The 56,153-nt window shown below is 69.0% G+C and carries 56 protein-coding genes and 1 pseudogene; 32 read left to right on the top strand and 25 right to left on the bottom strand.

Going from position 1 to position 56,153, the window contains the following annotated elements:
* The first annotated feature begins 9 nt into the window (after positions 1–9).
* On the top strand, positions 10–948 hold the full coding sequence (locus tag E1211_RS03175; protein WP_132345172.1) for an NADP-dependent oxidoreductase: 939 nt from the start codon (positions 10–12) through the stop codon (positions 946–948).
* Positions 949–973: 25 nt separating this feature from the next.
* Here the strand turns inward: E1211_RS03175 and E1211_RS03170 are convergent, their stop codons facing one another.
* The 3 genes from E1211_RS03170 to E1211_RS03160 are packed head-to-tail and all read right to left on the bottom strand — an operon-like array spanning position 974 to position 3,751.
* A complete protein-coding gene (locus E1211_RS03170) occupies positions 974–1,984 on the bottom strand; it encodes a hypothetical protein (RefSeq protein ID WP_132345170.1) in 1,011 nt (336 codons plus the stop codon).
* Positions 1,981–2,409, bottom strand: a complete 429-nt coding sequence (locus E1211_RS03165) for a SigE family RNA polymerase sigma factor (protein WP_243709316.1) — start codon at positions 2,407–2,409, stop codon at positions 1,981–1,983. The genes E1211_RS03170 and E1211_RS03165 overlap by 4 nt, the downstream gene beginning before the upstream one ends.
* Positions 2,321–3,751 (bottom strand): cyclopropane-fatty-acyl-phospholipid synthase family protein, encoded by a 1,431-nt coding sequence (locus E1211_RS03160; RefSeq protein ID WP_243709314.1) that lies wholly within the window; start codon positions 3,749–3,751, stop codon positions 2,321–2,323. Before E1211_RS03160 ends, E1211_RS03165 begins: the two co-directional genes overlap by 89 nt.
* A 114-nt stretch (positions 3,752–3,865) precedes the next feature.
* Here E1211_RS03160 and E1211_RS03155 point away from each other — a divergent pair, with 114 nt between their 5' ends.
* Positions 3,866–5,107: an MFS transporter gene (locus E1211_RS03155; protein WP_132345166.1), complete on the top strand. Its 1,242-nt coding sequence runs from the start codon at positions 3,866–3,868 to the stop codon at positions 5,105–5,107.
* A 132-nt stretch (positions 5,108–5,239) separates the two neighbouring features.
* Positions 5,240–6,475, top strand: a complete 1,236-nt coding sequence (locus E1211_RS03150; RefSeq protein ID WP_132345164.1) for a low temperature requirement protein A — start codon at positions 5,240–5,242, stop codon at positions 6,473–6,475.
* 163 nt (positions 6,476–6,638) lie between these two features.
* Here E1211_RS03150 and E1211_RS03145 read toward each other — a convergent pair whose 3' ends face one another.
* Positions 6,639–7,235 carry a TetR/AcrR family transcriptional regulator gene (locus E1211_RS03145; protein WP_132345162.1) on the bottom strand — a complete coding sequence of 199 codons (597 nt, stop codon included), beginning with the start codon at positions 7,233–7,235 and terminating at the stop codon, positions 6,639–6,641.
* A 239-nt stretch (positions 7,236–7,474) separates the two neighbouring features.
* Here E1211_RS03145 and E1211_RS03140 point away from each other — a divergent pair, with 239 nt between their 5' ends.
* From E1211_RS03140 to E1211_RS03115, 7 genes are all read left to right on the top strand, one after another.
* The gene (locus E1211_RS03140; RefSeq protein ID WP_132345160.1) at positions 7,475–8,032 is read left to right on the top strand and encodes a hypothetical protein; all 558 of its coding nucleotides are present in this window, start codon (positions 7,475–7,477) and stop codon (positions 8,030–8,032) included.
* A gap of 224 nt (positions 8,033–8,256) precedes the next feature.
* Positions 8,257–8,388, top strand: a complete 132-nt coding sequence (locus E1211_RS33670; protein ID WP_256371304.1) for a hypothetical protein — start codon at positions 8,257–8,259, stop codon at positions 8,386–8,388.
* A 99-nt stretch (positions 8,389–8,487) separates the two neighbouring features.
* On the top strand, positions 8,488–9,024 hold the full coding sequence (locus tag E1211_RS03135) for a GNAT family N-acetyltransferase (RefSeq protein ID WP_132345158.1): 537 nt from the start codon (positions 8,488–8,490) through the stop codon (positions 9,022–9,024).
* 183 nt (positions 9,025–9,207) lie between these two features.
* The gene (locus tag E1211_RS03130) at positions 9,208–11,055 is read left to right on the top strand and encodes a glycoside hydrolase family 15 protein (RefSeq protein WP_132345156.1); all 1,848 of its coding nucleotides are present in this window, start codon (positions 9,208–9,210) and stop codon (positions 11,053–11,055) included.
* Positions 11,056–11,256: 201 nt separating this feature from the next.
* Positions 11,257–13,122, top strand: coding sequence for a hypothetical protein (locus E1211_RS03125; protein WP_132345154.1), 1,866 nt, complete (start codon positions 11,257–11,259; stop codon positions 13,120–13,122).
* A gap of 220 nt (positions 13,123–13,342) precedes the next feature.
* Complete coding sequence (locus tag E1211_RS03120; RefSeq protein WP_132345152.1) at positions 13,343–13,756, top strand: DUF4259 domain-containing protein; 414 nt, start codon at positions 13,343–13,345, stop codon at positions 13,754–13,756.
* Between the two features lie 367 nt (positions 13,757–14,123).
* Entirely contained in the window at positions 14,124–14,573 is a 450-nt protein-coding gene (locus E1211_RS03115) for a hypothetical protein (protein WP_132345150.1), read from the top strand.
* Positions 14,574–14,661: 88 nt separating this feature from the next.
* On the opposite strand, the gene nhaA is transcribed toward E1211_RS03115, so the two are convergent.
* The 6 genes from nhaA to msrB all read right to left on the bottom strand — a co-directional run bounded on the left by nhaA (position 14,662) and on the right by msrB (position 21,158).
* On the bottom strand, positions 14,662–16,551 hold the full coding sequence (gene nhaA, locus E1211_RS03110; protein WP_132345232.1) for a Na+/H+ antiporter NhaA: 1,890 nt from the start codon (positions 16,549–16,551) through the stop codon (positions 14,662–14,664).
* Between the two features lie 474 nt (positions 16,552–17,025).
* Positions 17,026–17,454 carry an OsmC family protein gene (locus E1211_RS03105; protein ID WP_132345148.1) on the bottom strand — a complete coding sequence of 143 codons (429 nt, stop codon included), beginning with the start codon at positions 17,452–17,454 and terminating at the stop codon, positions 17,026–17,028.
* Positions 17,455–17,874: 420 nt separating this feature from the next.
* A complete protein-coding gene (locus E1211_RS03100) occupies positions 17,875–18,531 on the bottom strand; it encodes a TetR/AcrR family transcriptional regulator (protein WP_132345146.1) in 657 nt (218 codons plus the stop codon).
* Between the two features lie 277 nt (positions 18,532–18,808).
* Positions 18,809–19,990, bottom strand: a complete 1,182-nt coding sequence (locus tag E1211_RS03095) for a low temperature requirement protein A (protein WP_132345144.1) — start codon at positions 19,988–19,990, stop codon at positions 18,809–18,811.
* A 178-nt stretch (positions 19,991–20,168) separates the two neighbouring features.
* Complete coding sequence (msrA, locus tag E1211_RS03090; RefSeq protein WP_132345142.1) at positions 20,169–20,675, bottom strand: peptide-methionine (S)-S-oxide reductase MsrA; 507 nt, start codon at positions 20,673–20,675, stop codon at positions 20,169–20,171.
* 9 nt (positions 20,676–20,684) lie between these two features.
* Positions 20,685–21,158, bottom strand: coding sequence for a peptide-methionine (R)-S-oxide reductase MsrB (msrB, locus tag E1211_RS03085; protein ID WP_132345140.1), 474 nt, complete (start codon positions 21,156–21,158; stop codon positions 20,685–20,687).
* Positions 21,159–22,055: 897 nt separating this feature from the next.
* Between msrB and E1211_RS03080 the strand changes: the two genes are divergently transcribed.
* The 5 genes from E1211_RS03080 to E1211_RS03060 all read left to right on the top strand — a co-directional run bounded on the left by E1211_RS03080 (position 22,056) and on the right by E1211_RS03060 (position 26,914).
* Entirely contained in the window at positions 22,056–22,973 is a 918-nt protein-coding gene (locus E1211_RS03080; RefSeq protein WP_132345138.1) for an NADP-dependent oxidoreductase, read from the top strand.
* Between the two features lie 129 nt (positions 22,974–23,102).
* Positions 23,103–23,573, top strand: a complete 471-nt coding sequence (locus E1211_RS03075) for a GNAT family N-acetyltransferase (protein WP_132345136.1) — start codon at positions 23,103–23,105, stop codon at positions 23,571–23,573.
* A 36-nt stretch (positions 23,574–23,609) separates the two neighbouring features.
* Entirely contained in the window at positions 23,610–24,083 is a 474-nt protein-coding gene (locus E1211_RS03070; protein ID WP_132345134.1) for a GNAT family N-acetyltransferase, read from the top strand.
* 121 nt (positions 24,084–24,204) lie between these two features.
* Positions 24,205–25,149 carry an NADP-dependent oxidoreductase gene (locus E1211_RS03065; protein WP_132345132.1) on the top strand — a complete coding sequence of 315 codons (945 nt, stop codon included), beginning with the start codon at positions 24,205–24,207 and terminating at the stop codon, positions 25,147–25,149.
* Positions 25,150–25,639: 490 nt separating this feature from the next.
* Positions 25,640–26,914 carry a barstar family protein gene (locus E1211_RS03060; RefSeq protein WP_243709312.1) on the top strand — a complete coding sequence of 425 codons (1,275 nt, stop codon included), beginning with the start codon at positions 25,640–25,642 and terminating at the stop codon, positions 26,912–26,914.
* Between the two features lie 33 nt (positions 26,915–26,947).
* On the opposite strand, the gene E1211_RS03055 is transcribed toward E1211_RS03060, so the two are convergent.
* Both E1211_RS03055 and E1211_RS03050 read right to left on the bottom strand, forming a co-directional pair.
* The gene (locus E1211_RS03055; RefSeq protein WP_207915204.1) at positions 26,948–27,262 is read right to left on the bottom strand and encodes a hypothetical protein; all 315 of its coding nucleotides are present in this window, start codon (positions 27,260–27,262) and stop codon (positions 26,948–26,950) included.
* 5 nt (positions 27,263–27,267) lie between these two features.
* The gene (locus E1211_RS03050; protein WP_132345130.1) at positions 27,268–27,903 is read right to left on the bottom strand and encodes an ABATE domain-containing protein; all 636 of its coding nucleotides are present in this window, start codon (positions 27,901–27,903) and stop codon (positions 27,268–27,270) included.
* A gap of 108 nt (positions 27,904–28,011) precedes the next feature.
* On the opposite strand from E1211_RS03050, the gene E1211_RS03045 reads away from it, so the two are divergent.
* Positions 28,012–28,797 carry an alpha/beta hydrolase gene (locus E1211_RS03045; RefSeq protein ID WP_132345128.1) on the top strand — a complete coding sequence of 262 codons (786 nt, stop codon included), beginning with the start codon at positions 28,012–28,014 and terminating at the stop codon, positions 28,795–28,797.
* A gap of 604 nt (positions 28,798–29,401) precedes the next feature.
* Here E1211_RS03045 and E1211_RS03035 read toward each other — a convergent pair.
* Complete coding sequence (locus E1211_RS03035; RefSeq protein ID WP_132345126.1) at positions 29,402–29,677, bottom strand: hypothetical protein; 276 nt, start codon at positions 29,675–29,677, stop codon at positions 29,402–29,404.
* A 334-nt stretch (positions 29,678–30,011) separates the two neighbouring features.
* Here E1211_RS03035 and E1211_RS03030 point away from each other — a divergent pair, with 334 nt between their 5' ends.
* On the top strand, positions 30,012–30,701 hold the full coding sequence (locus E1211_RS03030) for an alpha/beta hydrolase (protein WP_132345124.1): 690 nt from the start codon (positions 30,012–30,014) through the stop codon (positions 30,699–30,701).
* A 230-nt stretch (positions 30,702–30,931) separates the two neighbouring features.
* Here the strand turns inward: E1211_RS03030 and E1211_RS03025 are convergent, their stop codons facing one another.
* Complete coding sequence (locus tag E1211_RS03025; protein ID WP_256371303.1) at positions 30,932–31,477, bottom strand: GNAT family N-acetyltransferase; 546 nt, start codon at positions 31,475–31,477, stop codon at positions 30,932–30,934.
* Positions 31,478–31,710: 233 nt separating this feature from the next.
* On the opposite strand from E1211_RS03025, the gene E1211_RS03020 reads away from it, so the two are divergent.
* Positions 31,711–31,995, top strand: coding sequence for a hypothetical protein (locus tag E1211_RS03020; protein WP_207915202.1), 285 nt, complete (start codon positions 31,711–31,713; stop codon positions 31,993–31,995).
* 215 nt (positions 31,996–32,210) lie between these two features.
* Here the strand turns inward: E1211_RS03020 and E1211_RS03015 are convergent, their stop codons facing one another.
* The 3 genes from E1211_RS03015 to E1211_RS03000 form a co-directional block, all read right to left on the bottom strand.
* Complete coding sequence (locus tag E1211_RS03015) at positions 32,211–32,942, bottom strand: DUF1963 domain-containing protein (protein ID WP_165947152.1); 732 nt, start codon at positions 32,940–32,942, stop codon at positions 32,211–32,213.
* Positions 32,943–34,020: 1,078 nt separating this feature from the next.
* Complete coding sequence (locus tag E1211_RS03005) at positions 34,021–35,127, bottom strand: sensor histidine kinase (protein WP_132345116.1); 1,107 nt, start codon at positions 35,125–35,127, stop codon at positions 34,021–34,023.
* 689 nt (positions 35,128–35,816) lie between these two features.
* Positions 35,817–36,722 carry a ferritin-like domain-containing protein gene (locus E1211_RS03000; protein ID WP_132345114.1) on the bottom strand — a complete coding sequence of 302 codons (906 nt, stop codon included), beginning with the start codon at positions 36,720–36,722 and terminating at the stop codon, positions 35,817–35,819.
* Between the two features lie 164 nt (positions 36,723–36,886).
* Between E1211_RS03000 and E1211_RS33830 the strand changes: the two are divergent.
* Together E1211_RS33830 and E1211_RS33190 are read left to right on the top strand one after the other, a co-directional pair.
* Positions 36,887–37,153: pseudogene (locus E1211_RS33830) on the top strand (dihydrofolate reductase); the annotation flags it as partial.
* 28 nt (positions 37,154–37,181) lie between these two features.
* Positions 37,182–37,406: a hypothetical protein gene (locus tag E1211_RS33190; RefSeq protein ID WP_165947148.1), complete on the top strand. Its 225-nt coding sequence runs from the start codon at positions 37,182–37,184 to the stop codon at positions 37,404–37,406.
* Positions 37,407–37,517: 111 nt separating this feature from the next.
* Here the strand turns inward: E1211_RS33190 and E1211_RS02990 are convergent, their stop codons facing one another.
* A complete protein-coding gene (locus tag E1211_RS02990) occupies positions 37,518–38,162 on the bottom strand; it encodes a DNA-3-methyladenine glycosylase (RefSeq protein ID WP_165947151.1) in 645 nt (214 codons plus the stop codon).
* Positions 38,163–38,290: 128 nt separating this feature from the next.
* Between E1211_RS02990 and E1211_RS02985 the strand changes: the two genes are divergently transcribed.
* On the top strand, positions 38,291–39,037 hold the full coding sequence (locus tag E1211_RS02985) for an SDR family oxidoreductase (RefSeq protein ID WP_132345228.1): 747 nt from the start codon (positions 38,291–38,293) through the stop codon (positions 39,035–39,037).
* 9 nt (positions 39,038–39,046) lie between these two features.
* Here E1211_RS02985 and E1211_RS02980 read toward each other — a convergent pair whose 3' ends face one another.
* On the bottom strand, positions 39,047–39,697 hold the full coding sequence (locus E1211_RS02980; RefSeq protein WP_132345110.1) for a TetR/AcrR family transcriptional regulator: 651 nt from the start codon (positions 39,695–39,697) through the stop codon (positions 39,047–39,049).
* A gap of 136 nt (positions 39,698–39,833) precedes the next feature.
* Between E1211_RS02980 and E1211_RS02975 the strand changes: the two genes are divergently transcribed.
* From E1211_RS02975 to E1211_RS02955, 5 genes are all read left to right on the top strand, one after another.
* Complete coding sequence (locus E1211_RS02975) at positions 39,834–40,367, top strand: carboxymuconolactone decarboxylase family protein (RefSeq protein WP_132345108.1); 534 nt, start codon at positions 39,834–39,836, stop codon at positions 40,365–40,367.
* A gap of 78 nt (positions 40,368–40,445) precedes the next feature.
* Positions 40,446–41,267 (top strand): isocitrate lyase/phosphoenolpyruvate mutase family protein, encoded by an 822-nt coding sequence (locus tag E1211_RS02970; protein ID WP_132345106.1) that lies wholly within the window; start codon positions 40,446–40,448, stop codon positions 41,265–41,267.
* A gap of 60 nt (positions 41,268–41,327) precedes the next feature.
* Positions 41,328–41,975, top strand: coding sequence for a nitroreductase family protein (locus tag E1211_RS02965; protein WP_132345104.1), 648 nt, complete (start codon positions 41,328–41,330; stop codon positions 41,973–41,975).
* Between the two features lie 45 nt (positions 41,976–42,020).
* Positions 42,021–42,401 (top strand): MmcQ/YjbR family DNA-binding protein, encoded by a 381-nt coding sequence (locus E1211_RS02960; RefSeq protein WP_132345102.1) that lies wholly within the window; start codon positions 42,021–42,023, stop codon positions 42,399–42,401.
* 44 nt (positions 42,402–42,445) lie between these two features.
* Positions 42,446–43,357, top strand: a complete 912-nt coding sequence (locus E1211_RS02955; protein ID WP_132345100.1) for an NADP-dependent oxidoreductase — start codon at positions 42,446–42,448, stop codon at positions 43,355–43,357.
* Between the two features lie 62 nt (positions 43,358–43,419).
* On the opposite strand, the gene E1211_RS02950 is transcribed toward E1211_RS02955, so the two are convergent.
* The 4 genes from E1211_RS02950 to E1211_RS02935 form a co-directional block, all read right to left on the bottom strand.
* Positions 43,420–44,031, bottom strand: a complete 612-nt coding sequence (locus tag E1211_RS02950; RefSeq protein ID WP_132345098.1) for a hypothetical protein — start codon at positions 44,029–44,031, stop codon at positions 43,420–43,422.
* 725 nt (positions 44,032–44,756) lie between these two features.
* Positions 44,757–45,602 carry a sigma factor-like helix-turn-helix DNA-binding protein gene (locus tag E1211_RS02945; protein ID WP_132345226.1) on the bottom strand — a complete coding sequence of 282 codons (846 nt, stop codon included), beginning with the start codon at positions 45,600–45,602 and terminating at the stop codon, positions 44,757–44,759.
* A gap of 109 nt (positions 45,603–45,711) precedes the next feature.
* Positions 45,712–45,993 carry a DoxX family protein gene (locus E1211_RS02940; RefSeq protein ID WP_207915196.1) on the bottom strand — a complete coding sequence of 94 codons (282 nt, stop codon included), beginning with the start codon at positions 45,991–45,993 and terminating at the stop codon, positions 45,712–45,714.
* 237 nt (positions 45,994–46,230) lie between these two features.
* On the bottom strand, positions 46,231–47,409 hold the full coding sequence (locus E1211_RS02935) for an NAD(P)/FAD-dependent oxidoreductase (RefSeq protein WP_132345096.1): 1,179 nt from the start codon (positions 47,407–47,409) through the stop codon (positions 46,231–46,233).
* A gap of 250 nt (positions 47,410–47,659) precedes the next feature.
* Between E1211_RS02935 and E1211_RS02930 the strand changes: the two genes are divergently transcribed.
* The 4 genes from E1211_RS02930 to E1211_RS02920 all read left to right on the top strand — a co-directional run bounded on the left by E1211_RS02930 (position 47,660) and on the right by E1211_RS02920 (position 51,361).
* A protein-coding gene (locus E1211_RS02930; RefSeq protein ID WP_132345224.1) for an IS5 family transposase occupies positions 47,660–48,525 on the top strand; the annotation gives its coding sequence in 2 pieces (ribosomal slippage) (positions 47,660–47,993 and positions 47,993–48,525; 867 coding nt in all).
* Between the two features lie 203 nt (positions 48,526–48,728).
* Positions 48,729–49,919, top strand: coding sequence for a helix-turn-helix domain-containing protein (locus E1211_RS02925; RefSeq protein WP_132345094.1), 1,191 nt, complete (start codon positions 48,729–48,731; stop codon positions 49,917–49,919).
* Between the two features lie 127 nt (positions 49,920–50,046).
* Positions 50,047–50,214: a hypothetical protein gene (locus E1211_RS32310; RefSeq protein ID WP_165947150.1), complete on the top strand. Its 168-nt coding sequence runs from the start codon at positions 50,047–50,049 to the stop codon at positions 50,212–50,214.
* Complete coding sequence (locus tag E1211_RS02920; protein WP_132345092.1) at positions 50,204–51,361, top strand: helix-turn-helix domain-containing protein; 1,158 nt, start codon at positions 50,204–50,206, stop codon at positions 51,359–51,361. The genes E1211_RS32310 and E1211_RS02920 overlap by 11 nt, the downstream gene beginning before the upstream one ends.
* Positions 51,362–51,388: 27 nt before the next feature.
* Here the strand turns inward: E1211_RS02920 and E1211_RS02915 are convergent, their stop codons facing one another.
* Together E1211_RS02915 and E1211_RS02910 are read right to left on the bottom strand one after the other, a co-directional pair.
* Positions 51,389–52,615 (bottom strand): epoxide hydrolase family protein, encoded by a 1,227-nt coding sequence (locus E1211_RS02915; protein ID WP_132345090.1) that lies wholly within the window; start codon positions 52,613–52,615, stop codon positions 51,389–51,391.
* Positions 52,616–52,913: 298 nt separating this feature from the next.
* On the bottom strand, positions 52,914–53,681 hold the full coding sequence (locus E1211_RS02910) for a hypothetical protein (RefSeq protein ID WP_132345088.1): 768 nt from the start codon (positions 53,679–53,681) through the stop codon (positions 52,914–52,916).
* A 298-nt stretch (positions 53,682–53,979) separates the two neighbouring features.
* Here E1211_RS02910 and E1211_RS02905 point away from each other — a divergent pair, with 298 nt between their 5' ends.
* Both E1211_RS02905 and E1211_RS02900 read left to right on the top strand, forming a co-directional pair.
* A complete protein-coding gene (locus E1211_RS02905; RefSeq protein ID WP_132345086.1) occupies positions 53,980–54,936 on the top strand; it encodes an SRPBCC family protein in 957 nt (318 codons plus the stop codon).
* A gap of 28 nt (positions 54,937–54,964) precedes the next feature.
* Positions 54,965–56,137, top strand: coding sequence for a zinc-dependent alcohol dehydrogenase (locus E1211_RS02900; protein WP_132345084.1), 1,173 nt, complete (start codon positions 54,965–54,967; stop codon positions 56,135–56,137).
* The last annotated feature ends 16 nt before the right edge of the window (positions 56,138–56,153 follow it).

Here is a 56,153-nt window from a genome sequence, read left to right as displayed (position 1 = left end):
GATTCGAGCATGCGAGCGATCACCGTGCGGGACCGGAACGCTGGTGTCGGTGGTCTCACCCTGACCGACATGCCCTACCCCCACGCCGCGGAGAACGACGTGATCGTGCGCGTGCACGCCGCCGGCTTCACTCCGGGAGAGCTCGACTGGCCGGCGACGTGGACCGATCGCGCCGGACGCGACCGGACGCCCACCGTCCCGGGGCACGAACTCTCCGGAGTCGTCGTCGAACTCGGCTACGGGACCACCGGACTCTCCGTGGGCCAGCGGGTGTTCGGACTCACCGACTGGGCCCGCAACGGATCACTGGCCGAGTACACCTCGGTCGAGGCGCGCAACCTCGCCCCCCTCGCGGCCGACATCGACCACACGGTGGCCGCCGCGCTCCCCATCTCCGGGCTCACCGCCTGGCAGGGGCTGTTCGACCACGGCCACCTCACGACCGGTCAGACCGTCCTCGTTCACGGCGCCGCCGGCGGCGTCGGCTCGATCGCCGTCCAACTCGCGCGAGAGGTCGGTGCCCGCGTGATCGGCACAGGCCGGGCCAACGACCGTGACGTCGCCCTCGGCCTCGGCGCGCACACCTTCCTCGACCTGGCCGCCGACGACCTGCGGCAGGTCGGCGAGGTGGACGTGGTCTTCGACGTCATCGGCGGCGACATCCTCGCGCGATCGACCGATCTGGTACGCCCCGGCGGCACCGTCGTCACCATCGCCACGCCACCCGCCGTGCAGCCCAAGGAGGGGCGGGCGATCTTCTTCGTCGTCGAACCCGACCGCGTCCGGCTGGCCGACCTCGCCGAGCGACTCCGGGCCGGACGGCTCAAGCCCATCGTCGGCGACGTGCGACCGCTCGAAGAGACGGCTGACGCGTTCGCCCGCCGCCGCCGCACGGCCGGCAAGACGATCATTCGGGTCGCTGACGAGCAGGAACCGCCGCGCTCCTGACCGGTGGCCCGCCACCGCTTCGTTCTCAGAGAGCGAAGACGACCTGCCAGGCACCGGTGACGCCCTCGGGCACGATCTCGATGCTCACCGGGTCGCCGGGGCGCGGGTTGAGGCCGAACTCGCGCTGCCAGCGGCCATCCTGGTCGCCGTACATGCTGTCGGGGTTCATCGAGTAGTCCGACCACCGACCGGTCGTGATCTCTATGCCGTTGACGCGGAGGTGGAGGAGTCCGGGCGTCTGGGCGACCATGTGGATGGCGGCGACGGTCTTCCACCTCACGCTTTGCCGGACAGGGCGCGACGGGTCGGCGGGGTCGGACCGGATGATGACGAAGTCCTGGCACGGCAGCGCCGTGCAGCCGGCGGGAAGGGCCAGTGGGCCGAGTGTCTTCGGCGGCCGGGGTGGCACCGGGTACTCATCGAGCGGAACCCGCTCGCCGATCGCGAGCCCGAATGTGCCGGCGGCCGGGACCTGCGTCCGGATCTCGCTCAACCGGCTCGCCGACCGCGCCCCGGTGATCGTCAGAACGAATTTCGCGGGCTCGCCGACGGTGATGTCGTACCTGTCCCAGCCAGGCCCCAGATGGACCTGACCGCAGTCGCCCCGGGCGTCGAAAACGTGGCCGTTGATGGTCAACTCCTCCTGGAGGAGGGCGTCGTCGCAGCGGGTGGAGACGACGAGATCGAGGGTGGCCGGCACGATCGTCAGTTCGAGGCGGCGCTCGGGCAGCGCCGCGGACTTCGCGGCCACGAGCCGGGCGCCGTAGGCGTACTCGGGGAAACCTTCGGTGGTGCGTACCGGGGCCGGGCTGTCCGCCGTGGTGGGCGCGACGCCGGTGTGGGCGCCGGGTAGCACAGCGGCCGTGGCGACGCCGCCCAGGGCGACCACCGCGCAGGCCGTCCACACGGCGATACGGCGCCGCCGCCGCGCGGCCACCTTCGCCCGTACGCCGTGCAGTCGCACGTCGGGCATGTCGTGCCCCACCGGTTCGCCGGAGCGCTCGTCGAGCACCCGCCTCAGATCGGTCAGATTCATCGGAGCAGTCCTTCGGGCGAGAGCGTGTCGTCGAGGCGGAGTTTGGCCACGGCCCGGCTGGCCTGGCTCTTGACGGTGCCGACGGCGCAGCCGAGCACTTCGCCGATCTCGGCATCCGACAGGTCCTCGAAGTACCGCAGCACGAGCACGGCACGCTGCCGGCGAGGCAGTCGTCCCAACGCCCGCCAGAGACGGTCCCGGTCGTCGAGACCCGAGTACCGGTCCGCCTCGGCGGCCACCTCAGGAAGGTCGGCCGTGGGTAACTCCCCCCGCCACCGGCGCCGCCACGACGAGGCGTACGCGTTGACGATGATCGGCCGCACGTACGGCTCCGGATCACCCTCGATACGCCGCCACGCCTCCCACGCCCGCGCCAAGGCGGTCTGCAGCAGATCCTCGGCCGACGCCCAGTCCCGGGTGAGCAGGAACGCGGTACGCAGCAGCCGGGGCGAGCGGGTCGCGACGAACTCGTCGAAGCCCTCCGGTGTGATCACGTCCCGCCCCTCTCCCCCGTTCACCAGGTAGTACCGCCTGTGGACGGGAAAGGTTGCATGGCGAACGGCCACTCGTCGAGCAGCGGGACGACTGCCGGATGCCCCGGCCGTGGTCGTTCAGGCCGCGGTGCGGGTGAGCACCCACCGGTACGCCTGGACGAGACCCGTGTCGAAGCCGGCGGCCGATCCCCAGAGGAAGATCCGGAAGCGGCGGTAGAGCGGCTCCCCCCCAGCGGGCGACGATCTCCTCGCGCCGCGCGTCCAGCCGCTGCGCCCAGGCTCGGCAGGTCAGGAAGTAGTTGTGCCGGTCGTCCTCGACGTCGAGCAGCTCGAACGGGGATCGGGCCACCTGCCGCAGGTACGAGTGCAGCACCAGGGGGGCCGAGTTCCCCGGGTAGATGTACTGCTTGAAGAACGTGGAGAGATGCTGCTTGCGACGCATGGCGAGGGCGTCGAGGTAGATCCGACCGCCCGGACGCAGCAGCCGGGCGTACGCCCGCAGGGTGGCCCGGTAGTCGGGCAAATGCTCGGTGACGCCCATGTTCACGATCGCGTCGAACGGCTCGGCGGCCCGGTACCGCAGGAAGTGTTCCCGCACCACGGTGACCGGTAGCCCCTCCCGGGCGAAGAAGTCGGTGAGGAAGCGCTCGGACTCGGCCGCCAGCGTCACGGTGGTGACCGAGACGCCGCGCCGCGCGGCGTACTCGGCGAACGCCCCCCACCCACCGCCGACCTCCAGCACCCGGTCCCCGGGTCCGACACCGATGGCCTTGAGCGCCAGGTCGAGCTTGCGGGTCACCGCGTCCTCGAGCGCCTCGTCATCCCGCTCGAACACACCCTGGGTGTAGCAGCGGTGCCGGGTGTCGAGGAAGGTCAGGAAGAAGTCGGAGTCCTCGTCGTAGTGCCGGGAGATCGACCGCTGGTCGTGTCCGTACCGCCCGTGCAGCACAGCCGGCAGCCACCGGCCGAGGAAGGCGATCGGATGTACGTCGGAGAAGAACCGCCGCATGGTCAGCGCGGCGAACAGATCACCCTCGACGTCGATGTGCCCCGCGAGGTACGCCAGGACCACCTGGAGTTGGTCGAGTGAGTGCAGCGCCCGGTGACCGACGTCGTCGCGGACGACCAGACTGAACCGGGGCGGCAGGGCCTCGGTGACCCCGAAGCCGTGGGTCGTGCCGTCGGTGCCGACGATCTCGAACGGCACGGGGGTCCGGTCGCGGAAGTAGTCCTCGTAGCGCCGGCCGACCACGTCGGCCAAGGTCCGCCTCATGCGGTGATGGTCCCACAGGCCCCCTGCTCAGGGACACCATCGCTCGCCGAAAGAGCCCTGTCGTGGTCGGCTCGGTCGACATTCCGCACCCTCGCCACTAGGGTCAGTTCCATTATGGAACTTACTGTTTTCTGGCGCTGGTGGCTCGCCGGTACGACCAGCCTCTTCGGCTCGGCGGTCGGTGGATTGGCCCTGCCGTTGACCGCACTGACCGTGCTGCACGCGTCCCCCTTCGAGATGGGTCTGATCACGGCGGCCGGCTACCTCGCGTACCTCCTGATCAGCCTGCCGGCGGGGGTGATCGTGCAGCGCCTGCCGCTGCGCGGCATGCAGGTCGCCCTGGATCTGATCCGGGCGCTCGCCATCGCGTCCGTCCCCCTGGCCTGGTGGTTCGACGCCTTGACGGTGGCCCAGCTGGTCGCGGTCGCCCTGGTGACGAGCTTCGCCAACGTGCTCTTCGACGTGGCGAACCAGACCTTCCTGCCGGAGATCGTGCCGGCGGCGCAGTTGCAGGCGCGCAACAGCCTCACCTCCGCTACGCATGCCGCGGCACAGCTCGGCGGGCCGTCGCTGGGCGGGCTCGCGGTGCAGCTGCTGGGCGCGGTGCCGACGCTCTTCGTAGACGCCGTCAGCTATCTGATCTCCGCCACGCTGCTGCGCACCCTGCCGGCCCGGCGGGTACAACGACCGGCCGAGCGGCCCCCGATGGTCACGATGATCCGCGAGGGCTGGCACTACGTGCTCCGCCACCCGATCATCGGACCGGCGATGTGGGACGCCACCGCGACGAACTTCGTCTCCGGCGCGATGCTGGCCCTCTTCCACTACTACCTGGTGCGCGAGCTGCACGCGCCGCCGCTCGTGGTCGGTCTGCTGATCGCCGCCGACGGCCTCGGCTCGCTCGTCGGCGCCGCTCTGACGACCCGGTTCACCGATCGGGTCGGCACCGCACGCGGTCTGATCATCGCGGCCGTCGTCAGCGTGGCCGGCGCGCTCGTCATCCCGCTGGGCACCGGCGCCGCCGGCTATCTCGCCTTCGCCGTCGGCAACCTCGTCTTCGCCGGCTGCTCGGTGGTGCTCAGCGTGACCACCCGCACCTACCGGATGCTCGCCAGCCCGCCGGAGCTCTTGTCCCGCGTGATCGCCACGGTCAAGTTCGTCTCCTGGGGCGCCATCCCCCTCGGCGGCCTGCTCGCCGGCGCCCTGGCCGGGCCGCTCGGCGCCCGCACCACTCTGCTGATCTTCGGGGCGCTCACCGTGATCTCCCCGATCATCTACCTCTCGACCCCGATCCGGCGGCTGCGCGACCTTCCGCTCGACGCCGAACCGAGACCGGCCGCTGTGGTCCGGGTGTGAACCGCGCGACGGGTGGGTGCTACCCGCTGAGAACAGCGGCGTGGCCGAGCCGTCATCGCCGGCTCGGCCACGCCGACGCATCCCTGTCGGCGGCCGACTCGTTGGTGCCACGAGGACGGACGGGGGCCGACGATGGTGGCGGGACGCGGTGCCGGGCTGCTGCGCCCGGCGACGAGTTCGGGACGCGCCACCTTCCTGGAGCTCTTCTTCGACCTGGCCTTCGTCGTCGCCCTCACCCAGGTCTCGCATCGCTTCGCCGACCTGCGCAGCGACACCGGCTGGACGCTCGTCACCGGGCTCGGCCGTACCCTGCTGCTCTTCCTGGCGCTCTGGCTGATCTGGTCGCACACCACCTGGATCACCAGTCGCTACGAGCCGGAGCGGTCGACCATTCAGGCGGTCGTGGTCGGCACCATGTTCGCCGCCCTGGTGATGGCGGTGACGCTGCCGCGCGCCATGGAGGAGCGGGCGTTGCCGTTCACGGTCGCGTACCTGATGGTGATGGTGGTGCGGCCGCTAGTGGTCGCGGCCGCGCTGCGTGGCCATCCACGACGGCTGGTGCCGTTTCGACTCGCCGCCTGGTCAGCGCTCTCCGCACCGCTCTGGCTGGTCGGCGCGTTGGGCCCGGACCGGCTTCGCCTGCCGCTGTGGGCGGCCGCGCTCGCGGTGGACTACCTCGCCTGGGCTCTGGGCTGGCCGCTGCCTCGGCTCGGTGCCGCGGCGGTCGGTCGCTGGCGGATCACCGGGGAGCATCTGGCCGAACGTCACCAGCAGATGTTCCTCGTCGCGCTCGGCGAGTCGATTCTGGTCATCGGCGTCGTTTTCGGTGGGGTGGACTACTCGGCGGAGCGGGCGGCCGCCTTCGGGGTGGCGTTCACCACCAGCGCGTTGTTGTGGCGGATCTACTTCCACCGCGCCGGTCGTTTGCTGAACGAGGCGTTGGGGCGGGCGCGCCTGCCCGGCCGGTTGGGTACGGCGTCGGAACGGACGCACGGGTTGATCGTGCTCAGCGTGCTCGTCACCGCGGTCGGCTACGAGCTGGTGATCGCCGAGCCGTTCGGGCCGCCGCGGCCGACGTGGCTTCTGTTCGTGGTGGGCGGTCCGGTGCTCTTCCTCGTCGCTCGGGTGCGGCTGGACTACGCGATCTTCGGCCGGGTCCCCGGGTCGGGGATGATCGGCTTGGTGGTGCTGCTGCTGGTCACGGCGGCGTTGGCCCGCTGGTCGCCGATGGTCGGACTGAGCGCGGTGGCCGGAGTGCTGGCTCTTGTCGCACTGCTCGACGCGGTGCGGAGCCGGCGGCGGCCGCGGGAGGATTTCGCCTCGCCGATCGCGCGGGAGACGCCCGGCAGTCGCGAGTCCGAGGCCTGATCCCGGGCAGGGCCACACCGCACACTCAGGGTCCGACAGTTCGCGGAGCGATCGCCACCGTGGGCGTTGCCCGCCGGACGGCTGTCGGCACCGCTCGTGCGGAGTCCGCCGTCCGCTCACCGAGCCCGCGCCTACCGCTGACCCGTCCTACCCGATCGAGCAATCAGGACGGCTGCCGCGCGGCATGAGCCTGGACGAGTCCGTCGACGCCGCGGAGGAAGGTCTCGCAGATCACCGTCGGATCGAAGAGGCAACCGGCCGCCATGGCGCCGTCGCGCAGCATGACGAAGTGCTGCGCGGCGGACTCGGCTGAGGTCTTGTCGATGCGTGCCATCAAGGCGGTGACGGCGTCGAGGAACCACTGCCGATGGGCGAGAACCGCTTGGTGTACGGGGTGGTCGGGGTCGGGATACTCGGCCACCGCGTTCAGGAAGGCGCATCCGCGAAAGCCGGAAGACTGGATGCTCTCGGCGATCGACGCCGCGACGGCCCGGACGGCGTCACCCGCCGGCAGGCCGACCGCGACGGCCACCTCCACCTGGCTGCGGATGGCCTGGTCGACTCCGCGCAGATAGGCGAGGACGAGATCCTCCTTGCCCGGGAAGTGCCGATAGAACGTGGCCCGGGTCACGTTGGCCTCGGCGACGATCCGATCGACGCCGACCGAGTGGATTCCCTCCGCATAGAAGATCCGGGAAGCCGCGCCGAGCAGCCGGAGACGCGCCTCGGACGGCCGGACCTCGGTTTCGCTAGTCGCCATGGGTCCATGGTAGCGACAGAACGTTCCGTCTCGGCGTCGTGAGCGCCGCCGTGCCGTCGGGCCAGGGCCACCATCAGATAGAACGTTCTGTCTTGACACCAGGCGGCAGGCGCGGCCATCATTGCCCGTGACAGAACGTTCGTTCTACCGGGCGGGCGTTCCGGCTCCCCGACTTGATCGACCAGGTCAGCGCCACATCCGCTGATCGCCGCCCCGTCAGGAACCCCGAGAGGATCACCATGACCACCCTTGCCGCGCCCGGCGTCTCGACGACGGCAGCCGCCCTGCGGAAGCTGTACTTCGTCCGCTTCGCGTTCGCCATCACCTGGGCCCTCGTGATGTTCACGACCGCCGAGCACCTCGGTCCGCTCGCCGTCACGCTGCTCGTGCTCTACCCGCTGTTCGACGTGGCGGCCGCCGTCGTCGACGCCCGCGCGTCGCGCGCCACCGGGTCACCCGCCCTGCTCTACGCCAACATCGCGGTCAGCCTGCTCGCCGCGGTCGGCCTGGCGGTCGCGAGCACATCCGGCATCCCGGAGGTCCTGCGCGCGTGGGGTACCTGGGCGATCGTGGCCGGGCTGATCCAGCTGGTCGTGGGTGTCACCCGTCGCAGGATGGGGGGCCAGTGGCCGATGATCATCAGCGGTGGCATCTCGGTACTCGCCGGTGGGTCGTTCATCGCGGGCGCCTCCGCGGACAGCCCGACGTTGACCAACGCGATCGGCTACGCCATCCCCGGCGCCGTCTTCTTCCTCATCTCGGCCGTCCGCCTCGGCCGCGCGGCGAAGGGCGACTGACACGGAGGGCGACGCCGGTCTGGAGAAGGCCGGATGCCGGCGACGTCAGGTCGCGGCGCCTTCCGGGCTGACAAGTCCATCGAGCATGACCTGGATCGCCTTGCTGCGGGCCTCGTCGCTGTCCGCGGTGAGGGTCATGCGGACGAAGGTGGCGATGTCCTCGGCGGTTATGCCGGCACGTAGCCGGCCGGCGGATCGCAGCCGATCCGTGGCCGGCCCGGCTCTTGGATCGGGCCGAGACGGCCCGGGTACGCCAGCTCATGTCCCGCCGCTACCCCGTCGCCCAGCTGGTGTTCGGACTCGACCTGCTCCTGGGCCGACGCGACCGCAGGATCGGCATCGCCATCAGCTTCTGATCGCCCCTCCTCCTGCCGGCCCGGTTCCGCGGCGGGTACGTCCCGATCCCGCCCGCATACGATGGTGAACCCGCTGCCGCTACCCGGGGAGTTCCGCCGATGACCAGCTCCGCACACCACACCGTCCGGATCGCCGGCCTCGCCGACGTCGACGCCCTCGTCGACCTGGTCGAGTCGGCGTACCGGGGGGAGAGCAGCCGGGCCGGCTGGACCCACGAGGCGGACCTGCTCGACGGCCAGCGCACCGACCGCGACATGGTGACCACCGCGGTGATGGGCCCGGACGGCTCGGTGCTCGTCGTCGAGGAGGGGACCCGGCTCGTCGCCTGCTGTCAGGTGGAGCGCCGTGATGACCACGCCTACTTCGGCATGTTCGCCGTCGCGCCCCTGCGGCAGGGCGGCGGGCTGGGGCGCGAGCTGCTCGGCGTGGCCGAGCGCCACGCCGAGCAGGAGTGGGGCGCCGGGGAGATGCGGATGACCGTCATCACCCAACGGGACGACCTGATCGCCTGGTACGAGCGACGCGGGTACGTCCGCACCGGGGAGATCACCCCGTTCCCCTACGGTGACGAGCGCTTCGGCCAGCCCCGCCGTGGCGACCTGGCGTTCGAGACGCTGGTCAAGAAGCTCGGCTGAGGGCGGCGGGGCACGGGCCCTGCGTGCGGCCGAGGCGGCGTGGGTCGTGCGGATGCGGACCTTCACGCGCTGCCGGTCGAGGTGCCGAGGCACGCGAGCGGGTGGCTGATCACGAATCGAGCCGGCCTCGACGATTCGTCCCTTAGGTTACTGCGCAGGAGGTTGTCGGGACCGGGAGGCGGCGTGGAGAGCTATCCGGCGATCGAGGATCACGGGCTCATCGGCGACCTGCAGACCGCCGCTCTGGTGACGTGCGACGGAACCATCGACTGGTTCTGCGCGCCGCGCTTCGACTCGCCGAGCATCTTCGCCGCCCTGCTGGACCGTGAGCGCGGTGGCTACTTCCGCATCGCCCCGCACGACGTCCGGTACGTCACCAAACAGCTCTACCTGCCCGGCACGCCGATCCTGATCACCCGGTTCATCAGCGCCGACGGCGTCGCCGAGGTGATGGACTACATGCCGGTCACCGGCGATCTGGCCACCGAGTCACACCGCCTGGTCCGCGTGGTGAACATGGTCCGGGGCAGCATGCGCTTCCGGGTGGAGTGCCGACCCCGGTTCGACTACGCCCGGGAGAACCACGAGCTGGAGCGCCACCCCAACGGTTACCTGTTCCGCAGCCGGTCGGCGACGCTCAGCTTCAACCCGGTAGACCCGGTACGGCAACTGTGGGCCCAGACCGGGGACGTCCGCCTGGAGAACGGCGACCTGATCGCGTACGGCACCCTCAACGAGGGCGACACCGGCGGGGTGGTCCTGGAGACGGGCGCCACGGAGCCACGGATCATCTCGCCGGCAGAGGTCACCGCGATGTTCGAGTGGACGCGGGACTACTGGCGGCGCTGGGTCGAACGGTCCCGCTACACCGGGCGGTGGCGGGAAATGGTCGAGCGCTCGGCCATCACGCTGAAGCTCATGACGTACGCGCCGACCGGCGCGATGATCGCCGCGCCCACCGCCGCGCTCCCCGAGCTGGTCGGCGGCACCCGCAACTGGGACTACCGCTACACCTGGGTACGCGACACGTCGTTCTCGGTGCACGCGCTGCTCGGCCTCGGCTTCACCGAGGAGGTCAGCCGGTACATGAACTGGCTGGACGAGCGGATCCGTGAGGCCGGTGACCACCAGGACCCGCTGAAGATCATGTATCGGGTGGACGGCTCCTCCGATCTCCACGAGGAGGTGCTCGACCACCTGGACGGCTACCGCGACTCCCGACCGGTGCGGATCGGCAACGGCGCCGCCGACCAGCTCCAACTCGACATCCACGGCGAGGCCCTCTACGCCATGCACCTCGCCGACGAGCAGGGCATCCGCGTCTCGCACCAGGTGTGGAAGAGCACCGTCCGGCTCGTCGACTGGCTCTGCCAGCACTGGGACCGGCCCGACGCCGGCATCTGGGAGAGCCGCCACCACCCCCGCAACTACACCTTCGGCCGGGTGATGTCCTGGGTCGCGCTGGACCGGGCCATCCGCCTCGCCACCCGCACCGGCCGCCCCGGTGACACCACTCACTGGGCCGAGCAACGCAATCGGATCTACGACCAGGTCATGGCCCGCGGATACCACCGGGGACGCGGCAGCTTCGTGCAGGCGTACGACGAGAACATGCTGGACGCGGCGCTGCTCGCCATGCCGGCGGTCGGCTTCGTGACGCCGAGCGACCCTCTCTGGCAGTCCACCTTGACCGCGATCGAGCGCGAGCTGGTCTCGGACAGCCTGGTCCACCGGTACGACCCGATCCACTCCCCCGACGGCCTTCCCGGGCACGAGGGCACCTTCAACATGTGCACGTTCTGGTACGTCGAGGCGCTGGGCCGCTCCGGTCGCCTGGACGACGCCCGGCTCACCCTCGAGAAGATGTTCACCTTCAGCAACCACCTCGGCCTGTACGCCGAGGAGATCGCCGCGACCGGTGAGCAGATCGGTAACTACCCGCAGGCGTTCAGCCACCTCTCCCTGATCAACTCGGCGCTGGCGCTGAACGACCTGCTCGACGTCGAGGCCGACGCCCGACGCCGGCAGTAGCGCGGCTCAACCGGTACGGGCCTCAGCGCCGGCGGCTCGTCAACCCGTCCAGAGACACCCGGAACCTGCCGGCGACCGCCGTGCTCCCGCCGGCCGCGCTGCGCTCTCCATCGCTTGGCCGTGGTGCGCAGCGTCTCGGCGACTCCCCCATATTGCTTCATTTCGGTCAAAATCGGATCGCAAGTGCGTAACGTGCCCGACATGGTCTTTCGCACCTGGCGTAACCTACTGCTCACCGCGCTCGGGATGGGCTTGCTCGCCGGCGCCGGTCAACTCGGCATCGCGTTCGGCTTCGGCATCGTCCAGCTCACCGGCGCCTCCACCGTCAACCAGTGGCCTGCTCAGCTCGTCTGGGTGGGCTGGTTCGCGGCGTGCGCCGCCGTGGCCGGCACCGTCGTCACCGCACGCCTGGCCCGCCGGTACGGACAGCTGGGTAACACGGGCAGGCTGGTGGCCATCGCCGCCGCCGCGGCGCTGGGCGCCACCATCGTGGCACCGCTCTTCGTCCGGCCGGTCCAGGCCGCCGAACGCTTCTCCGTGGACCCGATCTGGGCCGTCGGCATCTGCACGACCCTCGGCGCGCTCGTCGGTGCGGGAGCCGCGATCGCCGCACTGCTGAAGCCGCCGCTGGGTTGGAACCTGGCGGCGGTGGGCGGCGTGGTGTGGCTGCTGGCGCTCGCCTCGGTCGTCCCGTCGCTCGTCACCGCCGGACCGCTGCCCGCCGTCAGGCTCGGCGTGCTGGAGCCGGCCGGGCTCGACGCCGACGCGGCACAACGGCAGGCGATCCTGATACTGCCGGCGGTGGCCCTGCTCATCGGCGCGGCGACCGGCGGGCTGGCCCGCTGGCGCGGGCATCCGCCGCTGGTCAACGGCGCGACCGGCGCAGCCGGCATGTTGCTGGTCGCGTTCGCCTACCTGACCGCCGGTCCCGGCGACGCCGTCGACCGTTACCAGATCACGCCCTACTACGGCGCGCTGCTCGCCGTCGCCGCCGGTGTGTTCGGTTCGGCCGCGGTCGCGTCGTTCCGCTGGCCGCTCCTGCCACGCACAGCCGAAGCGCGGATGGCCGAGCCGACCGACGTCCTCAGTTCGCAGTCCGCCGAGCCGCAGGCCATGACGTCGACCGCCGGTCCGCGGACCGACGAGCCGGAGCCCGTCGACCTGACCGGCACGCAGCCGATCACCGGCACCGGGGCGGCACTCCCGACCGCGGCCGCACCGCTCGGCGTCGACGCGCCGGCTGGTGACCGGGACGACGTACCGGCCGACTTCGCGACGCGGACCGCCGGACCGGCCGTTGCCGCCGCACCCGCCGACCTCGCCACGTCGGCCTCCTTCGCCGTGCCGGCCGACCACGCCGTGCCGGCCGACCTCGCAGTGCCGGCCGACCGCGACGACACGGAGACCTCGGAACCTGCGCCCGCGACAGCGGCCCACCTTCCCGCAGGACCCGGCGGGGAGGGCACGAGAACGGCGGAAGTGGAGGCCGACGACACCGAGAACGACGGGATGCCGTCCGACGGGACGCTCGCGGCCCCAGGGACCCACCGGATGTACCTGCCACCGAAGACCGACCGGACACCGGTTCGGACGACCTGGCCGGTCGTTCCGGCGCGGCGGGTGCCGCGCTCGACCGAACCCGCGGCGGACGCGGAGGCGACCCACCCGGCCGGTACGCGAGAGAGGCCCGAGACGGTGCCCCCGCCTCGGCACCGGCCGCCCCTGCCCAACCTGAACCAGGCCGCGAACTGGGACGCCCTCGTGGCCGCCCAGCGCGCCCGGCCCGCGTCCACGACCGACGCCGCGCCGGCCACCCCGGCATCCGTCGTCCAGGCAGGACGGGCCGGCGGACGAGCCGGCGGACGGCGGGGCCTGTTCCGGCGCAACAAGTCCCGGGCCGACGGTGACCGCACGGGCACCCCGACCGACGGCGAGCCGCTGCCGAGGCAGGACGCGGAGTTCGTCGACTGGGTGACCCAGCTGGGCAAGCCGGCGGCGGGCAACGCACCGGATCAGGAGAACGGTCACCAGTCGCTACGCTCCGCCGGCCGCCAGCACAGCGACTGACCTCCACCGCCGGGACCGCGGCCACACCAGCGACCTGATCGCGCTCGGGCGATCGGACGCGGGCCGCGGATCCGTGCGATGCAGTTCGGCGGACTGCGGCAGTCTTGGCCGGCGTGGGCGCACCTCACCGGCCGCCGTCCGGCCACCCCTGCCCGCCTTCTTGTTCAACCTGTCGGTGGCCGGTGTGAGAATGCCGCGCAACCGATCATGGGAGGCTCTCGTGGGGACGTGGGACAGTGGACCGTTCGACAACGACGCCGCCGCTGACTGGTGTGGTGACCTCGATGACGCCGACGCGGCCAACCGCCCGGCGATCGTCCGCGAGGCGCTGAGCCGAGCCGCCGGCGAGGACGGCTACCTCGACGCCGACGTCGCCTGCGAGGCGATCGCCGCAGCCGCCATCGTGGCCGCTCAGCGACCCGGCGGGCAACCGATCACCTCCCCGTACGCACCGGATTTCCTCGGCGACGGTGGGCGGCTCGACCTGCCCGACGACCTGGCGGTGCTCGCGGTGAAGGCCCTCGACCGGGTCATGGCCGCGGACTGCGAATGGCGTGAGCTGTGGCAGGAGGCCACGGGCGAGGTCAACCCGGCCTTCGATGCCGTTCGCGGCCTGCACAAAATCCTGACGTAGAACATGTGCTGCCTGTGGGTCACGCTTCGCCGGTTGGCCGCCCCACCTCGCCGAGCGCGTCCAGCAGCCGTTGCCTCGCCTCGCCCGCGCCAACCTCGGGCGCGTCGTGCTCCACACCGCCTGAGCTGAGTCACCGTCGGTGGTGAGAAGTCCGGCTTCGCCAGCAACCGACGATGCAGATCCCCATCCCCAACCGATCACCATCAGCGTTCTCGCAGGCCCACCCGCGCCTCAAGACGCTGACGGACCGCCCTCGCGTTAACCACCCACACCCACCTGATCTGGTCTGGTTCAAGGTCCGCAAAGCCAAACCTCCACCACAGCGGCGAACAGCCTGCACCGACCGCGACGGCCATGGAGCCCCACCATGAAGCTGCCCCCGGGAGCCACCGGCTTCAACCCGCCACTCTGCCACCAAGCGAGCCTCAGAGCCTTCACCGCCGTCTGTCACCACGCCGCGCGCAGCATCGACGCCAGCGTTACCGGCGTCACTCCCGCCAGCGTCACGCCTCACTTCCACACGGTCGGAATCTCCCACGCCCCGCACCACATCGCCGTGCTGGGGCACGCCACGGTGCCGTTCATCGCCTTCGCCCGCCCGCACGCCCCCGGCGATGTCGCCGTGGCGTTCGTCGACCATCCCGACCTCGCCGCCGCCATCACCAACCTGACCGACGCCCAGGTCCTCACCGTCGAACAGCTCCGAACCCCGCTGTCACGGGTCGACCTGAGCGCCCTCGACCCCTACGAGCACGACCAGATCACGTACTGGAAGCCGACGAGTGTCGGCGAGCTGCTGTTCAACTTCTGGGACTGAACGACGGAACGGTGGAGGTGTCCACGCGCCGGCGCACACGACCGTTGCCGGCGGTAACGGCGAGCGGGTACCGCTACACACGTGGTTCTCAGCCGCTGCCGACCCGACTGGTCGCTGGTGCCTCGCGGCCGAGGCTGGCCCGGGCTCGGGCCGTTCGGATGGCGGCGGTCAAGGTGGCGATGTCGTAGGCGCCGTGGTGGCGGCGGCCGTTGATGAAGAACGTCGGGGTGCCGGACACTCCACTGTTGTCGGCCGAGTCGATGTCGCTTTCGACGCGGCCGGCGTGGGCGTGGCTGATCAGGTCGTCGTGGAAACGGTTCTGATCCAGGCCGAGGTCGCCGGCGTACTTGAGCAGGTCAGTGATGTTCAGCTTGTCCTGGTGGTCGAGCAGCAGGTCGTGCATCTGCCAGAACTTGCCCTGGGCGGCCGCGGCTTCGGCGGCCTCGGCGGCCAGTTGGGCTTGCGGGTGCACGTCCGACAGCGGCAGGTGACGCCACACGAAACGCAGGTCGCTGTGGCCCAGCAACTGCCGGACCACCGGCTCGGCCTTCCCGCAGTACGGGCACTCGAAGTCGCCGTACTGCACCAGCGTCACCGACGCGTCCGCCGGGCCGCGGACGTGGTCGTACTTCTCGTCGACCTCCGGGTCGAGGTCGATCAGCTCGGTCGTGTCGCCGAAGAGGGCCCGCGTGCGCTTGCCCTTCGGCAGCATGTTGGTTACGCGGAACACGGTCCAGGTCAGCGCTGCGGATACGATCGCGGCGCTGAGCACCCCGACTTTGGCCTCGGCCAGTTGGTCGCCGGTGAAGGCCAGGCTGGCGATCAGCAGCGACACGGTGAAGCTGACACCGGCGATCGTGCCGCTGCCGAGCACGCCCGCCCAGCCCACGGCCGGACGGATACGGCCGTGGGAGATCCAGGTGAGCCCGGCCGAGGTGCCGATCACGGCGAGCGGCTTGCCGACGACGTACGCGAGCAGCACGCCCCAGGTGACAGGCGATGCGACCGCCTGGGCCAGGAACGGACCGTCGATGCTGATACCAGCGTTGGCCAGGCCGAACAACGGCACGATGACGTAGCTGGACCACGGGTGGTAGATGCGTTGAAGGCGGTCGTTGGGCGACAGTGTGTTCGCGAGGCCGATCGAAGCCGTTCGGGCGAGCTTGGGCGTCGGCTGCTCACGGAACGACCGGAACAGTCCGCTGACCTGCTCGAGCTCGGCTCGGCCGGGAGTGTAGGCGAACGCGGTCAACCCGATGGCCAGGCCGGCCACCACCGGGTCGACTCCGCTGACCAGCAGCGCGCCCCACATCACGATGGCGAACGGCACGTACGCCGTGCCGCGTCGTACGCCGGCCGCGCGGATGGCCAGCATGATCGCGAACGCCGCTACGGCCACCACGACGGGCACCATCTTGATGTCGTCGCTGTAGACCAGGGCGATGACGATGAGGGCGATCAGGTCGTCGACCACGAACACGGTGAGCAGGAAGATCCGGACCCGGTCGGGCACGCCCCGGCCGAGCAGTGCCAGCAGGCCCAGGGCGAGGGCGGTGTCGGTCGACATGGCCACGCCCCAGCCGTGCGCGCCGGGGCCGCCGTGGTTGATCGCCAGGTAGATCAGCACCGGGATCAGCATGCCGATCACGCCGGCCATGCTGGGCAGCACGAGGCGTCGCCGGTCGCGCAGGTCGCCGAGGTCGAACTCGCGCCGCGTCTCAAGGCCGACGACCAGGAAGAACAGCGTCATCAAGCCGCTGTTGATCCAGGTGTGCAGGTCGCGGGAGAGCTCGAGGCGCCCGAGGCGCAGGGACAGTTGGGTACGCCAGACGGCTTCGTAGGAGTCGAGGTCGATGTTGGCCCAGAGCAGTGCGGCGACGATGGCGGCCACGAGCACGCCGGCGCTGCCGGACTCGGTTCGCAGAAAGGCTCGCAGCGGGGTCGTCAGATCCCGCATCCGAACCGTTCGGCCGCTCATCTTGCTCTCGGTCACACGTCACCTTCCGAAGCGCCGGCCGGGCCGGCACGGTTAGCCGGATCACGTGCGGCGATGCGGCACGTGACCCTTGGTTCAGTACTGATCCCGCTGCCTGCGGCCGTGGCCGGTGGGGAGAGAGCGCCGGGACGCGCGGATGCCCTGCGGGACGCGGGCGACTGCCGGTGGGCTCATGGTCGGCGCGTGAACGCCGCGATGGTGGACCCGGAGATATCGGCGACGAAGGCTCGCCCGCGTCGTCGCGGTCGGCGAGCGCGTCGGCGAGCAGGATCGGCGCGGGCGGGCCGCGACCTGGCCCGACCGCAGACCCGGTTCCGCGCCAGGTGCACGAGTCACCGGTCGATCGCGAAGACCGGGACCCGCGCCGCGTGCGAGCCGCGCTGTCGCCGGGCTGGGGCGCAACGACCGCCGCTTGCTACGTGGCTTTGATCGCCGAGCAGCAAGCGGACCTGATTCTCAGCGTGGCCCGACGAACTCGGTCCTCACGCTCCACGCGAACTGGATCAGCAGGGTGACCGGGGACTTCTCGGCGATGTCGTGCATCACCTTCAGGTCGTCGGGGTCAGGTTCTTCGCTCAGCGTGATCGTGCGCTTCAGGTAACGCTCTTCGCCTTCCCGCTCGGGTTCGTGGTAGTCGATCTCGACGGTGATGTCACCGGCGTTGTCGTACTTGTAGTCGACGTACTGCCGCAGCGTCTGAGCGGTGCACGACGCGAGCGCCATCAGCAGGTACTCCGTCGGCGTCGGGCCGTCGCCGAGGGCGCCGTTGTGCGGTTCGTCGGCGACGAAGTTGAAGTTGCGGGTGGTGAGGTCCGTGCGCCGGCGCTCAGTGAGCGGAAGGACAGCTCGGGCGTTTGCGACGACACGATCCTTATCGGCTTCCATCAGCCGCGCCTTCCTGTAGTTCCTGGTAGTGACGGTCCAGGTACGCGGATCCGGCAGCAGCCGCGCCGCGGCCTGAGCGGGGGCTGCGGCCAGGCGCGTGACCCATGACCGAGTGCCTCCGCAGGCTAGCGCCCTCGGACTAGATAGTCCAATTGATCGCTAGCCTCCAGATCCGCTCGATCCCCACGAGCCATCATCCCGGACGTTTTGAACTGCAATCAGAGGAGGCGAGGACCCGGGCATCCGCAACCGAACTCGCTCGGCATAGAACCCGGTCATGGACTCGTAAGTCCATTAATCCAGGGCGGGCGCAATGCCAGGAGGTGGCGACGCCGATGTCGAACCGCGCAACCTACCGTCATCGACCTCCGGGCCGTTCGCGCCCGCCGGGCCCCACTGATCACGGTCAGAAGGAGCCAATTAACGGGTCGACCCGCCGGGCGGCTCCGAGAGGAACGATTTGATGTGTTCCAGCGCCATGTCCAGGGCAACTTCCATGGGTGCGACGTCGTGCGCGGCGTTCGCCAGCAAGTAGCCGCCTTGCAGAGCCGCCATCAAGCCCGTGGCCAATTTCTCCGGCTCGGCGTCCTGGCGCAGTGCGCCGCTGTCCCGCATTCGGTGCAGACCATCACTGATCAGCTTTTCCCATGCCGCGAACGTCTCGGACAGCATCGATCGAGCCTGCTCATCTTGATCCGACAACTCGACGGCCATCGACCCGAGGCCACACCCGTATTTGCCGTTGTTCAGGGCGTTGGCCTGGACAAGCGCGTTACGCCATCGAACCAGGCCCGAGAAGGATCTCAGCCGTTCGAGCCCTCCGCGCTCGCGCTGCAGGACGAGCGCGCCTCGATACCTGACCAAGGCGCGCACGAGTTCCTGCTTGTCGGCGAAGTGGTGGTAGAGCTGGGACTTGCTCGTCTGGCTTGCCTCGCGGATGTCGTCGAGGGTGGTCGCGTTGACTCCGCGCACGAGCATCAGCCGGTTCGCCGCCTCGAGGATCCGCTCTCGGGTCGCGATGCCCCGTTGACTGATCCTCCGCTGCTTCGTCGGCGCAGCCACCTGCTCGTCGCCCATTGGTCAAGTGTATCGGCGCGGCGAGATAATCCAGCGAGAATGGGACCCTGTAGTCCATCTGGCGTCATGCCGTTTTGGCGCGATGAGGAAAGACGAACAACTGTTCCACCAGCTTGATGAAGGGGCGCTCGGTCCGCGAAAGCGCCGACAGGGCTAGTGATTTCTGAACCATTTGGTCCCGACTGCGGCAAAGTCGCCGCCCGGGGGCCGCTCGGCGACGCACGGTAGGCCCGCTCGTGCCGTCACCGAGTTCAACGGAGACGGGTGACACGTCCGGCTAACCGGGTGGTGACGGCGGCTCGGACGGGCGCCTGCGGGCGCGGGCCGCGTCGGATATGGCGATCCCGGCCAGGACGAGGGCAGCGGCGGCGGCGACCACGACTGGCGGCAGGGGGAGCATCGCCGGTGTCAGGGCGGCCAGCGCGAGGACGCCGATCGGCCGGGACCGGGACACGCGGCCGAATACCGCGTGCTCGAAGCGCGCGCGTCCGGCCACGTACAGCGCGGGTCCGCCGAGGATGACGGCGATCCAGGCCGGCGGGGTGTGCCCGAACGGGTCGGCGATGACAAGTTCGGCGCCGACGGCCGCCGCGACCACGCCGGCCACCATGCCCAGGTGGGCGTATGACGCTGATCCGGCGAGGCGGACCGGGTCGGCGGACACGGCGATCGCTTCCGCCAGGACCTGCCCGGCGCGGTAGATGTAGATCCGCCACAGCAGCACGGTGGTCGCGATCGACACCGCGAACGCGGTGACCGCGCCCGATGCGAAGCCGCTGCCGCCCAGCGCGAGGCCGGTGACCAGGATCATGTCGCCGAGCGCGATGATGAAGAACTGCTGGTAGCGCTCGGCCAGGTGCTCGCCCGAGATCACAAGGTCCTGGCTGGGCGTACGACCCGCCCCCGGCGTGGGGAAGCCGATCTTGCCTGCCGTGTGGTCGAGGACCACCGCGAGTGCCCACAGCGCCCCACGCACCGTGCCGTCCACGAGCGCCCCCGCGATCCACGGCAGCGCCGACAGGCCGTACCAGAACAGCCCGCGCACGCCGATGCGCTGCAGCTCGTGGCCACGCAGAAAGACGATGAGGACGAGCCCACGGCCGAGCTGGATGGCGACGTAGGCGCCCGCGAAGATCAGGCCCGTGTCGCCGTACGCCTCGGGCACCGCCGCCGCCATGACGAGGCCGCCGACCATGGTCGCGATGACCAGTGTCTGGATCAGCGGTCGTTGCGGGTCCGTCCGGTCGGTCAGCCACGCGGTGCTGGACCAGATCCACCACATGGCCCCCAAGAGCACCAGCGTCCGGAAGGCGCCGCTCCACCCGAGATCCTCGGTCAGGCCGCGCGAGAGCTGGGTGAGCGCGAGAACGAACACCAGGTCGAAGAAGAGTTCCAGGAACGTAGCTCGCTGAGGATCACCGGCCTTCCGCACCAGCTCGGCCGCGTTGCTCCTCGTCATCGGCCCGCCCGTTCTGCCAGCTCTACTCCGATTTGGGGCATTCTGACATGCGACAGCGGTGATGGTGGCTCGGCACCGGCACCGGTGCCGGCTCCACCCCTCCGGCTGACACCTCGTTCACGCCGACCACCTCGGCGCGAGTCGGCGCGCGGACCGCAAGGTCCGCGCGCCGCAGGTGTCAGGCCTTCGCCCGCTTCGGGAGCTTCCACCCCGGGCGCGGGAAGTGGCAGGTGTAACCGTTGGGGTAGGTCTGCAGGTAGTTCTGGTGCTCGGGCTCGGCCTCCCAGAAGTCGCCCGCCGGGGTGACCTCGGTGACGACCTTGCCGGGCCACAGGCCCGAGGCGTCGACGTCGGCAATCGTGTCCTCGGCGACCCGCTTCTGCTCGTCGCTGGTGTAGAAGATCGCCGAGCGGTAGCTGGTGCCGATGTCGTTGCCCTGGCGGTTCTTCGTCGAGGGGTCATGGACCTGGAAGAAGAACTCGAGCAGCTCGCGGAAGTCGGTCTTCTCGGTGTCGTAGACGACCTCGATGGACTCCGCGTGGGTGCCGTGGTTGCGGTAGGTGGCGTTCGGGACGTCGCCGCCGCTGTAACCGACGCGCGTGGACACGACGCCGGGCTGGTGGCGGAACAGCTCCTCCATGCCCCAGAAGCAGCCGCCGGCGAGAATCGCCTTCTCCGTGGTCACGTCGTCTCCCTACTTGTCGCCGGTGTTGTTGTCACTCGTGAACAGGGTGCGGTATTCGCCGTACCCTGCGTTCTCCAGGTCGTCGAGGTGGATGAACCGCAACGACGCGGAGTTGATGCAGTAGCGCAGACCGCCCTTGTCCCGGGGACCGTCGTCGAAGACGTGGCCGAGGTGGCTGTCCCCGTGCAGCGAGCGGGCCTCAACCCGAATCATCCCGTGGCTGAAGTCCTTGCGCTCGACGACGTTCGCCTCCGCGATCGGCTTCGTGAAGCTCGGCCAGCCGGAGTTGCTGTCGTACTTGTCGACCGACGCGAACAGCGGCTCGCCGGACACGACGTCGACGTAGATGCCGGGCTCATGGTTGTCCCAGTAGGCGTTGGCGAACGGGCGCTCGGTGCCGTCCTGCTGGGTCACGCGGTACTGCTCCGGGTCGAGCCGCGAAACGGCCTCCGGGTTCTTGTGGTACTGGGTGTGCTGGGACACAGCTCTCCCTTCCCGGCCTTCTGGCCCGAAATTGGGGAACGAGGCGACACGTACCTGGACGCGCAGAGATACAGACGCTCGACGGGCTCGTCGTATTCCCGCGACGCCCACCTTCCATGGACCATCTGGTCCGACTAGGCACCGGATGGCCAGCGGGGGCGGATGTCGCTCCCATGACAGTTAGCTTGGTGTTAATCGCACCGTAGCAGCATCCACTTGCCCCTCAGACTGGACTTGACAGACCAGTTCTACCGTGACTACGTTCGGGGTGTTCGACTGGGTGACTCCGCTGGCGACGAACTGTCCGGCTTGCCCAGCAATGCCCGAGTTCCAGGGACCTCGCACCACTCATGGGAGAAGCCGGTTGCTGCCGACACGAGTCGCGATTCGGTGGAGAAGAGACAACTGTCATGGGTGAGAGTGTCGAGGGCCGTAAGCTCGCCGAGCGGCACAGGCATCGCCACAACCGCCGAGTCATCGCCGAGGGCGGCATTGCCGTGGGCACAGGCCGAGACCAGGACCAGGCCGGGGCCGCTGTCGAAGCCCTGTCGCAGAACGGAAGGGCATGGGACTGAGCGGCCGAGCTCACCGAGAGCGGACGCCCAAGATCCGACAACGGCTCACCGCCGGGCGGTCTGACACGGTCCTGCTCGTCGACGCGGCTGGCCTCTTCACCCCAACAGCGTTCAAGGCACAGAAGCCCTCCCCTGGCGCTCGACTTCATCGTCGTGCCCGATCGCGCCCAGTCGCGGGATCGGCCGGCGGGGGCGGGTCGCGCTGCCGACAATCGGCCTTGGCCCGATCGGCCGGCGGCGACTACGACCCCGACATCAGGCGTCGAATGAACCATCCCTGCGGCATCTTCGCCAAACAGACACGTGATCAAGGAGGATCCCCATGAAAGCGATAGTGGTGACCGACCAGGCTGCGGGAACGGCCGGGATGACGCTGGTGGAGCGGCCCGAGCCGGAACCGGCGCTGAACGACGTCGTCGTTCAGGTTCACGCGTCGGGATTCACTCCAGGTGAGCTGAGCTGGCCCTCGACCTGGACCGATCGCCTCGGCCGCGACCGGACGCCGTCGATCCCCGGGCACGAGCTGGCCGGAGTGGTCAGCGCGCTCGGCTATGGCACGACGGGGCTGTCCGTGGGGCAGCGGGTGTTCGGCCTCACGGACTGGACTCGCGACGGCACCCTGGCGGAGTACGTGGCCGTCGAGGCGCGCAACCTCGCGCCGCTGCCCGGCGACGTCGACTTCACGGTCGGCGCGAGCCTGCCGATCTCGGGCCTGACCGCGTGGCAGGGACTGTTCGCGCACGGCCGCCTTCAGTCGGGGCAGAGCGTCCTCGTGCACGGCGCGGCCGGCGGAGTCGGATCGATGGTGACCCAGCTCGCCCGCGAGGCCGGCGCCTACGTCATCGGCACCGGACGAACCGCCGACCGTCAGACGGCGCTCGACTTCGGCGCGAAGGAGTTCGTCGACCTCGAGAACGACGCCCTGGAAGACGTCGGCGAAGTCGATCTGGTCTTCGACGTCATCGGCGGCGACATCCAGAAGCGGTCCGCCGGCCTGATTCGAGCCGGAGGAACGCTGGTGACCATCGCCGGGCCACCCGAGGCGCGGCCCGCGGAAGGTCTCGCGGTCGACTTCGTCGTCGAGCCCGATCGCGCCCAACTGGGCGAGGTCGTCCGGCGGGTGCGGGACGGACGACTGCGGACGGTCATCGGCACCGTCGCGGCCCTCGACGACGCCGTCGCCGCGTTCAACCCGACCGAGCGGATCAAGGGAAAGACGATCATCCGGGTTCGTCCGTAGGAACTCGGCACACCCGAGCACGAGGACGACCCGCAGGAGCAAGAAGTACGTCGGTCACTGGGCCTTCACCTCACCTCGACGGCGTGCGGCTGAGCCAGTACGACTACCGTCACGACCGGAAGTGATCTGATGACCATCAACGAGGACGTATCCCCCATGACCGACCCGACCGAGCCGACCCGCCACGCCTTCGAGCACCCCGACGGGAAAGGCACCCTCAGCCAGGATCAGGCCATCCTCATCGACGAGGTGGTCGACGATCCCCACGCCTCCGCGTTCGACCTCCGAGTCGTCAACGACGAGAAACTCGGCATCTACGACGGCATCGTCGGGGACCGAGAGGTGGCCGGGCTGACCTACAACGTCGCCGGAGACGACCGGCTCGTGCTGCTGGCCATCTTGGTGTTCCCTGAGTTTCGCAAACAGGGCATCGCCACCGAGCTGATCCGACGCGTGCTGGACGACGTGCGCGCGCAAGGCAAGACGGTCACCGTCATGTGCCCGATCGTGCGCACCTTCATCGAGCACAACCCGGAGTACGCCGACCTCATCAACCCTGAGCACCCGGGAGTTACCCAGGATCGCGCTCCTCTGTCCTGACTCTGCCTATTGGCTCCCTTGACCGAGAGTGTGGCAATGACGATCAATTTCGCGGCCGAGGCGGCCAACCGGGAAGAGAACAACGCGGCGCTCATTGCCGCTGTGAACACCACCAGTCTCAGCGAAGTGGAATCCAGCTGGGAGTTCGATGTCATCAACGACGCGGAGCGCGGTCGCTGGGTCGCCGCCCTCGGCGCCGAAGCGATCGCCGAGCTCTCGTACCGGTTCGTGGGTGGCCGGGTCGTGCTGCTGACGACCTGGGTCGATCCCGCCTACCGACGCCATCGGGTAGCCACGGAGCTCATCGCGCGCGTGCTGAACGAGATCCGCGAGAGCGGGAAGAAGATCACCGTCATCTGCCCGGTCGTGGGTAGGTTCATCGCCCGCAACCCGGAGTACCTCGATCTCATCGACAAGGTTCATCCCGGCGTCGGCGCCTACCCCCCGCACACACCCGCGGAGGGCGACCGCGACGAGGCGCTCGCGGCGTTCGAAAAGGACGTGACGTAGCCGTCCGTCGTTCGAGTCGGCCAACAGGTCGGCGGTCCTTCATGACGACGCAGCGACAGCGGCGAGCCTCCGTCAGGTCGTAACGGAGGCCAGGCGAGAAGTGACACGGAGAGGTGTGCAGATGAGAGCGATCGTGGTGACGGACCGCGCCGCGGGAACGGCGGGGATGACGCTGGCGGAGCGGCCCGACCCGGACGCGGCGAGGCTCGCCAGCCTTGACGGCGCGAACTACGGCGATGTCGTCGTCGAAGTTCATGCGTCGGGATTCACCGGAAATGAGCTGGAATGGCCCTCGACCTGGATCGATCGCCTCGGCCGCGACCGGACGCCGGCGATCCCCGGCCACGAGGTGGCCGGTGTGGTCACCGCGCTCAGCTATGGCACGACGGGCCTGTCGGTGGGACAGCGGGTGTTCGGCCTCACGGACTGGACACGCGACGGCAGCCTCGCCGAGTACACGGTCGTCGAGGCACGCAACCTCGCACCACTGCCGGGCGACATCGACTTCACGGTGGGGGCAGGCGTCGCGATGGCGGGGCTGACCGCCTGGCAGGGCCTGTTCGATCACGGCCACCTCCTGGAGGGGCAGAGTGTCCTGGTGCACGGCGCCGCCGGCGTAGTCGGTTCGATGGCGACGCAGCTCGCCCGACAGGCCGGCGCCTACGTCATCGGCACCGGACGTGCCAGCGGCCGGCAGGCCGCTGTCGACTTCGGCGTGCACGAGTTCGTCGACCTCGACAACGACACGCTGGAAGACGTCGGCGGAGTCGATCTGGTCTTCGACGTCATCGGCGGCGACATCCAGAGGCGGTCCGCCGGTCTGGTCCGAGCCGGAGGAACGCTGGTGACCGTCACCGGGCCGCCGCAGGCGCGCCCCGCTGACGGCCTGGCGATCGACTTCGTCGTCGTATCCGACCGCGCCCAGCTGGGTGAAATCGCTCAGCGGGTCCGGGACGGACGTGTGCGGCCGAACATCGGCACCGTCGCGCCCCTCGACGACGCCGTAGCCGCCCTCAACCCGACGCAGCGGACCAAGGGGAAGACGGTCATCCGCGTTCGTTCATGAGAGCCCGGAGGCAGTATCCGGGCCCTCGTGGACCAGAGAACGCCCCGTACCGATGCGAAGCTTGGCACCAGACCCGGCTCACCGGGGCAGAACGTTTCGCGTCCCCCTCCGTGACCCTCCGATGTCGGTCACCGTACGGTGACGGTGAGGTCGTCGAGGGGCAGGTGTGCGGACGGCGAGCGGGCCTGCCCCGGCCGAGACGGGGCGATCCGACGTTCACGATCTTGTGCCCTCTGTCATCGAGAACATAGCGCTACCACTTTCGGCGCCATTCGAGGCGACCTTGATGCGCTACGGCCGGGACGTTCTCCCGCTGGATGTACAGCACCTCGTCCTCAACCCACCAGACGTCGCCGACAGCGAAGAAGCAATCGACGCGGTCCGGTGAGCTGGCACGAGGCGAGGAGGGAGTTGCGACGAACCTGGGGCGCATGCTTCGTACCATGATCAGGCTATCGGGCACGACGCATCCGGCTTGTAGGGTCGCGGCGTGACGACGAGCGCTGGTCCGGGTGCCGACCTTCCGCCGGAGCAGCGGCGGTGGACGTGGAAGCATCCCGATCGCCCGCGCTGGCTACTCCTCGGCGAGGTCGGCCTCGACTGGTCCTGCGAGACCGACGAACCGCTGGCGCTGTGTGCGGAAATCGAAGGACTGTTCGTCGATTTGCCGCCCCGGCCGCGGGAGCAGTTCACGCTCGTCGGCTGCACCCCGGCTGGCGCGCTCGCCGAACTGCTCGACCGGCTACCCGCCGAAGCGCTCGGCACCGAAAGAGCCTGGCTCGACGCCGTCTGGATAACGGCGCCTCCCCCACCGCCAGGCATCCCGCCCGGCTGGTGGGGCGAGTACCTCGCCGACGTCGTCGTCATCGCCCAACGGCCGAACATAACGATGCCGGAAACCGTGAACCTCGACCTCGAGGGGTTCGTCCACGTCTACGACCGCACCGAGGCGGTGACACGTCCCGGCGACGTCACCGAGTTCGTCCTCCTTGGCCCGGACGAGCGGTCGTATGGGACCTGTCGAGACGTCATTGGCGTGTTCCGCGAGCAGGCCGCACCACCGGTGCCGCAGGTCCGGCTCCTCGGCTGCCGACCGGAACCACCGCTCCTTGCCGCGTTGAACTCGGTCGGGCAGTCGACCAAGGCGAGCCTCCGCCGACGCCGGATCCAGGGCGAGGTTCACATGGTCGCCGCCGACGGTTCGACCAATCGGGTGATCGGCGCTGTGGTGTCCGGAACGATCCAGGCCAGCGAGCCATCGCGGTACGGTGCCGGGCTCCTCGACGTGACCGTCGACAGCGACCCGCAGGAGTCCCTACCAGCAGGGCTGCTCCGTGTTCTTGAGCACTGGTACACCGGCCAGCCCACTGAGAAGAACCTCTGGGCCGGGTACGACCGCGACCTGCGCCACCAGTGGGCCGGAGCAGCGCTCGCCCACCGATCCAGTACGCCGGACCGGCCGCCCGGCACCACCTACGACCTCGACGGCCGATTCATCACCGACATCGAAGGGTTCTACTGCGCCATCGGCGAGGCGATCAGCGGCCCCGGCGGCTACTTCGGCTGGAACCTCAACGCCCTCCACGACTGCCTCACCGGCGGATTCGGCGCACGGACACCATTTCGCTTGGTGTGGCACGACTCGGCCACCGCCCGCGCCCACCTCGTCGCCGACTACGACCGACGCCTGCTGCATCCCGCGACCACCATGGACTACCTGCTCGACATGCTCGCGGAGCACCAGGTCGAGGTCGACCTACGCTAGAAGGGCGAGACAACTCGCCAATCTGAAGAGTGGTCAGCCACCCTCATAGTCACCGCGCAAGCCGGTGACCTCGTCACCTTGAGGGTCGTAGACGACCAGGCCGTGTCGCTCCGCCAAGTCCAAGACGACATCTACCGCCTCGCTGCCCCGGGGTGAGTAGCTGATACTCATGCTCACATGGTCGATGCCGACGTTGAGAGGTGCCGACATCCAGGGCGACGCCGGGTCGTACGGCGGATGATCCGGAAAGCGGACACGCAGCTGCTCGTAGAAGGAGACGATGCGCCGGTCAAGCTCACCAGCCCGGCCCTGGCGCAGTGTCTGGTCCCGTATGTCGATCTCCGCCATGTGAGTCAGGTCGTCCGGCTACCCGGGGTAGCCGGCGTTGGTGTCCGGGCACTGCGTCGGCTACGCAGTGCCCGGACCTTGTTGCGGTTGCCACATGTCTCCATCGAGCACCAACGCCGGCGTCGCGGCGCCGAGGTGTCCAGGAAGATCAAATAGCAGTCGGGGTCTCCGCATTCCCGGATTCGGGTGGCTAGCTCGCCACTGAAGAGGTCAACGGCGTCCCGGGCAATGGTGGACAGGACCTGTGCCCCGCTGGCCGGAAGCCGCCAGGTCGAGCTGACGTTCAGCGCGAGTTGCGGCACCAGCGGCGACTCCATCGCCACCCGGTTGATCTCGGCCACGTCCTCGGCCCGGCGAGGTTCGCCGCGGGCGGTGTTCCGGGCCAGTTGCCAGAGCGCGCCCCGGAGCCGGTGCACACTCCGCAGGTCGTCGGGGCTCACCCGCAGGTCGGCCGGTGGCAGTCCGAGCCGAGACAGTGCGAGCCACTGGCCCAGATCGTCCGGTTCGTGGAGCACCTCGTAACGGGACAGCTCGCCGGGACCGCCGGTGAGGAGGAGTTCCAGGCACAGCGCGCCGGGGTCGAAGACATACGGCGTGCCCTCTGCGGAGTAGATGACCAGCCCCGTTGCTGCTGTCGACATGCGCCCACTATATTCGGCACGCCATGTAACCGGTATAGGGGTTACACCACAACAAGCCGGAGGTCGAGCCCGACTCGACGTCCGGCGGGCGGGCCGAGAGAGGTACCTGTGCAGATCCACCAGCGGCAGATCGACGGCGTGTTCATCGAGCATGCCGCCCCCCAAGGCGAGCCGGTCGCTGCTCCCATCGTCTTCGTACACGGCGGCAGCCACGGCAGCTGGCTCTGGGAGAACTGGCTGCCCTACTTCGCCGCAACCGGCCGGCATTGCTACGCCTTCAGCTGGTTCAACCACAACGGCTCGAAGGAGCTGCCGGAGGAACAGTTCGTCCAGCGTTCGATCCAGGAGGTGACCGAGGAATTGGGGACGGTCGTCGCCCACGCCGCAGAGGCGCCGGTCCTGATCGCGCACAGCATGGGCGCGATAGCGGTACAGAAATACGCCGAATCCCACGACGTCGTGGCCCAGATCCTGCTCGCGCCGATCGCCTGCCAGGAGGTGGGGAACGAGCCGATGCCGGTGCCGATCGACATGACCAAGCCGTTCCCACCGATGCCGTACGAGATGGCATACGACTGGTTCCTCAGTGGCTGCACCGAAAAGGACGCGCGCCGCTACCACTCGCTGATGCCGAACGAGTCGCCCAAGGCGGTCTGGGAGGTCGCCTCAGGTGGCGCGATCAGCGTGGACCGAACCCGACTCGGCGGCCCTATGCTGATGGTCGGCGCCGAGAACGACATCGTCGTGCCGGCCGACGTTGTGCGGCGCAGCGCCGATTACTTCGGTGCCGACTACCTCTTCCTGCCGGGAAAGGCGCACAGCATGATCCTGGAGCCCGGCTGGCGGCAGACCGCCGACCGGTTACTCTCCTGGCTGGCCCACGCCACCTGGTAGACGCCACGCGACGGCAGCGCTGCCATTCACCGCCGGTGCAGCCCCATCGTGACCGGCGACATTGCCCCACCGCAGCGAAACGGCGCACCGCCCGAATCGGGGCCGGAGTGGCTGGCAGCAGGACATCGACGAGGCCACCAAGCACGGCCTGGCGTCGCTGAACGGCTCGGCCCCCACTGTCGGCGCGGTCAGCTACACCCTCGGCGGCGGGCTCAGCCCAATCGGTCGGACGTTCGGCCACGCCGCCGACCATGTGCGCCGCATCGAGGTGGTCACTGCGGACGGCGAGCTGCGTGTGGTGAGCGGAGAGCGAGCCGGATCCGTTCTGGGCGCTACGCGGCGGGAAGGGAAACCTCGGCGTCGTCACCGCGCTGGAGGTCGACCTCTTCCCGGTCGACTGAATCCATGGCGGCGCGCTCTTCTTCCCCGGTGAGCGGGCCGCCGAGGTCCTCACTGCGTGGAGCGCCTGGACCGCCGACACGTGCGGGTGCCGGCCCAACAAGGCCTGCACCCGCACGTTGCGGCTCTCTTCGGCGTCGCCGGCCGGCAGTGGCTCACCCCCGCCGCGCTGGACGCGGCGGATCGGGTGCGCGTCAACGCGCTGTTACGGCTGATCGACAGCATCGACTTCGTCGTAACGGCCGAGCATGACGTAGTCCAGCGGCCCCTCTTTCGTACGAAGCGCCGATACATCCTGCCACTCCCACACCCGCACGGTCGCGGTGTCCCAAGCCGAGACGTCGCGACGATCAGCTGGCGTCGGTTGCGCCGAGCGCCGGCCCGAGTGACAGACATCTCCCCGCAGCCTCGTGGTGTTCGGCCGACCCTGGCTGCGCCTCGCCGCGCCCGGCCCGACGGGGAAGGGCAACAGGTCTTCCATCGCCGGATCCCGCATGCCTCCCCCGCCCCAAGCTCTCGATCTCCGGCGTGTGCCCCTGTCCGGATCGACGGTGCGGCGCGGACGAGGTCGCGGACCGTGCGGGCGAATTCCTTCGGATCGTGAACGAGACCCGCCGGTCAGGATCTTGGCGTCGGAGCTGAACGGCGCGGCCAGGTCGTCCCACATGATCCGGACCGTCGGACTACGCCGAGGCGGGCCTCGTGACATGCCCCATGGGCGGCGCCTCAGGCACTCTGTCGGACACTGTGTCTGACACTATGTATGACGAAGGCGTCCGCACCCCTGCGGACCCGGGTTTCGAAGAGGACAAAGAATGACTGACGGAAACGCGGGGCGGCCGGTGATCGTGCTCGTGCACGGCGCCTGGCACCGCCCCTCGACCTGGGACGCCACCCGCGCCGCACTCGCCGCACTCGGGTACGAGACCCGGGTCGCCGCGCTGCCGAGTTCCGGCACGAACCCGACCGCGTCGATGTATGACGACGCCGAGGTGATCCGGAACGAGGTGGCCGCCATCGACGGCCCGGCGGTCGTACTCGCCCACTCGTACGGTGGCATCCCCACCGCCCAGGGCCTGACCGGTGCCGGCAATGCCTCCCATCTGATCTTCCTGGCCGCGTACCTGCTCGACGACGGCGAGTCGATGTACAGCCGGCACGGGATGGAAGTGCCCGCCGACACCAGCGGCCTCTTCCCGCTGCCCGAGAATCCGGGTTCCGCGCTCTACCACGATGTACCCGAGGACGTGGCCGCCCGGGCGGTCGCCGACCTGGTCGAGCAGAGCCTGCTGTCGTTCACCGGCACGGTGACCCGGGCCGCGTGGCACGACATCCCGTCCACCTACGTAGTCTGCGAGGACGACCGCATCCTCCCGACCGCGCTGCAGGAGACGATGTCGGCACACGCCACCACCACCCGCCGTTGGCCCGGCGGCCACTCTGCCTTCCTGGCCGCGCCGGAGAAGCTCGCCGCGCTGGTCGACGAGATCATCCGGTCCCGCTAACCGGTCGCCATCCGCGTCGCACGGCCTTCGCGCCGCTCCGCCACCGGTCCGCCAGATCATCCGGCGGACCGGTGGCCGGAACCTCCCGGCGCACCGCTACTTCGAGCAGGTCCCTGAGTTCCTCCTCCATCTCGACGGTGACGAGGCTGGTGGCGGTGGAGCGACGAGCCGTTCGACGGGAAGGACACCTCGCCGCCGTCCGCTCGGCGGGCGGGGGTCTCGCTGCTGTCCTACAGGTCCATCGCGTAGACCCGGACCTGGCGACCGGTGTCCGGCTGCACCGTCTCGCGCTCCAACGACATGCCCAACTTGACCATCACCCGCGCGGAGGCCTCGTTGCCGACGACGTGGATGCTCACCAGCCGCCGCAGGCCAAGCTCGGCACGGGTGTGGGCGACCACGGCCTGCGCGGCCTCGGTGGCCAGGCCCCGGCCCCAGAAGACGCGGCCGAGCCGCCAGCCGATCTCCACGGCCGGCATGATCTCGGGCAGGAAGGTTGGCACCGCCAATCCGGTGAAACCGGCCAGCTCGCCGGTCTCCTTGAGTTCCACCGCGTAGAGGCCGAAGCCGTGCGCTTCCCAGTGCCGCTGATAATTGACCAGGCGCTCCGCTGTCGCGGCTCGGTCCAGGGTGCGGCCGTCATGGATGTAGCGCATCACCTCGGGCTGCGCGTTGATCGCGGCGAACCCGTCCAAATCCTCGCTCTGCCAGCGGCGCAGCCTCAGCCGCGGAGTCTCCAGGGATGTGGCGTGAACCGAGCTTCTCAAGTTAGGCACGTCCTGTTCGTAGCATTTCGGCGGCCAAGACGCGATGGACTACCCGGCCGGTGAGCTGCTCAGCCAACCCGGAAAGCGCCGGTCCAGTCAGACAGGTGCGGACGTCGGCAACAGATGCCGAGACGTGCCGGTGCACGTCCGGCCAACACCCAAACGCGAACATCGAGAGACGTTGTCGGCAGTGTCGGCGTCTGGGGAACGATTGGCTGTACCGATGGATGTACGGTCTTGCCGTGGCTGAGAACATGGAGCATGCCGGGGCTCACTACGCGGTGCAGTTCGCGTATGACGTGAACGCCTGGTGCCTGGAGCTCAGCGACGCGGACGCCGTTACCCGCCTGCCAGGGCGAGCCTTCCTCATCGCGGTGGTGCCTGACGAGGATCCGACTCAGGAGCCGCTGATCCGCGTTTCCAGCGCTGATGAGCGCGACGTCCCGTACGAGGTCATGCGCTGGTTTATGGAGAAGGTCGACAAGCAGGTCGAGCGATGCCGCTCTGCGCCGGTCGAGAGCAGTTGACGCGACCTGTGGGCCTTCCCAGGGCTGCTGCAGACCATCGCGCACGTTCTCGGCCGCCCGTGTTCGCGCTCGGTGAGCAGACGCGAGTGGCAGGCCGGGTCTTCGGCCGTGGTGCATCCCGTCGCTCAACAAGATGCCGTCCTCCATTCACGGACCAGCGACCCTCGCCACCCATCGCTGGGCTGCGCGACTCCCGCCGATCGATGGGTGACTGCTCAGGCCACTTCATAGCAGCGGCGTACCCGGTCCAGCCGGCCAGCGCGCAGGTCGGCGTCTGGAATCCAGAAGGAGACGTTGACGACCTCGCCCCACGCCGTACCCGGTTCCGCCTCCACCTGCAGAAGCGGCCGGTGCCCTGGCGGGTGGGACGTATCGGTGTCGCAGTAGCCGAGCAGCCGATGCCGGGATGCCGGCGACAACGGCCGAAGCTCCTCCAACAGATCGATCAGCTCGACGATGTGGATGCCCAGCGCCTTGTCGGCGTCATCCCGCAGGTCGGGTAGAGACGGCATCAGGGTGGCGTCCAGCGGCAGTGCGGGCATGGTGACGGCCGCTTCTGCTCCGGACCCGGCCGGCAGGTGCAGCACCTGGCAGCCGTCGTCGCCCTGCTCGTAGTCGTAGGTCGCGGAGAACTCTTCGTCGTGAAAGAACAGCAGGTACCCCTGGCGTGGGAATGACCACTCCGCGCCTAGGATCGAAGCCATCTGCGCGCAGTCCACTTGCGCCAGCAACAACATCGGCGCTTCCCGGTAGACAGGCCACACGAATGGCCCGGTCCTTGGCGCGCCGCCGATCATGCTGCCGCTCACAGACGCCTCGGCCCGTACAGTAAATCCGACCGAAGGCCGTGCCAGAGCAAGGAAGCTGTCCGCAATCTCCGGCACCAGCCGACGCCTGATGATGGCTTGGACATCAGGCGAAAGATCCATCACGGTCGAGTCTTCCATAGCCTGACGCTGATGGCGTCCCTGCACTGTTGTCGACATGCGCGGAAGTGGTCCAGCGCCGTGAGCGTGCGAACATGTTCACCTACATCTGCCACCAGCTTCCAGGGGCTCCTCGCGCTGCAGCGGCGCATCAACTCGCCGATGGGCTGCGGTACCAATCGCGGACGGCGAGCGCGACCAGGCGCCAGTGGCTGCGGACCCGCTGGGACCACCTGAACTACGACCACCGCTGGCTGACCGACCCGCACTTGCTGAGACGCCGACATCCGACGAGAACACCACAACAGCGGTCCGGCGGCCGCCTTCGTTGACTCCAGCGCCTCCCGACTGCGGACGGTACCGAGCTAGCCTCAGCTGGTCAGGAGGCTGTGGGCGGAGCTCATACTTGCACCGTGACGAACCGGAGCGAAGCCCTTCCCGTACTCGTCATCCGCGGAGCCCCGTTCTCCGCTTCGTTGCGCCCACAGCAGTGCTTTTCGGCGAGCCCTCCTGCAACTGCCGATCATGAGGGCTACAGCAGGCGCGGCGAGGTGATGCTGATTCCTAGGTCCTTCTGAGAACCCGTGCGCCAGCTCTGATGCGCGCCGCTGGGCGTACACCCGCAGCGGGAGGTGTCCCGGGCCCGGCACCGCACGACCGCGGCCATGCGCGCTCAAGCCGAGTTGCAGGGCCGGCATCTCGGCGGCCGGCCACCATACGGCTACCAGCTCGTTCCCGCCGATCTCATATCGCGCCCGCCAAGCAATCACCGTCTGCCGGTCATCCCGACTGACGGACAGGCCCCCTCCAACGCGCGCATCTCCGCACTCGTCAAGCACGCATGGCCGAACCGGCAAGAGCCTCACCAGAGCTGAGTCCGAAGAAGCTGCGTCATGACGGCTGCGACTGCCCGGCCGGGCGGTCACGGGACTGATCAGCGCATCCCTGTGGCGATGCGGTGATCGGCCACCAGACGCGCCACCAGTTTGGCGGCGACGTCGCCACCCGGCTCGTGAGGTCGGTGTGCACGACAGCCTGCCCGCAGGCGGCCCGTCTCCCGGTCCATGGGCCAGTGCGCTCCGGTGGCCACCAGGTCCGGTCAACGGACCGGCTCGCCCACCTTGTCACCGCTCAGCGGCAGGACCGCACGGATCTGGAAACCTCCTCCCCGGACGGGCCCCACCTCGAGTCTTCCCCCGACAGCGGCGACGCGTTCCCGCATCCCCGCGAGGCCGTGCCCGGCACCCGGCGTGCCGTCGCCGCGCGTCGAGGCGGTGTTGCAGACGGTGACCTTCAGCGATCGGTCGTCCGCCGTCACCTCGACGCGGACGCTCGCGCCCGCCGCGTGCCTGGTCGCGTTGGACAGTCCCTCCTGCACGATGCGGTACGCGGTCTGCCCCACCAGCGGGGCGACCTTGGCCTCGCCGGACTCTTTCAGTGCGACGTCCAGCCCCGACTCGGCAGCGGAGCCGACCATGGCGGAAATGTCGCGGAGGCCCGGCGACGGCACGAGCGACGGGTCCACGGCATCGCTGCGCAGGACGCCGAGCAGCCGCCGCATGTCCTGCAGCGCCGCCCGCGAGGCACCGGCGATCGCGAGGAACTCGGAATCCCGCGCGTCCCGCTCATCGCTCAGCCGGTACGGCGCCGTCTCCGCCCGCACCGCGATCATCGACATGTGATGGGCTACCACATCGTGCATCTCCCGGGCGATACGTGCCCGCTCCTCCAGCACGGCGCTGCGCTCCTGCTCGGCCTCGGTCAGCTTCCGCTCGGCGGCCAGGCTGCGCTGGGCCTCGACCCGCCGCCGAACCTGATCGCCCACCACGGCCAGCACGACGACCGAGCCCAGGACGACGGGCAGACGATCCGGCGCGAGATGCCCCGCCATCGTCGCGGCGGTGAGCAGAGCAGCCCAGAAAACCACCACGGCCCGATGACGGACGGCGATCGCCGGCACCAGCGCGAGCAGAACCACGACCTGCAGAGGATGCCACGGCCACGACAGCCCGCCCGACGCGACGTCGACCGGCAGGTTGACGAGGGTCGCGACCATCGCGATCCGCCAGGCGGCCAGAGTGTGCCGGGGCAGCAGCGCGAGCGGCACCCCGGCCCCGACGGCGAGAGCAAGCCGCACGAGCGTCGGCCGCGCGCCGACATTGTCGTACGCCAGCACCGCCGACCCGAGCCCCATCAGGATGAACACCCCGGCGAGCCACGGGTGCCGGGGCGGGGCTGCCCGTTCTCGGCCGGCCACCACGGTCCACAGCGCCACGGCGAGCGCAGGCATGGCCGGCTTTCGTATCGACGCCATGAGGCCGATTCTTCGCCCGCCCGGGCGCCGCACCGATCCCGAAGACCCGAGAACGGGGGTGGGGATAACCCTACTGACCGGCCATGATCAAGGTCAGCCTCTCTAGCCCGACCAGCGAGGTCAGAAGGTTAAGGTTCGAGTCCCTTCCGGACGGGCTTGATCGACAGGGGCCTCGGCGGCGGAAACGCTGTTCGGGCCTTTCTCGATGAGATAGCTTTCCCGCTGGTCACCTCGTCCAAGCCTGGCCGGGCTGCGGTCGTGATGAATTAGACAAATCGCCGATGAATGCGTCTACTTCTCGATCTCGAAGACCCGAACGTTGAGGAATTTTTACGAAGCATTAGAGAGCCGATCTATCCGAAGCACCGCCCGTCGACCGTCGTAGATAAAGCCTGGCTTGCGGGTGGGTCAGCCGTCAGCTCCGATGACCTGCGGACTCCGGGGCCACGGCCCACGGACCCAACGCCTCAGTGAGCACGATCGGCTTCTACTCGTGCACGGTCAGCTCGAGCCTGTACGCGAAGTCCTCCATCGTTGTCCGCGCCGCTGGACGTCCGAGCCGACGCGGGTGACTTGAACGCTCAGGCCGTTCCGGCGCTTACCACGATTTCGCCGTTCATGCCCGCCGGGTAGAAGCCACCCGACGCCGCCGGGGTCGGGCTCAAGTAAGCGATGTTCAGAACGGACTCGGCCGATCGGCCGTAGCACATCCCGTTTTCATCCGTAGGGATGAAATTCGGGTCCGCCGCCGTACCGACGCCCTGGTCGTCGTCCGCCGGGCCGTCAAGACTGTTACGGGCGTCGGAGATCTTTTGTACCGAGTCAAATACTGCGTCGTCGACGAGTCCGGAGCTGTAGAGCGCGGATCGGACAATCCCCGCGTGGTATGCCTCCGTGGCCAGCAGGCCGGCCGCCGCGTCAAGGTACGTCTTGTTCGAGAGCAGTGCAGCGGATCCTTTGAAGGCCGAGACTCCGACGTCTTCGAACAGGAACGCCGCAAAGAGGAAGTTAAGGTCATTCGCGTACGGGTCGAAGCTCTCGCCCTGCTTGACCAGACCAGCGGCGGTCGCCGCCGCAGTGAAGCTTGCGTCCAGCGAAATCGCGGGACGAGCAACAGCGGAATCGCCGAGCGCGGATCGCAAGAACGCCACGTGTTGCATCTCGTCGGAGGCGATCTCCTTCGCGAACCGCTGCACGAAGTTGCTGTCGAAGTTGACTGACCTTCCGCCGGACACCTCGCCGCGCACCCCGGTGCCGGTGGTCATCTCGTCGGGAAGCCCGGATCCCGTCGTCGCGCGGAGATAGAACTCGGCCTCAAGATACTCGAGATTGAGCGCGAAGTTGAGGATAGCGACGTCGCTCGGCGTCCCACCACCCGCCGGATCGGCTTTGCACACGTCTGGATCGACCAAGGCCGCGAGCCTTCGCCGATCCGTTTCGGATTCCGCACTGCGTGACACCGCCTCTGAGATGAACCAGCTGTCCATGCTGCCTCCGTGTTGATGCGCGCAGGTCCCCCAGCTGACCGCGCCGGCCGACCTGACTGGACGGGATAGCACTCACGTTAGGTGCGTGGACGAACCTCAGGAATTGTTTACCGAAAGGCGGTACGGGATGAATCGAACTTCGACTACGCTCCGCGCGGCGCGGTGTGCACCGGTCGCGGCGTACGCAGTCGCCACGGTACGCCGGGTGCTGCACCGCCGCGGTTCCGGCCGCTACCGGGCAGGCGCAACCTCGTGCTGTCGCGACGCCGCAGGAGGGCGGGGAGACGTTCCCGGACCTGGTACAGGCGTTCGCGGCGGTGACAGGCGACGTGTGGGTGATGGGTGGCGAGGCGGTGTACCGGGCGGCGCTGCCGTTCGCGGACCGGATCGTGGTCACCGAGATGCGGGAGCACTTCGAGGGCGACAGGACGCGCCCGGACCAGCAGCATCGCCTCCAGCGTGGCTCACTTCCTGCTCATGGCCGGGATCATCTACCTGGCCGTCGGCGTCGAGGTGGTCCTCGCCTACATGCTCACCACCCACTACAGCATCCCGCTGGGACCCCGCTGGACTGGACTTCGACCGCAGCTCTGTTCGCCGGCCCGGCCCTCTTTCTCTTTGGTCGGGCTCGCCCTCGTCTACTACGAACGGATCAGCTGGCAGCCAACCGCCGCGGCGAGATGACTACGGGTCCCGGCCTGCCGAACCTCCCGTTGAGCTACGTGGGCATAGGGATGACGGTCGTCCGGGTGGGCCATCTGCTGCCGAGGGGGCTCTCGCCCGTACCCGGCCCCGTCATCGCAGATAACCCCACAGGTACGACGTGGCATACGATCGATACGGTCGCCACGGCTCACTCCGCTGCTCCGCGGCCTTCGGCGTGATCTTTCGGTCCAGTTGATCGAGTGCCGTGATCGCTTCGCGCACCGCGAGGTCGTCGGCCGGAAAGATGTCCGGTCTGCGCAGGTAATGCAGCATGAACCTCTGCGCCGACGACCGGCCAATACCGGGCACGGCCACGAGGCTGGTGAGAATTTCGGCATCGCTCATCGTCGCGAGATTGTCGATCTCCAGCTCGCCGTCATGGATGCGTTCGCCGAGCGCGCGGATCGTCCAGGCCTTCTGGTGAGACAACCCGACGTCGCGCAGCGTCTGTTCGTCGGCCGAGATGACACGCTCGGCAGTGATGGCGCCGCCGAGTCGTGCGACCAGTCGATGGTAGATCGCCAAGCCGGATGCTCTGCTGAGCTGTCGCGAGGTGACGGCGAACGAGAACCATTCGAGCGGATCGCCCACCGTGACGGGCAGGTGCGCGTCGTAGGCATCGATCGGCCCGGCCGCCTGCACCCAGCGAGCAAGGGGGTCGTCGAGCGAGCCCAAGTACTCCGCAGCTGCTCGCTGTTCCCTGGTCGCACTCTTCCCTGTGCGAGTCATGGTCATGCCACCAACCTTGCAAATCTGGACGATATAGTCCAGTGAGAGTCTGGGCAGACCGCCAGGTACCATGCCGTCGGCGCGTTGCCATTGGTCCGTTCGGTCCAGTCAACAACGATCATGGAGTGAGTGTGATGTCGGAACGTACGGCTCTGATCACCGGCGGCACCAGCGGAATCGGGAAGGCGACCGCGCGGACTCTGCACGATCGCGGCTACCGCGTTGCCGTCACCGGGCAACGTCAGGAGAGCGTGGCTCGCGCACGGCAAGAATTGCCCGACGATGTTCTGGTTTTGCAAGCTGACGTACGGTCGCTATCGGACATCGACAAGGTCGTGTCCGAGGTCGGAGGACAGTTCGGAAGCCTGACCACGCTGTTCCTGAACGCGGGCGTCAACCGTCCGATGACGCTGGAGAATTGGGACGAATCGGGCTACGACGAGGTGTTCGCCGTCAACACGAAAGGGGTGTTCTTCACCCTGGTGAAAGCCTTGCCGCTGCTGTCCGACGGCGCTTCGGTCATTGTGACCGTGGGTATCGGAGCAACCCGCAGCCTCACCGGCAGCAGCGTCGCGGCCGGGTCGCACGGCGCGATGCTGGCCATGATCCCGACCCTTGCGCTCGAGCTCGCGCCGCGCCGGATTCGTATCAACGCGGTCAGCCCCGGAATGACCGACACTCCGATGACGAGAGCCTCGATCCGGACGGCAACCGATGACGTAGCGGGGACGATGACGGCGATGGCCGAGCACAATCCGTTCGGCCGCCTCGCGTCGCCAAAAGACGTCGCGGGGACGGTCGCTTTTCTGGCTTCGGACGATGCCGTTTACATCACCGGGCAGGAGATCGTCGTGTCCGGAGGTGCCGGGTTGGCTATCTGACCGAGCAACCTACTCTCCATCTGCGCTACCGGGGCGTGGTGTCGCGAAGGTCTCGATGTAGTCGAGAGCGGCTTCGAGGGCATCCCTGAGGGGAGAGATGCCCCGGGCGACTTGCGCGAGGAGCATGCCGCCCTGGAACGCGGCGAGGAGCAGGCTCGCGAGCTGCTCGGGGTTGGCCTCGTTGCTCAGACGGCCTTGCCGCTGCAGGCGGAGGAGCGCGTCGCGGAAGATCTCTCGCCAGTGGGCGAACGCCTCCGCCAGCTCGTCGTGAACGTCGAGGTCGGTCTTGATGATCTCGCTGGCGAGCGACCCGAGGCTGCAGCCTTCGTGGTAGGCGCGTTCATACCCGATATAGAACGCTGCCCACTTCCGGAACCCCTCGAGACTCTCGAAGCCGTCGAACTGCTCGCCGCGATGGAGCCCGAGGACACGTTCGGCCTGCCACTCGATCACCGCCAGAACGAGGCTCTCCTTGGTCGGGAAGTAGTGGTTGATCTGCGACCCGCTGACGCCGGCGGCGCGCCGGAGCTTGTCGTTGTTCGTGGCGTGGACGCCCTCGGCGTAGATGAGCGCGGCGGCGTGCTCCAGTATCCGGGCACGCGTCGCCTGCCCCTTCACGGTGAGCTGGCGGGGCTGTGGCGCTGCCGTCGTGGACTTCATGATTCACACCTTACCAAAAGTGGGCTTGACAGCCCAGTCTTGTGTGGTGTTGTATCTGGCGAGTGGGCCGCGCAGCCCAAAACCTGACCCAGGTCGGTTACCGACCACCACGCACATGGACTGGAGTGGATTTCCCATGCCGCGCCTGAACGCTCTTCCTGCCGACGAGCCCTCCGCCGACGTGCGGAGCACGCTCGACCAGGTCGGCGCGCAGTTCGGCTTCGTACCGAACATGTTCACCATGCTCGCGTCGAACCCGACCGTCCTCGATCTCGTCATGACGGTGCAGACGAAGACGAGCAGGCTCCTGGACGCGAGGACGCGCCACACGATCGCGTTGGCCGTGTCCGAAGCCGATGGCTGCGACTACTGCCTGGCGCTGCACACGGCCGGGTCCCTGAAGGGCGGCATGTCCGTGGAGGACATCGAGCTGGCGCGGGCGGGAAGCTCGGTCGATCCGAAGCGGGCTGCGGTGGCTCGCTTCGCCCAGCGGGTGATCGAGACGCGCGGACGGGTCAGTGATGCCGACCTCGCGGCCGTCCAAGGGGCCGGATACACCGATCCGGAGATCTTGGCGATCGTCACGCTGGTCGTCCGGGCGCTGCTGACCAACTACCTCAACAACGTCAACCTGACCGACGTCGACATCCCGGTCCCCGACCCGGCATGAGCGCATACCGCACTCGCGAGAACAGCGACCTGACCGGCCGAACCCTCACCCTGATCAACCCCGCTGGAAAGGGACGACATGTCCGGCTCTGAAATCTACGAGAAGTTCATGGCACTGCATACCCGAGAAGGGGGCCTCGTCATGCCGAACGCCTGGGATGGCGTGGCGGCATTGATCCTGGCGGATGCCGGCTTCGAGGCCATCGGCACGTCGTCGGCGGCCCTGGCGGCCGCGCTCGGCCGCATCGACGGACGCCACAGCATCACCCGCGACGAGCATCTCGACCACGCGCAACTGCTCGGTCGGCTCACGGGGTTGCCCGTCAACGGTGACTTCGAGGACGGCTACGGCGTCACCGCCGAGGACGTCGCCGTGACCGTGGACAGTGCCATCGCGCACGCGCTGGCCGGCATCGGGATCGAGGACACCACCGGGAATCCCGATGACCCGATCCGCGACTTCGACGACGCGGTAGGCCGGGTTCGCAGTGCGGTCGTCGCGGCGAAGCGCCGCATTGTCGTCACCGCTCGCACCGACAACTTCATCCAGGGGCGGCCCGACCTCGATGACACCATCCGACGGCTGACAGCCTTCGCCGAGGTCGGCGCCGACGTGGTCTACGCGCCGTTCCCGCCCGACCTCGAATCCCTGGTCGCGATCGTCACCGCCGTTGCGCCCACACCCGTGAATGTTCTCATCTCACCGGCGGACCAGGTACTGACCGTCTCTGCACTGCAGAAGGCCGGGGTCAAGCGCATCAGCCTCGGGCCCGCGCTCTACACGCATGCCATGGGTGCTCTCGAACAGGCGGCCGCGGCGCTGAAGGCCGGCGACATCGCCTCGGCCACGACAGGCATCAGCTTCGACCGGGTGGGCGAACTTCTCGCCCGCAAACCCTAGCCGTATCCGGCTTTCACCATCTACAACCGCTCGACTCATCATCACAGAAAGCGCGATGACATGGATCTCGACAAGCTCATGAGCAAGCACCTCAGCCGGTATTTCGACGGCAGCAAGACGATTCCGGACGAGACTCTTCAGCAGCTGCTGAAGTTCCTGCGCTCGGCTCCCACGTCGACGAACATCCAGCCGAACCACTTCTATGTCGTGTCCACCCGGGAGGGCAAGGAGCGACTGGCTGCCAACCTCGGCGAGCGGTTCCAGGACAACGCCGAGAAGATCCTCAACGCCTCGCACACCATCATCCTCACCACTCGGGGCGATGTGACCGAGCACCACCTCGAAGCGGTGTTCGCCAAGGAGCGGGCCGACGGCCGGTTCGCAGATGAGGCCAAGCAGGAGCGGTGGGAATCGATGACGCGCGACTTCCTGAGCCTGCGCCAGTACAGCTACAAGGACACCTACCACTGGATGGAGAAGCAGACCTACATGGTGATGGGTCTGACGATGATGGCCGCCGCCGAACTCGGCGTCGAGGCCATGCCACTCGAAGGCTTCGACCCCGTCACCGTGGACAAGGCCTTCAACATCCGCGCGACCGGACACACCACCACCGTGCTGCTCGCGCTCGGCTACCCCGACGAGTCGAAGCAGTACAAGACTCCGGTGTCGCGGTTCGAGCCCGAGCGTCTGTTCACCTTCGCCTGAGCGGCCCGGCCCAGGCGAACCGATCGCTAGAGGAGTAGATCAGATATGGACGGACAGGAACTCCAGAAGGTCGCGAACGAGTACGCGACAGAACTGCCGGACGTGACGTTCGAGCACCGTGACGGCCCGAACTGGGAGCTGTACAAGGTCGGCGGCAAGGTCTTCATGCTCATGACCGACATGCCGGGACACCCCGTCGTGATCCTGAAGGCCGATCCGGACGAGGCCGTTGCGCTGCGAGAGCAGTACGCAGAGATCACGACGGGCTACCACATGGACAAGAAGCACTGGATCACGGCAGCAGGTGGGCCCAGCCTCGACAAGAATCTGGTGAAGGAACTCGTTACCGACTCCTACCGGCTCGTGGTCGACAAACTCCCGAAATCCAAGCGGCCCGCGGACCCGGGCACGAGCCCGGCCGCCTGAAACCCGAAACACGCACGAACAGAATCAACACAGAAGGACAAACCATGATCGGACTCGGTGTTCGAGCCGCCAACGGCGCCCTGGAGATCCTCGACCTTCCGAACCCCCGCCAGCCTGACGCGGGCGAGCTCCTCCTGGAGGTGGTCGCGGCAGGGATCGGGCCATGGGACGCCCTGCTTCACACGGGCGGATGGGATGTCGGCCTCGTTCCGCCCGCAGCTCTGGGCGTCGAAGCCGTCGGCCGCGTCATCGCGACCGGCCCGGACGAGACCGAATTCCGCACGGGAGACCTCGTGCTGGTCCACGAGGCGCCGCTGCCTGGCGGCAGTGGCACCTGGGCAGAGCGCGTCCTGGTCCGTTCCGCGCATGTCGCACGATTGCCCGAGAACCTGGCTCCGGAGATTGCGGCGGCACTCCCGGTCGCCGGGCTCACCGCCCGGCAGGCCCTCGATGAGCTCCACGTCGACGCCACCACCCGCCTGCTCGTCGTCGGAGCCTCCGGCCCCACCGCGTCACTGGCCGTGCAACTCGCCCGCCTCCGCGGTGCCGAGATCGTCGCCGGTGCAGGGCCGGCCCGCGCCGACCAACTCCGCGCCCTCGGCGCGAGCGAGGTCATCGACACCCACGCTGACGGTTGGGTGCAGAAGAGCGATCGCCGATTCGACGCCGTCCTCATCGCCGCGACAGGCACCGCCGAGGCCGCGATCGGACTGCTCACCGACGGAGGCCGCCTCACCTCCATCACCTCGGACGCACCCGACCCGATTCGCGGAATCACCACCTCGAACCTCTACGTGCAGCCCGACGGACGTGCACTCGGCGAACTCGCGGCACTCGCCGCCTCCGGCGAACTGAGACTCGACGTCCAGACGACACCAATCAAGGACGGCGCCGCGATCGCGGACCAGGTCGCGCGCGGCCGCTCCGGTGGGGTCAAGTACGTCCTCGAACTCTGACGTCCGCGGTGCTGGCAGGCGTTGACCCCTGCGCTGGGCACGCGTCGGGCACGTCGGCTGCGTCAGGCGCGACCGGCCTCCTGGTCCGTGTAACAGTTCAAAACCACTTCTGCGTATGCGTCAGCGAGTGAACGACTACGCCCGACGATCTCGTCAACGTCCGGTGGCACTTCGTCGTGATGGGCGTCGGCGAAGGCACGGACGTCCGCCTGTCGTGCCGCGGTCTCCAGGCGACCGAACTCCACCGGTTCCCACTCACCACACGGAAAGTCCTCTCGTCCCATCTCCTCCATGGCTTCCGCCAGCTCGTCCGCTCGCTCGAACGCGTGCCTGAGCGCACCCAACTTTCCCGGGTCGGCTATGAAGTCGAAGACCTCCGCAGCGAACACCAGATGATCGACAATCTCCGCTTCGAACGGTGGACCATCGGGATCACTGACCTCAATCGCCTCGTGCAGCCTGTCCCGCACCTCTCGGACCGCGGTCGCCGGCACGGCCGGATCGGTGACGTCCTGGAGGACGAACTGTTCCGCCCGCTGGACCGCCCGGGACAACGCCTCACGCTGCTGCTCGAACCAGGGGAAGAACTTCGGATCATGCTGGAACCTGCAGTACCTAACGAGCAGCAACGCAGCCACCCGCTGTCGATCCACCGGTCGTAGCGTCGAAACCATGCCAGCATCGTCTGCAGGACTCAACGATGGCCGGCCTTTTCATACATGAGGGCGAACCTACAACACGGGTTTGGACGATGCCACCATGCCGGGGCGCATCACGGTGGACATGAGGACCTCCGGTCAGTCGGTGTGGACGTCGCAATCCCCACCGAACCCGGAGGCCCTCAGCCATCTCAGATCGAGCTTCGATGCCGTCGCCTTCTTCGTCCGCGAAGACGGAGAAGGGTGCCACCGTAGGGCCGCGGCGAGGACGTCCCGCAAGTCGTCGTCCTGTGCGTTCTCGAGCGCGTTGTGCGACAACAGGTGGAGTCGCTCCTTGCGGAATGGCTGCGGTCCCTGTCCGTGCCGCGCCCGCCCCTGTCCGCCGACCAGACCGCCGCATGCCCCGCCGCGAAGTCACCACCCAACGAACGCTGTCCGGCAACGGCAGCTGCAACCGCAGCCACGCCTGGCGTGATGCCTGCACCTACACCGCGATCGACAAACGTCAACCCATCAGCCGCTTAACCAACCTCAATGGGTAGTACACCCAGGTCCGGCCGACCACCCTGGCTCCGCAGACGGCAGCACCTGTGGGGCGCGATTGGCTTCGCTGCGGTCGTCGGCCCGTGCTGCGCCGTCTCCGCGCCCGGCGGGCCGCCGCCTTTCCACACCGGCGCACCAGCCACAGCGCGCTACCTCGGCGTTGCACCTACTTCCCAACACACTTCCGGCACCGGAACTTATCGCAGGGTGAGCGGGGTTTCGGATTCGACGCGGGTCAGCTTCTCCGGGTTGCGGACGTAGTAGAGGCCGGCGATGCGGGCGTCCTCGACACGGATCGCCAGAACGCCGTCGATTTCGCCGTCCAGGCGTACAAGGAGAGCGGGGTTGCCGTTGACCATGGTCGGTTCACCGGTGAGCACGCCTTCGACCTTGCCCAGACCACCGAAGAACATCCGGGCCACCTTCTCAGCACCGGTGATTGGTCGCAGCGCGGCGTGCTTAACGCCGCCTCCGTCTCCGACCAGGACGACGTCGGGTGCAAGCACGTCGAGGAGACCCTGCAGGTCCCTGGTCTCGACCGCGCGCTGAAACGCCGCCAGCGCCGCCCGGGTCTCGCTTGGGGAGACGACCTGGCGGGGGCGGCGGGCATCGACGTGTCGGCGGGCGCGGTGGGCGATCTGATGGACGGCCGCAGGGCTCTTGCCGACGGCGGTCGCGATCTCGTCGTAGCTGACATCGAAGGCCTCACGCAGCACGAAGACGGCGCGCTCGGTCGGCGACAGTGTCTCCAGGACGATCATGAGTCCCATCGACACACTCTCGGCGAGTTCGATGTCCTCGGCCACGTCCGGCGCAGTGAGCAGCGGATCGGGCAGCCAGGGGCCGACGTACGCCTCTTTTCGGCGTTTCATTGTGCGTAGCCGGTTCAGTGACTGCCGGGTGGTGATCCGGACCAGGTAGGCGCGCTGGTCGCGGACGTGCTCGGCGTCGGCCGCCGATCCGAGCACCTCGTACGCGACGGTGAAGAGCAGGTTGCGGTGGACGACGAAGGTGTCGGTCGCCGAATCGGGGGTGTGGTTCACATCGCGACCCTTCTTCTTCGTGGGCCTCCCTGGCAGTGGAAGCCGTCGATCGTGCGTCGAATCACCCGCGCCAACCCGACACCACCACCCCGCCAGCGGCACATCGTCGTCAACCGGTGAAAGGCTCGAGGGCGAAGCGGCCCCATGCGATGAAGCCGGCAAGCGCCACATAACCCAGATTGACCAGGACCAGCTTGAACTGACCAAGGCGGACGTGGATGATCGCCGCGCCGACCATGAGCAGTACCCAGCAGGCGGCGGTCACCGGCACCATGAACGGTGCGATGTCGAGCGCGGCAGCCAGGACCAGGCCAACCGCGGCCAGGAGCTCGAGGACCCCGATCGTCTTGATGAAGCCGAGGCTCGCGTGTCTGGTCCATTCCCCCCCCATTGAGTACGGCCAACTTTTCCTTGGGTACGAACATCTTGGTGGTGCCGCCGGCTAGGGAGACTGCTGCCAGCAGCGCGGTAGCGATCCAAAGAGCGAGGTTCATCGCGTTTCCTTGCCATGCGCGGGTGGCTCGGTGTCTTGGGACCTTGCGGCGCGGGCCGGAGTTCCCATGGGACATCGTCGGTAGGGGGGTAGCTGTGCGAGCTGGGATCGCCGAGGCGTGTCCCAGGCTGTCGTTCAGTGGGTGGCCGGCTCCTCGCCGCGCTTGGCCCGCAGCAACTCCTGGCGTTTGTCGTCCTTGACCCAGGTGAGCGAGCCGGGCTTGCGTGCCTCGTTCGTCAGGTGCTTGACGGTGTGCTGGCAGACGAATTCCTTGAGTCTCGCGCCTGGGCTGCCGCCGATGTACAACCCGTTCGCGGTGTCGTCCTTGAAGGCGAACTGGAAGATGCCAGCGCGACGCCCCAGGCTGATGCACTGGCCGAAGAACCCCAGGTTGATGGGCGTCGGCTGCTTGCCCGCGATCTTGGCCAGCACTGTGTCGGCGGCGTGTGCGCCGATCCTCGTCGCGGCCTGGCAGCTCATTCTGAACGGCAGGTCGGACGGGGCGGCCGAGTCGCCGGCCGCGACGATGTGTACGTCGTCCACGCTGGTCAACGTCTCGTCGGTTAGCAGGCGGCCCAGCGCGTCGGTGCTCAGCCCGCTGCGGGCGGCCAGGTCCGGCACGCCGAACCCGGCGGTCCAGATGGTCACCGTGCTCGGCACCGCTCGGCCGTCGCCGAGCCGCACGGCGTCGCGAATCACCGCCGTCACCTTCGCGCCGTCGAGGACGGTTACACCCAGCTTGGCCAGCCGCTTGGCGACCGAGCGCCGACCACGGGCGTGCAGATATGGGCCGAGTAGCCCGCCGCAGACCAAGGTCACGGTACGGCCCGCCTCCGCCAGCTCGGCGGCGGTCTCGAGGCCGGTCGGACCGGCTCCGACAACCGTCACCGGTGCGGTTGTGGGAGCGGGGTTGAGGACGGGCCGCAGCTGCTGTGCCTCCTCCAGCGTGGCGATCGGGTAGGCGAACTCGGCCGCGCCGGGCACGCCCGGGCCGGCGCTGCCACTGCCCACGGCGTAGATCAGGTAGTCGTAGCCGACCGTGCCTCCGGCCGCCAACGTCACGCTGCGTCTGGTTGCGTCGATCCGTGTCACCGTGTCGACCACCAGCCGGACGCCCTCGGCCAGGACTTCTCGATAGTCGACGACCGCGTCGTCGGACCCGCCCACCACCTGGTGCAGGCGGATCCGCTCGACAAACATGCGGCGCGGGTTGATCAACGTCAGGGCCACGTCATCGCGCTGCATCAGACGATTGGCCGCCATGACACCGGCGTACCCGCCGCCAACCACGACCACATCAATGTGCCCAGTCATAGTGGCTCCTCCATTGTCAGGGGTTCGGCCTCAAGACACCGCGTGACCGTCTGTGCTGACATCGCGTGAGGCAGACCACTCCCAGGCTCGGGATCGACAAGCGCAGGCCGTACCTTCGGCGTCGATGCAGCTGGGGACCGTGCCACCGTCCCGATCACTGGCAGGGCAACGCCTGCGACGGGTTACGAGATGCCCTTTAGGGCGTGTCCTGTCGATCTTGTAGTGGTTGATGGTTGACGATATGCTGGTGGTGCGTCGTGGTGAGTTGACTGATGAGGCGTGGGTGGTGATTGCGCCGCTGCTTCCGGAGCCGGGTGGTGCGCGGGGGCGGTGGCGGGATCATCGTCAGGTCATTAACGGGATCTTGTGGAAGCTGCGTACGGGTGCGCCGTGGCGTGACCTGCCGGAACGTTTCGGGCCGTGGAAGACCTGCCACGAGCGGTTGCGCCGGTGGACCGCTGACGGGACGTGGGGTCGGATCCTGGCCGCGGCGCAGGTGTATGACGACGGGACACCGGTGCAGTGGACGATCAGCATCGACTCGTCGGTCGTGCGGGCGCACCAGCATGCCGCTGGCGCCCGTAAAAAGGGGGCTCCCCGACAAGTCCGGCGACGCCTGGTGCGCAGGATGGCGAGGCCATCGGCCGGTCCCGGGGAGGGCTGAGCACGAAGATCCACCTCGCCGTCGACGGACGCGGCCGGCCGCTGTCGATCCTGCTCACCCCCGGCCAGGCCGGCGACAACCCGCGACTGTTGGCGTTGCTCGACGCGATCCGCGTCAACGAGCCGGGACCCGGCCGGCCTCGCAAACGGCCCGATGTGCTGATCGCCGACAAGGGCTACGCCCACGACTCGACCCGGCGAGCCCTGCGCTCCCGGGGAATCAAACACGTCATCCCCGAACGCTCTGACCAGGTCGCCCGCCGCGCCGCCAAGGGCAGCACCGGCGGACGACCACCGGCCTTCGACAAGGCGATCTACCGCAAACGCAACGTCGTGGAACGCTGCTTCAACCGGCTCAAACAGTGGCGGGACCTGGCCACCCGCTACGCCAAACGCGCATCCCTCTACCAGGCCAGCCTCGTCCTCATCGCCGCCATCATCTGGCTTCCATGATCGACAGGACACGCCCTAGTCCACGTCACCCGGCGACGGTAGTCAATCCTGATGTAGCGGTGTGTCCTCCGCGGTCGCACACGGTGGCACTTCTCGACACTCGGCGTCACCGCTCGCACGCTCTGCCGGTGTACGGTCCAGTCCTGCGGGGATAGCAGGCCGTGGCCCTATCCCAAGTCCTCTACCTGGGGGGTGGGCATGCCATGGTGAAGAAGCCGGACACCATCGGTGCCAGGATCCGGTACTGGCGGATGCGCCGCGGCGGGATGACCCAGGCGGTGCTCGCCGGGCTCGCCGGTGTCACCCAGTCCTACGTCTCGCAGATCGAGTCGGGTCGGAAGACGATCGACCGTCGCTCCACGCTGGTCGCTCTCGCGGCTGCCCTCCAGGTCACGGTGGCCGACCTGCTCGGCCAGGGCACCGAGTCCGGCGATCCCGCCCGCGAGAGCGCCGCCGAATGCGTACCGGCGATCTGGTCGGCGCTGATCGAGATCGAGGACGGCGAACGCCGTCCGCCGACCTACACGAAGGACCAGCTCAACGCCGAGATCGCCCGCAGCGATCAGCTTCGCAACTCCTGCAACTACCCGGCGATGGCTCGCATGCTCCCTGGTCTACTGCTCGAAGCCGCTGCCGTGGGCGGGGCCGCGCTCGCTCAGGTCGCGTACCAGGCGTCCACCTGTCTGCGTCACCTCGGTTACCGGCACCTGGCGCTCAATGCCGCTCGGGTGTCCGTGCTGGCTGCTGAGGATATAGAAGATCGGGCATGGTTAGGCGCATCTCGCTTCGCGTATGCGCAGAGCCTTCCGATCGAATCTGCACGGTTGGCTGCCAGAGCTGCCGATCGGTCGCTGGCGGAGCTTCAGGGAAGTGCCTCCGATGTCCGCGTGCGTCAAATGCTTGGCCAGCTGCACCTCACGGCCGCGCTGGCCTCGACCGTGGATGGTCGTCCGGATGTTGCCCGCGATCACCTCGCGGAGGCCGCGCATGAGGCGGCGAGTTTGGGAGATCCGGCTGACGGCGGCGGCTTCAACGGTTGTTGCTTTGGGCCGACCAACGTAGGGCTCTGGCAGATGTCCATCGCGGCGGAACAGGGCGAGTCCGGCAGAGTGATCGAGCTGTCCCGGACGGTACGACCACAGGTGCTGGTGGCATCGAATCGCCAGCTGTCCTACTGGCTTGATGTTGGACGAGCGCTGGCGGACGGCGGTCGCCGGGACGCGGAGGCCCTTGCTGCCTTCGTGCAGGCCGAGCGGGCCGCGCCGATTCCGTTCGCCATCAACCCCCTCGCCCGCGACGCGGTGGTGGCTCTTGCGCAGCGCGCCCAGCGCCGTGCCATCCCGGACGAGCTGCGGCTGCTCGCCGGTCGGATCGGCATTGACCTGGTCGCATAACTGCCAGTAATCGGCCGATCACCAATCCGCCCTAGTGTCCGGTTCGGGGCGCGAGTGCGTCCCGCTGGCCTGATGCGGCGGTGATCGGCGCGAGGATCACCGTTGCTCCTTCACGGAGTAGGCGGAGATGAGCGATCACGGTGACAGCACCTCGGAGAGCCGGGGTGAGCGGTCGGAGGCGGCCGAGCGGGAGGCCGCCAAGCGGCGACTCCTGGCCCAGGCGGAGGCGGATCGCGTACCGGCGGAGGAGACCACCCGTGCCGTCCCGGACCGGCGGTGGCGGCGTGACCGCTGACGAGCTGCCGATCGGCCGTCGGGTGGCGCGCTGGCGGGTTCGGCGGCAGATGACCCAGCAGATGCTGGCCGACCGGCTGCGCAGGTCGAAGAGCTGGGTGGACAAGGTCGAACGTGGCGTCCGCCCGCTGGACCGGTACTCGGTGATCCAGGAGTTGGCCCAGGTGCTGCGGATCGACCCGGAGCTGCTGCTCGACCGGCACCGGCCGCCGGTCACCGCGGGCCCGCTGGACGGGGTGGACGACGTCCGGGCTGCGCTCGCCCGCTACGACATCCCGCAAGCCCCGGTGCAGACAGTGGACGAGCTGCGAGGGCTGGTCGGGCACGCCTGGTTGAGTTTCCAGCACGCGCACTATCCGCAGCTGGTGCGCGTGCTGCCGGGGCTGCTCGACGCCGTCCAGGGCGCACGATGCGCGGAGCTGCTGGTGCCGGCGTACCGGATCACCTCGTCGCTGCTAGTGAAGCTCGGCGAGGCCGACCTGGGCTGGCTGGCCGCCGACCGGGCGATGTCCGTCGCGAACGGCGACCCGGTCCGGTCGGCGACGGCGGCCGTCGCGGTCGGGCAGGCGCTGCGGGCGCTCGGCCGGGAGCGGCTGGCCCTCGCGGCGACCCTCGCCGCCGCGGAGCGCCTGGCGGTTGACAGGCGACGACCGCCGGGGGAGTGGGCGGTCCGCGGGACGTTGCTGCTCCAGGCCGCCCTGGCCGCCGCCGGCTCCGGCGACGGCCGCCGCGCCGACGAGCTGACCGACCGGGCCGCCGGGATCGCCGCCCGGCTCCGGGGGTACGACGATGCGCACCGGACCGGCTTCGGGCCGGTCGCCGTCGAGCTGGCCCGGGTGGTGGCGGCCGTCGAGCGGGGTGACGCCGGGGCGGCGGTGCGGCGGCATCCGGCGATCGTGCGGCGGGCGGCGTGGCGGCTGCTGCCGGCCGAGTGCCGGGGTGCCTACCTGGTCGACGTCGCGCGGGCGTACCTCCAGCTCGGTGACGTGCGCGGGGCGGCCCGCGCGCTGGTCGACGCGGAGAGCGTCGCGCCGGCCGAGGTCCGGTGCCGGCCCTCGGCGCGTACGGTGATCGCCGAGGTCGCTCGGGCGCACCCGGCGCCGGCCGGGGTGGCGCGCCTGGCGGCGCTGGTCGGCCTCACCCGGTGAACGGCCGTCCTCCCCGAGCCCGGTCGGTCAGCGCAGTGAGCGGAAGCCGTCGCGGATCTCCTGCGTGAGCAGGTGTGGCTGTTCCCAGGCCGCGAAGTGCCCGCCGACGTCGAGCCGGTTGTAGTGGACGAGGTTCGGGTACGCCTGCCGCGCCCAGCTCAGCGGAGCCTGGAAGAGCTCGTCGGGGAAGACGCTCACGGCCGCCGGGACGGTGACGCCCTTGGGGGCGAAGAAGGAGTACGCGTTCATGGCGTAGAGGCGGGCCGAGGAGACGCCGGTGTTCGTCAGCCAGTAGAGCGTGATGTTGTCGAGGACGTCGTCTCGCGACAGGCCCCCCTCGTTCCCGGCGAAGGCGCGGGAGATCAGGTCGAGGCTGCGCGCGTCGTGGTCGAGCATGAAGGCCGCCAGGCCGACGGGCGAGTCCGCCAGCGCGGTCAGGGTCTGCGGGCGGGTGCCCATGATCAGCGCGTACGCCGCGTGCTTCCAGAAGAAGTTCAACTGCTCGCAGGCGCGCATCTCGTCGGCCGACAGGTTGGAGGGCAGTTGGCCCATCGCGTCGTTCAGCCCGGTGATGTCGGACTGGAAGAGTTTGTCGATGTCGGCGGGGACGACGCAGGGCATGCTGGAGTGGATGCCGGCCAGCTCCGGGGGTGCCTGCGCGCCCAGCAGGTCCGTGACGACCGCTCCCCAGTCGCCGCCCTGCGCCACGAAGCGCGAGTAGCCCAGGCGCCGCATCAGCTCCGTCCAGGCGCTCGCGATGTGGTCCGGCCCCCAGCCGGGGTCTGTCGGTTTGCCGGAGAAGCCGTAGCCGGGCATCGACGGGATCACCAGGTGGAAGGCGTCCGACGCCGGAGCGCCGTGCGCCGTGGGGTCGGTGAGCGGGCCGATGATCTTGAGCTGCTCGATGACGGAACCCGGCCACCCGTGCGTGACGATGAGCGGCAGCGCGTCCTCGTGCTTCGAGCGGACGTGGAGGAAGTGGATGTCCACCCCGTCGATCTGGGTGACGAACTGCGGCAGGGAGTTCAGCGTCGCCTCGACCCTGCGCCAGTCGTACTCCTTCTCCCAGTAGCGGGCGAGCGCCTGGATGGTCGCCAGCTGCACACCCTGCGACTGGTCCGCGACGGTCTCCCGCTCCGGCCAGCGCGTCGCCGCGATCCGGGTACGCAGCGCGGTCAGCTCCGTCTCCGGAATCTCCACCGTGAACGGTCGGATCTCCGCGATGCCCGGCCGGGCTTCGGTCTTGACGGCCATGCGGGCCACCTTTCCCCTGTTGTGGAGCCGAGCGGAAGTCTTCGGCCCGCCGCCCGTCGAGCAGCTCCGTGCGCACTCCGCCGGCACGTCTTGCCGTGGTCGCTCTCCTCGGTGGGGCGCCGTCGCTCAGGGTGGGCATCCGGGCGCCCACGGGCCCGCTGCCCGGTCATTTTCCGGGGCGGCAACGGTGGCGGAGCCGTCTGTCCCAGAGCCTAGAGCGCTTTATGTCCCGTCGCGGCGATACCGCGATCCGGGCCATCGCCCCGGTCGCCCCTGACCGCCGGCCGGGGCGACCGGCTCACAGCGGAGGCGGGCAGCGGTCCGGAAGGGTGACCTGCCCCGGCTGGTGGCGGAACGTCGTCATCGTGAACCACTCGTCGAGCGCGGGATCGAAGAGGTTCTGGAAGCCGAACTGCAACACCTGCCACCACTGGCTGGGGTTCCGCTGGTCGACGTAGACGTCGCCGAGCGCGATGGGGAAGCGGAAGTTCTCCCCCGGCTGGGTGGAGCCGCCGACGACGCCGACCCGCCAGTGATCGACGTGCCGGTCCTTCGTGCCCTGGAGGATCTCCGGCCCGACGAAACGCGCGGTCTTCAGCAGGTCGTTGAGGATCTGACGGTTGAAGAAGCCCACCCGGTCGCACTGGCGCGGCGGGGTCGCCGGGATGCCCGGCCACTTGTAGGTGAGCGTGTAGAGCGTGTTGCGGTAGATCACGTTCGTGAACCAGATGGGGTGTTCCGGGCCTCCCGCGATCATCTGGCTGTCGCCGGCCCGGCCCTGCCAGGTGAAGGGCACGTCGATGCCGAGGTCGCGGACGATGTAGCGGCCCTCGCCCCGGAAGTCGGCCGGCAGCAGCGGGGGGCGGGGCTCCTCGAAGACGGGCGGGTCGCCTGCCGCCTGCCCGAGGCCGGCGACGGCCGCCTCGTCGGCGGCTGTGGTGTTCGCGGCCTGGGTCGGGTTCGGTAGCGGGGGATCGTCCACCGGACCGGGCGCGATCAGGGCGAGGGCGAGCGCGCCGGTGGCACTCGCCGAGACCAACCGTCGGAGTGCTCGCGCGCGTGCCATCTGCCCTTCCAAGGTGGGAACGGCTCGAAGCCGACGAGCCAGGGATGAATCGGTAGTTTCTTCGCGAATCGTAATCGCCGGGACGTTGATCGACTCGGCTCCTGGAAGTCGGGGTGTTTGAGGGCCGCCGATGCCCCGACTTCACGGAGCTCGAGATCGTGCACTCGGCGATCTTGAACAACCGGACGTTCTCCCTGGAAGCGGGCACGTCGGGCCGCCCGACGGCATAGCGTCACGGTGGCGGGCACCGGCACCGCCACACCGCCGACCGGCGGCCACGCCCTGCGGAGGGACCGACGTGAACCGAATCGACGGAGTGCTCCTGCCCGAACTGGACTCGCCCGTCCGCGACCCCCACCTGCCCCGCGCCCTCGGGTGGCTGAGCCTCGCCCTCGGGGCCGGCGCCGTGGCCGCACCCGGCCCGCTCGCCCGGCTCACCGGCGTCGACGACTCACCGGCCGCCGCCGCGGTCATCCCGGCCCTCGGCGCCCGCGAGCTGGGCCACGGCCTCGGCCTGGTCGCCGGCCGCCGGCTCTCCGGCTGGGCCTGGACCCGGGTCGCGGGCGACGCGATGGACCTGAGCCTGCTCGGGTGGGCGATGACCGACCGGCGCGGTGAGCGGCGGCGCCGGCTCGCCCTCACCACGGCCGTGGTCGCCGGCATCACCGCCCTCGACCTGCTCTCCGCGCTCAGTGCCGGGCGCGCCCGCCGGGCCCGCGAACGGACCATCCGCATCAGCATGGCCGTCACGGTCAACCGCACCCCGGCCGAGGCGTACCGGTACTGGCGGGACATGGAGAACCTGCCCCGGTTCATGTCGCACGTGGAGGCGATCCGCGCGATCGACCTCCGCCGGTCGCACTGGATGGTGCGGGGGCCCGCCGGGCGGCACATCGAGTGGGACGCGGAGATCGTCGACGACCAGCCGAACCGCTCGATCGCCTGGCGGTCGCTGCCCGGCACACCGGTGCCCAACGCCGGCCGGGTCCGCTTCGTGCCCGCCCCCGGTGAGCGGGGCACCGAGGTGCGCGTCCAGCTCGGCTACGTGCCCCCGGCCGGAGCGGTCGGCCGGGCCGTGGCGAAGCTCTTCGGCGAGGAGCCGGAGCAGCAGGTCCGCGACGACCTGCGCCGGTTCAAGCAGGTGCTGGAGACCGGCGACGTGGTCCGCTCCGACGGCAGCCCGGACGGGATCTCGGTACGCCAGCAGGTCATGCAGCGCCCCGCCCAGCCGCTGCCCAGCGGTATGCGCCGCTGAGCCGTTCGATGCGTGAGGAGGAGCAAGGATGAAGGCCACCGCCTGGATGGGCCGCGACAGCGTCAAGGTCGTCGACGTGCCGGACCCGACGATCCTGAGCCCCCGGGACGCGATCGTGCGGGTCAGCACGACCGCGATCTGCGGCTCCGACATGCACCTCTACCACGGCTACATCCCCGCCATGCGCAAGGGCGACGTCCTCGGGCACGAGTTCATGGGCGAGGTGGTCGAGGTCGGTCCGCAGGTACGCAACCTGCGTCCGGGCGACCGGGTGGTGGTGCCCTTCCCGATCGCCTGCGGACACTGCACCTCCTGCCAGCGCGGCCTCTACTCGGTCTGCGAGAACTCCAACCCGAACGCCGGCATCGCCGAGAAGATCATGGGGCACTCGCCGGCGGGCATCTTCGGCTACTCCCACCTGCTGGGTGGTTACGCCGGCGGCCAGGCCGAGTACGTCCGGGTGCCGTTCGCCGACGTCGGGCCGTTGAAGGTGCCCGACGAGGTGCCCGACGAGCAGGCCGTCATGCTCGCCGACGTCCTCCCGACCGGCTACATGGGCGCGGAGATGTGCGACATCAAGCCCGGTCAGCTGGTCGCCATCTGGGGGGCCGGCCCGGTCGGGCTGCTCGCCGCCGCCAGCGCCCGGCTGCTCGGCGCGGACCGGGTCTTCGTCATCGACAGGTACCCGTACCGGCTGCGGCTGGCCCGGGAACACGCCGGCGCCGAGACCATCAACTACGAAGAGACCGACGTGCTGGACGCGCTCAACGAGCTGACCGCCGGCCGTGGCCCGGACGCCTGCATCGACGCCGTTGGCCTGGAGGGTCACCACGGCAACGCGGCCATCTACGCGTACGACCGTGTGAAACAGGGGGTACGCGCGGAGACCGAACGGCCGCCCGCGCTGCGCCAGGCGATCCTGGCCTGCCGCAGCGGCGGGGTCGTCTCGGTGGTGGGCGCGTACGGGGGCTTCGTCGACAAGTTCCCGATGGGCGCGTTCATGAACCGGGCGCTGACCATGCGTACCGGGCAGTGCCACGTGCAGCGCTACATGCGGCCGCTGCTGGAGCGCATCCAGCGCGGGGAGATCGACCCGAGCTTCATCGTCAGCCACCGGATGCCGCTCAAGGACGCCCCGAAGGGCTACAAGATCTTCCAGAAGAAGCAGGACGAGTGCTCCAAGGTGCTGCTCACCGTCTGACCGCCCCGCCCCGCCC

This window comes from Micromonospora sp. 15K316 (genome assembly GCF_004348525.1).
Classification (GTDB): domain Bacteria; phylum Actinomycetota; class Actinomycetes; order Mycobacteriales; family Micromonosporaceae; genus Micromonospora.
This window is presented reverse-complemented; position numbering and strand designations above follow the sequence as displayed.

What these genes read in the sequence shown, in the direction of transcription:
- E1211_RS02965 (WP_132345104.1), top strand. Translation starts at nt 41,328, where the DNA reads ATGGATCTCGACAAGCTCATGAGCAAGCACCTCAGCCGGTATTTCGAC.
- E1211_RS02955 (WP_132345100.1), top strand. Translation starts at nt 42,446, where the DNA reads ATGATCGGACTCGGTGTTCGAGCCGCCAACGGCGCCCTGGAGATCCTC.
- E1211_RS02970 (WP_132345106.1), top strand. Translation starts at nt 40,446, where the DNA reads ATGTCCGGCTCTGAAATCTACGAGAAGTTCATGGCACTGCATACCCGA.
- E1211_RS03160 (WP_243709314.1), bottom strand. Translation starts at nt 3,751, where the DNA reads ATGAGGCGGACCTTGGCCGACGTGGTCGGCCGGCGCTACGAGGACTAC.
- E1211_RS02990 (WP_165947151.1), bottom strand. Translation starts at nt 38,162, where the DNA reads ATGACCATGACTCGCACAGGGAAGAGTGCGACCAGGGAACAGCGAGCA.
- E1211_RS03115 (WP_132345150.1), top strand. Translation starts at nt 14,124, where the DNA reads ATGAAGCTGCCCCCGGGAGCCACCGGCTTCAACCCGCCACTCTGCCAC.
- E1211_RS03075 (WP_132345136.1), top strand. Translation starts at nt 23,103, where the DNA reads ATGACCATCAACGAGGACGTATCCCCCATGACCGACCCGACCGAGCCG.
- E1211_RS03135 (WP_132345158.1), top strand. Translation starts at nt 8,488, where the DNA reads ATGACCAGCTCCGCACACCACACCGTCCGGATCGCCGGCCTCGCCGAC.
- E1211_RS03175 (WP_132345172.1), top strand. Translation starts at nt 10, where the DNA reads ATGCGAGCGATCACCGTGCGGGACCGGAACGCTGGTGTCGGTGGTCTC.
- E1211_RS03145 (WP_132345162.1), bottom strand. Translation starts at nt 7,235, where the DNA reads ATGGCGACTAGCGAAACCGAGGTCCGGCCGTCCGAGGCGCGTCTCCGG.
- E1211_RS02910 (WP_132345088.1), bottom strand. Translation starts at nt 53,681, where the DNA reads ATGGCACGCGCGCGAGCACTCCGACGGTTGGTCTCGGCGAGTGCCACC.
- E1211_RS02915 (WP_132345090.1), bottom strand. Translation starts at nt 52,615, where the DNA reads ATGGCCGTCAAGACCGAAGCCCGGCCGGGCATCGCGGAGATCCGACCG.
- nhaA (WP_132345232.1), bottom strand. Translation starts at nt 16,551, where the DNA reads ATGAGCGGCCGAACGGTTCGGATGCGGGATCTGACGACCCCGCTGCGA.
- E1211_RS03170 (WP_132345170.1), bottom strand. Translation starts at nt 1,984, where the DNA reads ATGAATCTGACCGATCTGAGGCGGGTGCTCGACGAGCGCTCCGGCGAA.
- E1211_RS03150 (WP_132345164.1), top strand. Translation starts at nt 5,240, where the DNA reads ATGGTGGCGGGACGCGGTGCCGGGCTGCTGCGCCCGGCGACGAGTTCG.
- E1211_RS02925 (WP_132345094.1), top strand. Translation starts at nt 48,729, where the DNA reads ATGGTGAAGAAGCCGGACACCATCGGTGCCAGGATCCGGTACTGGCGG.
- E1211_RS03015 (WP_165947152.1), bottom strand. Translation starts at nt 32,942, where the DNA reads ATGGAAGACTCGACCGTGATGGATCTTTCGCCTGATGTCCAAGCCATC.
- E1211_RS02940 (WP_207915196.1), bottom strand. Translation starts at nt 45,993, where the DNA reads ATGGGGGGGGAATGGACCAGACACGCGAGCCTCGGCTTCATCAAGACG.
- E1211_RS03070 (WP_132345134.1), top strand. Translation starts at nt 23,610, where the DNA reads ATGACGATCAATTTCGCGGCCGAGGCGGCCAACCGGGAAGAGAACAAC.
- E1211_RS03030 (WP_132345124.1), top strand. Translation starts at nt 30,012, where the DNA reads ATGACTGACGGAAACGCGGGGCGGCCGGTGATCGTGCTCGTGCACGGC.
- E1211_RS03000 (WP_132345114.1), bottom strand. Translation starts at nt 36,722, where the DNA reads ATGGACAGCTGGTTCATCTCAGAGGCGGTGTCACGCAGTGCGGAATCC.
- E1211_RS03100 (WP_132345146.1), bottom strand. Translation starts at nt 18,531, where the DNA reads ATGGGCGACGAGCAGGTGGCTGCGCCGACGAAGCAGCGGAGGATCAGT.
- E1211_RS03080 (WP_132345138.1), top strand. Translation starts at nt 22,056, where the DNA reads ATGAAAGCGATAGTGGTGACCGACCAGGCTGCGGGAACGGCCGGGATG.
- E1211_RS02975 (WP_132345108.1), top strand. Translation starts at nt 39,834, where the DNA reads ATGCCGCGCCTGAACGCTCTTCCTGCCGACGAGCCCTCCGCCGACGTG.
- E1211_RS02960 (WP_132345102.1), top strand. Translation starts at nt 42,021, where the DNA reads ATGGACGGACAGGAACTCCAGAAGGTCGCGAACGAGTACGCGACAGAA.
- E1211_RS32310 (WP_165947150.1), top strand. Translation starts at nt 50,047, where the DNA reads ATGAGCGATCACGGTGACAGCACCTCGGAGAGCCGGGGTGAGCGGTCG.
- E1211_RS03125 (WP_132345154.1), top strand. Translation starts at nt 11,257, where the DNA reads ATGGTCTTTCGCACCTGGCGTAACCTACTGCTCACCGCGCTCGGGATG.
- E1211_RS02935 (WP_132345096.1), bottom strand. Translation starts at nt 47,409, where the DNA reads ATGACTGGGCACATTGATGTGGTCGTGGTTGGCGGCGGGTACGCCGGT.
- E1211_RS03065 (WP_132345132.1), top strand. Translation starts at nt 24,205, where the DNA reads ATGAGAGCGATCGTGGTGACGGACCGCGCCGCGGGAACGGCGGGGATG.
- E1211_RS02985 (WP_132345228.1), top strand. Translation starts at nt 38,291, where the DNA reads ATGTCGGAACGTACGGCTCTGATCACCGGCGGCACCAGCGGAATCGGG.
- E1211_RS02900 (WP_132345084.1), top strand. Translation starts at nt 54,965, where the DNA reads ATGAAGGCCACCGCCTGGATGGGCCGCGACAGCGTCAAGGTCGTCGAC.
- E1211_RS03095 (WP_132345144.1), bottom strand. Translation starts at nt 19,990, where the DNA reads ATGACGAGGAGCAACGCGGCCGAGCTGGTGCGGAAGGCCGGTGATCCT.
- E1211_RS02980 (WP_132345110.1), bottom strand. Translation starts at nt 39,697, where the DNA reads ATGAAGTCCACGACGGCAGCGCCACAGCCCCGCCAGCTCACCGTGAAG.
- E1211_RS03035 (WP_132345126.1), bottom strand. Translation starts at nt 29,677, where the DNA reads ATGGAAGACCTGTTGCCCTTCCCCGTCGGGCCGGGCGCGGCGAGGCGC.
- E1211_RS02950 (WP_132345098.1), bottom strand. Translation starts at nt 44,031, where the DNA reads ATGGTTTCGACGCTACGACCGGTGGATCGACAGCGGGTGGCTGCGTTG.
- E1211_RS03055 (WP_207915204.1), bottom strand. Translation starts at nt 27,262, where the DNA reads ATGGCGGAGATCGACATACGGGACCAGACACTGCGCCAGGGCCGGGCT.
- E1211_RS03050 (WP_132345130.1), bottom strand. Translation starts at nt 27,903, where the DNA reads ATGTCGACAGCAGCAACGGGGCTGGTCATCTACTCCGCAGAGGGCACG.
- E1211_RS03155 (WP_132345166.1), top strand. Translation starts at nt 3,866, where the DNA reads ATGGAACTTACTGTTTTCTGGCGCTGGTGGCTCGCCGGTACGACCAGC.
- E1211_RS03105 (WP_132345148.1), bottom strand. Translation starts at nt 17,454, where the DNA reads ATGGAAGCCGATAAGGATCGTGTCGTCGCAAACGCCCGAGCTGTCCTT.
- E1211_RS03140 (WP_132345160.1), top strand. Translation starts at nt 7,475, where the DNA reads ATGACCACCCTTGCCGCGCCCGGCGTCTCGACGACGGCAGCCGCCCTG.